This is a genomic window from Micromonospora sp. TSRI0369 (assembly GCF_001905625.1).
GTDB classification, from domain to species: Bacteria; Actinomycetota; Actinomycetes; order Mycobacteriales; family Micromonosporaceae; genus Micromonospora; species Micromonospora echinospora_A.
In genome coordinates this window covers 689,361-745,993 of record NZ_LIVU01000004.1, presented here as the reverse complement: position 1 = coordinate 745,993, position 56,633 = coordinate 689,361, and the positions used below count along the sequence as shown (strand labels likewise).

The window sequence follows — 56,633 nt, the reverse complement described above, 5'->3', positions numbered from 1 at the left end:
CCGGACCGGAGTGCCACTCCGGGCCGGCGTCGCCGTTTCCGGCCCGGTGGGACGCTTCCGGGGCCGCTGTGACGGTTCCGCCCGGCGTCCCTTGCAGGGTCGGATGTCCGGTTCGGCCCACCTGTTCGGCCCGGCTCGTGCAGGGCGGCGGAGCGGGGAAGAAATCCCCGCCGGGAGCGGTTGTCCACAGGCGGTGGAGATTCCATCCACAGGCTGTGGACGACGTCGGCGGGCGCACTGTCGCCGCATCGGGTCCACTCGACCGGCCTTCGGGTGCCGGTCGAATTTCGCTCTGCGCGTACAGGCAGGGGGCCCGGAACACCTCCTGAGCGTGGACGGTTGTCAGAAACGACGTCGGAACGACCATTCGCGGGGCCACACGACCTCAGCGGAGGCGGCCCGCGGCGATAGAGTAAGGAGGCACGGACGCCCATCCCGGACGTCCGCGCACCGGCCCCGCCGAGATCTGACCATCAAGGCGCACGGCACGTGAGGAGCACGAGGGCATGTTCGAGCGGTTCACCGACCGAGCGCGACGGGTTGTCGTCCTGGCCCAAGAAGAGGCCCGGATGCTCAACCACAACTACATCGGTACGGAACACATCCTGCTGGGCCTGATCCACGAGGGTGAGGGTGTCGCGGCAAAGGCCCTGGAGAGCCTCGGCATCTCCCTGGAGGGCGTGCGTCAGCAGGTCGAGGAGATCATCGGCCAGGGTCAGCAGGCGCCGAGCGGGCACATCCCGTTCACGCCGCGGGCCAAGAAGGTGCTGGAGCTGTCGCTGCGCGAGGCGCTGCAGCTCGGCCACAACTACATCGGCACCGAGCACATCCTGCTCGGCCTGATCCGCGAGGGCGAGGGCGTCGCCGCCCAGGTCCTGGTGAAGCTCGGCGCGGACCTGAACCGGGTGCGTCAGCAGGTCATCCAGCTGCTCTCCGGCTATCAGGGCAAGGAGCCGGCCGCCGCCGGTGCCGCGCCGGGTGAGGCCGCGCCGTCGACCAGCCTGGTGTTGGACCAGTTCGGCCGTAACCTGACCCAGGCCGCCCGGGAGGGCAAGCTCGACCCGGTGATCGGGCGCGAGAAGGAGATCGAGCGGGTCATGCAGGTGCTGTCCCGCCGCACCAAGAACAACCCGGTGCTGATCGGTGAGCCCGGCGTCGGTAAGACCGCCGTGGTGGAGGGCCTGTCCCAGAAGATCATCAAGGGTGAGGTGCCCGAGACGCTGAAGGACAAGCAGCTCTACACCCTCGACCTCGGTGCCCTGGTCGCCGGTTCGCGCTACCGCGGTGACTTCGAGGAGCGCCTGAAGAAGGTGCTCAAGGAGATCCGCACCCGGGGCGACATCATCCTGTTCATCGACGAGATCCACACCCTCGTCGGTGCGGGCGCGGCCGAGGGCGCGATCGACGCGGCGAGCATTTTGAAGCCGATGCTAGCCCGTGGTGAGTTGCAGACCATCGGCGCCACCACGCTGGATGAGTACCGTAAGCACCTGGAGAAGGACGCCGCTCTGGAGCGTCGTTTCCAGCCGATCCAGGTGGGTGAGCCGTCGCTGGCGCACACCATCGAGATTTTGAAGGGTCTGCGGGACCGCTACGAGGCCCACCACCGCGTCTCCATCACCGACGCCGCCCTGGTCGCCGCCGCGACGCTGGCCGATCGGTACATCTCGGATCGGTTCCTGCCGGACAAGGCGATCGACCTGATCGACGAGGCGGGCGCCCGGATGCGGATCCGTCGGATGACGGCGCCGCCGGACCTGCGTGACTTCGACGAGCGCATCGCGCAGGTGCGTCGGGACAAGGAGTCCGCGATCGACGCGCAGGACTTCGAGCGCGCCGCGCAGCTGCGCGACACCGAGAAGCAGCTGCTGGGTCAGAAGGCGCAGCGGGAGAAGGAGTGGAAGGCCGGCGACCTCGACGTCGTCAGCGAGGTCGACGACGAGCAGATCGCCGAGGTGCTCGGTAACTGGACCGGCATTCCGGTGTACAAGCTGACCGAGGAGGAAACCTCGCGGCTGCTGCGCATGGAAGACGAGCTGCACAAGCGCGTCATCGGCCAGGAAGACGCGGTCAAGGCGGTCTCGAAGGCGATCCGCCGTACCCGGGCGGGGTTGAAGGACCCGAAGCGGCCGTCCGGGTCGTTCATCTTCGCCGGCCCGTCCGGTGTGGGTAAGACCGAGCTGTCCAAGGCCCTCGCCGAGTTCCTCTTCGGCTCCGAGGACGCGCTGATCCAGCTGGACATGTCGGAGTTCCACGACCGGTACACCGTGTCCCGCCTCGTCGGCGCCCCTCCCGGGTACGTCGGCTACGACGAGGGCGGGCAGCTGACCGAGAAGGTGCGTCGCCGGCCGTTCTCCGTGGTCCTCTTCGACGAGATCGAGAAGGCCCACCCGGACGTGTTCAACACGCTCCTGCAGATCCTGGAAGACGGCCGTCTCACCGACGGTCAGGGCCGGATCGTGGACTTCAAGAACACCGTCATCATCCTGACCACCAACCTCGGCACCCGCGACGTCGCCAAAGCCGTCTCCCTCGGTTTCCAGGCGTCGGAGGACTCCGAGTCGAACTACGACCGGATGAAGCAGAAGGTCAACGACGAACTCAAGCAGCACTTCCGGCCCGAGTTCCTCAACCGCATCGACGACACCATCGTCTTCCACCAGCTACGCCAGAACGAGATCCTGTCGATCGTCGACATCATGATCGCCCGCATCGAAACCCAGCTCCGCAACAAGGACATGGGTCTGGAACTGACCGACAACGCCAAGAAGTACCTCGCCGTCAAGGGCTTCGACCCGGTGCTGGGCGCCCGGCCGCTGCGCCGCACCATCCAACGCGACATCGAAGACAACCTGTCCGAACGGATCCTGTTCAACGAACTGACCCCGGGCCAGATCGTCGTCGTGGACTGCGAAGGCGACCCGGAGAACATCGACAAGTCCAAGCTCGTCTTCCGGGGCGCGGACCGGCCGGACGCCGTGCCGGACGCGGTCCCGGCGGACCTCGGCGGCACCGCCGCCACCGGCGCGGACGACGCCGCGTAAGTCCGCACATTCCGAGGGCGACGGCCCCGGTAGGCGAAAGCCACCGGGGCCGTCGCCTTTCCCGTGCCCGCCCGCCCTCCCTCCCGCCCTCGGCCCGCCCTTTGCCCCGTTGATCATGAAGTTGACCGCACTTGGCGCCCCCCATTTGTCGCCGCCAACTTCATGATCAACGGAGTGGCGCGGGGGCGAGGGCGGGAGTGGGTCGGTCAGGGGAGGGGGACGGCGGGGCCGTCGCCGGCCAGGCGGAACGACTCCTCGCCCACCGGTTCCACCAGTCCGTCCGTGATCAGGCCGGCCAGCGCCCGGGCCCGCTGCACGTCGTCCTGCCAGACCTGGTCCAGCCGCTGGTGCGGCACCGGCCCGGTGGCGTCCCGGAGCACGGCGAGCAGCAGTCCGCGTACCTGCCGGTCGGTGCCGGCGTAGCGCTGCGGACGGCGCGTCGGCCCGGTAGGGGCGGCCTGGCCGGAGGCCCGCCAGGCGCAACTCGACTCGACCGGGCAGATCGCGCAACGCGGGGCGCGGGCGGTGCAGACGACCGCCCCGAGTTCCATGAACGCGGCGCTGGCCAGGGCGGCGGCGGCCGGTTCGATCGGCAGCAGTTCCTCGGTGGCGACCAGGTCGGCGGGGCGGGTCGTCGGACCGGCGTCGGGTTCACCGGCTATCGCCCGGCACACCACCCGCCGCACGTTCGTGTCGACCACCGGATGTCGCTGCCCGTACGCGAAGGCGGCGACCGCGCGTGCCGTGTACGTGCCGACGCCCGGCAGCGCCAGCAGCTGGTCGAGCCGGTCGGGCACCACGCCGCCGTGCCGCTCCACGATGGCCACCGCGCACTCGCGCAGGCGTACCGCCCGGCGGGGGTAGCCGAGTCGCCCCCACATCCGAATCGCCTCGGCCGGGGTGTCCTCGGCGAGCGCGCGCGGCTCGGGCCAGCGGGCCAGCCACGCCTGGAAGGCGGGCACCACCCGTACCACCGGGGTCTGCTGGAGCATGACCTCGGAAACCAGGATCGCCCAGGCGCCGACACCCGGCTCGCGCCAGGGCAGTTCACGGGCGTTGCGCTCGTACCACCGGCTGACCTGGGTGGCGAATGTGGGCTCGGACATCGCGTCGCCGATCATGTCACGGCTGTCTTTCCCGCAGGTTGGGCGGGGCGGGTGGCCGGGCGCGATCGATCATGGGCGACGGGGCAGAATGTCCGAATGAACGAGCTCGCGATCACCGTCATCGGCCGGGACCGGCCGGGCATCGTCGCCGACGTCGCGGAGGTCCTCGCCCGGCTCGGCGCGAACCTCACCGACTCCACGATGACCCGGCTGCGTGGACACTTCGCGATGACCCTGATCTGCGTGGGACCGGCCGCCGCCGACGTCGAGGCCGCGCTGGCCCCGCTCGCCGCCGACGGGCACCTGCTGGCCACCGTACGCGCGGTCACGCCCGACGCCGGCAGCGAGCCCACCGGGGAGCCGTACGTGCTGGCGGTGCACGGCGCCGACCGGATGGGCATCGTGGCGGCGATGACCCGGGTGCTCACCGACGCGGGCGGGAACGTGACCGACCTGAGCACGCGGCTGACCGGTTCGCTCTACGTGGTGGTCGCCGAGGTCGAGCTGCCGCCGGGCGTCTCCGACGAGGTGGCCGGCCGGCTCACCCGCGTCGCGGCGGAGCTGGGTGTCGGGGTCAGCCTCCGCCCGGCGGACACGGATCTGCTGTGACCGGGCCGGAGTACGCGGGCCTGGGCGGCTGGACCCCGGAGAAGCTCGGTGTCGCCGGTACGGTACGCCCGGTGGTGGCCGCGCCGGAGCCGGTGCTGAGCCAACCCGGCCCGGAGGTCGACCCGACGTCTGCCGAGGTGGTGCGGCTCGCCGCCGACCTGGTGGCCACGATGCGGGTCTCGCCCGGCTGTGTGGGCCTGGCGGCGCCGCAGGTGGGGGTGAGCGCGCAGGTGTTCGCGGTGGACGTCACCGGGCATCCGAAGGCGGTCACCGTGCACGGCACGTTCGTGCTCTGCAACGCCCGGGTGGTGGAGGCGAGCCGCTGGAAGGCGGGCCGGGAGGGCTGCATGTCGGTGCCGGACCTGACCGGCGACGTGAAGCGGGCCAGCCGGCTGGTGGTGGAGGGTGTGCTGCCGGGCACCGGGGAACCGGTCCGGCTGGTGACCGACGGCTTCGAGGCGCGCGCGCTCCAGCACGAGATCGACCACTGCGCGGGGCTGCTCTTCCTCGACCGGGTGGCCGGCGCGCACGCGATCTACCAGCGCAAGGTCTACCTCTGACAGTGGCGGCTGTTATCCGGTGTGGACGGTGGTGGCCGTACAGCGGCGGGTTCCCGGCGCGTCGGACCGGCGAGCCGTGCGCCGCGCGGCTACGGTAGGCGCATCATGCGTCTGACGGTCGGCCCCCTGCCCCCTGCCGTGTACTGGCGGCGTCGTGCCGTCGTGCTCGGCGCGGGTTTGCTCTTCCTGATTGTCCTGCTCTACTCGTGCACCGGCACGGACCGCAACACCGGCGCGCCGGGCACGGACCCGTCGCCGACCGGTTCCGCCGGGGCCGAGCCGGGCCCGTCCGGCTCGGTGCTGACGCCGCAGTCGGGGAGCCCGTCGCCGACACCCGGCGACGTGGGCGGCGGTGGCGCGAACACCGGTGGCGGCAACACCGGCGGGAACAACACCGGCGGCGGGAGCACCGGTGGCGGCAACACCGGCGGCGGGAACAACACCGGCGGCGGCACCGGTAACGGCGGCGCGAACGGGCAGCCCGTCTCGGACGACGGCACCTGCACCGACTCGGAGTTGCTGGTGACGCCGGTCGCGGCGCCGGCCACCGCCCAGCGGGGCACTGTGGTCACGCTGCGTCTCAAGGTCAAGAACGTGTCGAACCGTACGTGTAACAGGGACGTCGGCGCCGACCTCCAGGAGCTGTACCTCAAGGCGGGCGCGGAGAAGATCTGGTCGTCGGACACGTGCGGCACCGGCAAGGGCTCCGACGTGCAGACCTTCACGCCGAACTTCGAGCGCTCCTACGAGCTGGGCTGGAACGGCCGGGTGGACAACCGGTGCGCCAACGGGCTCGCGAACGGTGAGTTCGCCGCGATCGGCGCGTACCAGGTGTTCGCCCGCGTCGGCACCAAGATCAGCGAGCCGGTGAAGCTGACGATCACCGGTTGAGCGGCGGGGTCAGACGTACCGTTCGAGGATGGACGCCTCGGCGAGCCGGGACAGGCCCTCGCGGACCCCTCGGGCGCGGGCGTCGCCCACGCCCTCGACGGCCTGGAGGTCCTCCACCGTCGCGCCGAGCAGCCGCTGGAGGCTGCCGAAGTGCACCACCAGCCGGTCGACCACGGCGACCGGCAGCCGGGGCACCTTGGCGAGCAGGCGGAACCCGCGTGGGCTGACCGCCGCGTCGAGCGCGTCCGAGGCGGACGGGTAGCCGATCGCCTTGGCGACCGCCACGAGGTCGATCAGCTCGGTGGCGCTGAGCAGGTCGAGTTCGACAAGCGCCTCGTCCAGGGTGCGCGACTTGCGGCCGACCGGCAGGTAGTCGCGGATGACCAGGGTGCGGTCGGCGTCCACGCCGGCCATCAACTCGTCGAGCTGAAGGGCCAGCAGGCGGCCGTCGGTGCCCAGCTCCACCACGTAGCCGGCGATCTCGTCGGCGATGCGGCGGACCATCTCCAGCCGCTGCACCACAGCCACGGCGTCGCGGACGGTGACCAGGTCTTCGATCTCCAGCGCGGAGAGCGTGCCGGAGACCTCGTCCAGCCGCAGCTTGTAGCGCTCCAGCGTGGCCAGCGCCTGGTTGGCGCGGGACAGGATCGCCGCCGAGTCGTCCAGCACGTGCCGCTGGCCGTTCACGTAGAGGCTGATGATCCGCATCGACTGGCTGACCGAGATGACCGGGTAGCCGGTCTGCCGGGCCACCCGCTCGGCGGTGCGGTGCCGGGTGCCGGACTCCTCGGTGGGGATCGACGGGTCGGGCATCAGGTGCACGCCGGCCTGCACGATCCGGGTGCCGTCGCTGGACAGGACGACAGCACCGTCCATCTTGCACAGCTCCCGGACCCGGGTGGCGGAGAACTCCACGTCCATCGGGAAGCCGCCGGTGCAGATCTGCTCGACCACCTTGTCGTAGCCGAGCACGATCAGCGCGCCCGTGCGGCCGCGCAGGATCCGCTCCAGGCCGTCCCGCAGGGCGGTGCCCGGAGCCATCAGGGCGAGGTTGGCGCGCAGCGGATCGCCGCCGGCCCCGCCGCCGACGCTTCCGTTGACGCTCACGCTGATGGCACGAGCGGGGTTGCCGCTCACGGCGCCGGTACGGGCGTGCGGCGTCGCCGTTGCGGGCTTGGTGGCATCGCGGTCGATCGGCACGGGCACAGTCTACGGACTGCCGTGCGGTGGGTGCTCTCGTGGTTACTGTGATGTGTCACGATGCCCGGCTCCGGGCGGTCGTCGGCCGGATGCGTGTGCTGTCCGGAATCGCCCGGCGGTTCCCGCCGCGCGCTCACGCGGCGTCACTCCGCCGATGCGCGGGCGGCGGCCTGGAGGGCGGCCCGCACGTCAGTGACCTCGATCACGCGCATGTTCTCCGGCCCGGCGCCGCTGCTCTCCGGCCCGCAGCCGGGTGGCACGAGAGCCAGCCGGAAGCCCAGCCGGGCCGCCTCGGACAGCCTGCGGGGCACCGCGCCGACCCGGCGTACCTCGCCGGTGAGCCCCACCTCGCCGATGGCCACCAGGTGCGGGTTGAGCGCGAGGTTGAGCCCGCCGGAGGCGACCGCGAGCGCCACCGCCAGGTCGGCAGCCGGCTCGACCACCCGGATGCCGCCGACAGTGGCGGCGAAGACCTCCCGGTCGTGCAGCGTGAGCCGTTCGGTCCGGCGCTGGAGCACCGCGAGGACCATGGCGAGCCGGGCGCTGTCGAGGCCGGAGACGGTACGCCGCGGCGACCCGGCGACGGTGGCTCCGATCAGCGCCTGCACCTCGGTCACCAGCGCCCGGCGGCCCTCCATCGCCACCGTCACGCACGTGCCCGGCACCGGCTCCGAGTAGCGGGTCAGGAACAGGCCGGACGGGTCGGCCAGGCTGCTGATGCCGCCCTCGTGCATCTCGAAGCAGCCCACCTCGTCGGCCGCGCCGAACCGGTTCTTCACGCCGCGCACCATGCGCAGCGACGAGTGCTTGTCGCCCTCGAAGTGCAGCACCACGTCGACCAGGTGCTCCAGCACCCGAGGGCCGGCGACCTGGCCGTCCTTGGTGACATGGCCGACCAGCACGGTGGCGACGCCGCGCTCCTTGGCCACCGCGACCAGGGCGGCGGTGACCGCGCGTACCTGGGTGACGCCGCCGGGCACGCCCTCGGTGCCGGTGGTGGAGATGGTCTGCACCGAGTCGAGCACCAGCAGGCCGGGCTTGACCGCGTCGAGGTGGCCGAGCACCGCCGACAGGTCGCTCTCGGCGGCCAGGTAGAGCTGGTCGTGCAGGGTGCCCATCCGCTCGGCGCGCAGTCGCACCTGGCTGACCGACTCCTCGCCGCTGACCACCAGCGACGGGCTGCCGGCCCCGGCGGCCCACTGCTGGGCCACGTCGAGCAGCAGCGTCGACTTGCCCACGCCGGGCTCGCCGGCCAGCAGCACCACCGCGCCGGGAACGAGGCCGCCGCCGAGCACCCGGTCGAGCTCGCTGACGCCGGTGGGGCGCGCGCGGGCGGGCGCGGCGCTGATGGTGGCGATCGGACGGGCCGGCTCGGCCGGAAGGCGGGAGCTGACCACCCGGCCGGAGACCAGCGGCCCGGTGATCGTGGACTCGACCACTGAGCCCCACTCGCCGCACTCGGGGCACCTGCCCACCCACTTCGGGGGCTGGTGACCGCAGGCGTCGCACTCGTAGGCCGGGCGGGGCTCGCGAGCGGCGCGACCGCGACCGGCGGCGGCACGGGAGGGGGTCGATCGGGGCGTGGTCACCACAGGACGCTAACCGGCCCGTACGACGAAAGCCCACCGGAAACGGCGACACCGCCGACGTGGCGCTGGCCACGGCGGCGGTGCCGACGGAAGGAGGGTGAGGTCAGTGGCCGCCCTCGGCGCCACCGTCCTCGGCCCCGTGCTCACGCGGGTTGACGATCTTGGACGGCGTGGGCTCCGCGGTCAGCGGGATGCCGATCGGCGCCGGGGTCGTGATGACCTTGCCGTCGCCGAAGTCGAAGGTCAGGTTGACCTGCTGGCCGACGAGCAGCTTCTGGTTCAGGCCGACGAGCTGGAGGAACCGCGGGTTGTCGGCGTTGAGCTGGGCGTAGCTGAGCGCCGGGATCTCGATCCGGGCCGGCTGCCCGGCGGGCGCCGACTCGGTCTCGCTCGGCGACGGGCTGGCCGACGGCGACCCGGTCACCTCCAGCGACTGGCTCGGCGACGCGCTCGGGTCGGTGGCGGTCGGCGAGGCGGTGGCCGGCTCGGTCGGCGAGCCGGTCGGGGTGGCGGCGCCGCTCTCGCCCGCGCCGGAACCGCTGAGCACGATCTCCCGGGCGCTGTCGGTGGTGACCGTCACGGTCACCGGCTTCTGGCTGTCGTTGTAGATCACCACATTGAGCGGCGCGTTCGACCCCGCCTCGTAGCCCTTCGGCCCCGGGGTCTGCACGTAGAGCCCGCGCACCTTGTAAAGGTTGTCGGAGGTCTGGACGTTGACGCCCTGTACCGACGGGATCTTGTTGGCGGTCTCGGAAATCTGCCCGGTGCCGCACCCGGACAGCAGCAGGCTCGCCGCCGCCGTGCCGGCCAGCAGCAGGGCCGGCCCCCGGGAACCCCTGATCGAGCGCGTCACGTCGGTCCTCCTCGTCACGATCCCCGCCCGGTCGACCACCGGGCACGGGGTGGCCATACCCGCGCAGACCGCGCTCCAGGGTAGTTGGAGCTGATCGAGGCCCGCACGCGGACCCGGCAATGCCACCTTCGGAGGGGAACCCTCAGACCACCCGGCCGCTCGTCACCAGCAGCAGCACATCGATGAGCGCCACCACCAGCACCGCCCGGAAGGCGCTCGCCGAGCGTCCGGCGGTGGCGCGTCCCGCGTACCAGCCGAGGGCCGGCACGGCGACGGCGGCGGCGACGGCCGACAGCCCGGCCCACGACGGCGGCCCCGGCGGGCCGAAGACCAGCGCGACGGTGGCCGCCAGGAGCAGTCCGGCGGCGGTGAGCCGGCTGCCGGCGGGGCCCAGCCGGTGCGGCAGGCCGCGCACCCCGGTCCGGGCGTCGTCGGCCAGGTCGGGCAGCACGTTCGCGAAGTGCGCGCCGGCGCCCAGCAGCGCGGCGGCGGCCACCAGCCAGGCCGGTGGCGCGGGCGAGCCGGGCAGCGCCAGCACCACGAACGCGGGCAGCGCGCCGAACGAGACGGCGTAGGGCAGCACCGACACCGCAGTCGACTTCAACGGCCGGTTGTAGAGCAGCGCGGAGACCAGGCCCAGCGTGGCGCAGGCCGCCGCGGCCGGACCACCGGCCAGCGCCAGCAGCGGGGTGGCGACGGCGGCCACCGCGACGGCCCGGGCCAGCGCCGGCCGGCTGACCGCGCCGGTGGTCACCGGTTTGTCGGTACGCCCCACCGCGGCGTCCCGCTCGGCGTCGATCAGATCGTTGCTCCAGCCGACGGCGAGCTGGCTGGCCAGCACCGTCAGCGCCACCGCCGCGACGCCGGCCGCGGAGTGCCCGGTGCCGGCGGCGAGCAGCGCGGCGACCACGGTGACCGCCGCCGCCGGCTCCGGATGGCTCGCCCTGACCAGCCCTAACACCCGTGTCGACATAAGGGAAGTCTGGTCGTTACCGGGCAGTCGTGCCACGCTCGACGCATGCCTGACGTGTCCGGGGTGTCCACTCCGTACCGGGTGCTGCCGCCGAACGACCCCCGGCAGTACGACGATCTGGCCGACGAGTGGTGGCGGCCGGACGGCGCGTTCGCCATGCTGCACTGGCTGGCGCGGGCGCGCGCAGCACTGGTGCCACCGGCGTCCACGCCGGACGATCTGCTCGTCGACCTGGGCTGCGGCGCCGGGCTGCTGGCGCCGCACCTGGCCGGCAAGGGCTACCACCACGTCGGGGTGGACCTGACCCGCTCCGCGCTGGACCAGGCCGCCGACCACGGGGTGACAGTGGTCCAGGGCGACGCGACGGCGGTGCCGCTGACCGACGGCTGCGCGGCGGTGGTCTCCGCCGGGGAGGTGCTGGAGCACGTGCCGGACTGGCGGCGCGCGGTCGCCGAGGCGTGCCGGCTGCTGCGGCCCGGCGGCCTGCTGGTGCTGGACACGCTCAACGACACGCTGCTGGCCCGGCTGATCGCGGTGGAGCTGGGCGAACGGCTGCCCACCGTGCCGCGCGGCATCCACGATCCACGGTTGTTCGTCGACGCCCGCGCGCTCGTCGCCGAGTGTGCCCGGCACGGCGTGTCGCTCGAGGTACGCGGGGTCCGCCCGGAGGTGGGCGGCACGCTTGCCTGGTTGCTGCGCCGCATGCGCGGCGGTGGCGACCGTCCGGGCAGGACCGAGCCGCGCATGGTGCCGACCCGGTCGGCAGCGGTGCTGTACCAGGGCTGGGGGCGCCGGAGCGGGTAGCCGGGGCCGCCCGGGGTAAAGGACGCCGAGAAGGGGGCGACATGAGTGTGCACGCGCTGGAGGCGGCCCGCCGGTTGGCGCCGCGACTGGCCGCCCGCGCGGCCGAGCACGACCGCGACGGCTCGTTCCCCGTGGACGACTTCGCGGACCTGCGGGCAGCCGGGCTGTTCGGGCTGATGGTGCCGCCCGAGCTGGGCGGCACGGGCGCGAGCTTCGCCGAGTACGCGGCGGTCGCCACCGAACTGGCCCGGGGCAACGGCGCGACGGCGCTGGTGTTCAACATGCACGCCTCGGTCACCGGCGCGCTGGGCGCGGTCACCGAGGAACTGGCCGAGGCGCTCGGCGTACCGGAGGAGGCGCTTGCCGCTCGGGACCGGCTGCTGCGCGCGGCGGCCGACGGCGCCTGGTACGCGGTGGCGATGAGCGAACGCGGCGCCGGCGCCCGCCTGTCCCAGCTCAGCACCGTCTACGAGCCGGTCGAGGGCGGCTGGCACATCAAGGGCAGCAAGACGTTCTGCTCCGGCGCCGGCCACCCGGACGGCTACCTGGTGGCCGCCCGCAGCGCCGCCGACCAGTCGGTGGTGTCGCAGTTCCTGGTCCCGGCCGGGGAGGGCATCACCGTCGAGCCCACCTGGGACTCGCTCGGCATGCGGGCCACCTCGTCGCACGACGTGCACCTGGACGTGACGGTTCCGGCCGACCGGCTGCTCGGCGGCGTCGAAGGGCTGGCCCTGGTGGTCGCCCAGCTCATGCCGCACTGGCTGGTGGCGAGCTACGCCGCGGTCTACGTGGGCGTGGCCCGGGCCGCCATCGACGCGGCCGCCGAGCACCTCAACGCCCGCAACCTCGCCGGCCTGCCGGCGGTACGGGCCCGCCTGGGCCGCGCCGACGCCGCCACCGCCGCCGCCGAACTGGTGGTCGCCGAGGCGGCCCGCCGGGTCGACGAGGCCCCCGGCGACGCGGAGACGAACCGCTGGGTGTGGCGCGCCAAGCTGCTGGCCGGCACCACCGCGGCCGAGGTGGCGGCCTCCATGCTGGAGGCGGCCGGCACCTCGGCGACCCGCCGCGGGCATCCGCTGGAGCGGCTCTACCGGGACGCCCGCTGCGGCTCGCTGCACCCGGCCACGTCCGACGTCTGCGCCGACTGGCTCGGCATCGCCGCGCTCGGCGGGGACCCGGACCGGGACAGCGCGCTCCCTCGTTGGTGAGCGCGAGGAGTGAGTGAAGGGCTAGGGGTGGGGGACGTGGGCATTCCGGTGATCGCGGGTCTGGGCACGGCGCAACCGCCGGGCGCGATGCAGGACGAGCTGTGGACGGGCTTCTTCGCGCGGCACTTCCAGGGGAACACCCGGGCGCTGGCGCAGCGGATCTTCGCGAACTCGGGCGTCACGCGGCGGCAGGCTGCGGTCAACCCGCTGCTGGAGGACGTCTCGGAATGGCCGACCGAGCGCCGGATGCGCCGCTACCAGGTCGAGGCGCTGCCGCTGGGCAAGGAGGCGGTCAGCCGGGCGCTCACCGCCGCCGGCCTGGACGCCGCCGACATCGGCATGTTCGTGGTCTGCTCCTGCACCGGGTACGCCACCCCGGGCCTGGACATCCTGCTCGCCCGGGACCTCGGCATGTCGCCGAGCACCCAGCGCATGTTCGTCGGGCACATGGGCTGCTACGCGGCCCTGCCCGGGCTCGGCGCGGCGAGCGACTTCGTCACCGCCCGCGGGCGTCCCGCGCTGCTGCTCTGCGCGGAGCTGACCAGCCTGCACATCCAGCCGCCGGGCGCGCGGGTGGACACCCAGCAGATCGTCTCCCACGCGCTGTTCTCGGACGCCGCGGTCGCCGCCGTGGTCGTCCCCGGCGGCCGGGGGTACGCGCTGCGCGAGGTCACCTCGGTCACCGACACCTCCACTGCCGACCACATGACGTGGGACGTCACCGACACCGGCTTCCGGATGGGGCTGTCGCCGAAGGTGCCGCAGGTCCTCTCCCGGCACGTCCGGGACCTGGTCGACGAGTTGCTGGCACGGCACGGGTGCGACCGGTCCGACGTGGACGGCTGGGCGGTGCATCCGGGCGGGCCACGGATCCTCAACGTGGTGGAACGCGAGCTGGCCCTGCCGCCGGACGGGCTCGCCGCCTCCCGGGGGACGCTCGCCGAGCACGGCAACTGCTCGTCCCCGACGGTGCTGCTGATCCTGGACCGGCTGTGGCGTACGGAGCCGTCGCCGCCGCGCTGGGTGGTGATGCTGGCCTTCGGTCCGGGGCTGACGCTCTACGCGGCGCTGCTGGAACGCGTGGGCTGACGGGTCGCCCCGGCCGCGCCGCGCCGATACGCTGCCGGCATGGCCTCCGAGGAGCGGGACGGGCGGGCGTTGCTGGCCGGCCTGACCGTCCTGGCGCTGTTGCTCGGCTCGTCCTGGTGGCGGTCGGCGGCTCCGGAGCCTGGTCCGGCCACGTCGGCCGTGTCCGCGAGCGTGGATCTGACCCCTCGCAACTGGCGGGTCGACCCGTCGACGGGCGAAGCGCGGCCGGTGCCACGCGCCGGGCGCGACGCGGGGGCGTCGCTCGGCCCTCGCCGCGGGCCGCGTGCCGAGCCGGACCGCTCGGTGGTGATACAGGTGGAGGACGACGGCACGACGCGTGTGCTCCAGATGTCGCACGTCGTGTGGCGGGAGAGGTCCCGGCTGACGCCGGGCGCGCCGCCTGTCGTCCGGCAGGTGCGGCCCACGCGGGGCGATCACTACCGGCTCTCGGTGAGCTGTGCCGGTGACGGCGTGGTCGCCGTACTCGTCTCCGGTGTCGGAGACGACGACTTCCGGCGGGCGCTGCGGTGCGGCGAGCAGTTGGACGTCCCGGTGGTGGGCGGCAAGGGCGAGCTGGTGCAGATGCGGTTCGTCGCGATACGGGGCCGGGCCGAGCTGGACGCCCGGCTCGAGGCGCTCTACTGAGCGGCGGTCAGCCGGCCAGCCGGGCCAGGTCGGCCCCGTAGTCCGACAGCGGACCCAGCTCCGGCACCACCCGCACCAGCGCGCCCTGCCGGTCGACCAGCAGCGCCGGGGCGATGCCGGTCTGGGCGGACAGGTGCAGGTAGGAGCGCAGCCCGCCGGCCGGGTCGCCGAGTGGGCGTACCCCCGGGACGCTCGCCGCCCCGGCGCGCCGGCCCGCGGTCACGGTGACCACCGTGACGCCCGGCGGGGCGGCTCTGGCCGCCGTGGTGACCTGCTCGGCGCAGGCGCAGGCGTCGGTCAGAATGATCATGGCGGGCAGCAGGCTGCGCAGCGGTACCGGTGTGTCGTCGGCACCGACCAGGTCCAGCGCGGGCAGTGGGCCGACCGGCTGCGGCGCGGCGCCGGCGTGGGGAAGCACAGTCGGCGCGCCGGACCGGGTGGTACGTGGCCAGGTGACAGCGGCCAGGCCGGCGAGCGTGATCAGCACCGATACGAGCAGGATCAGCGCCGGGAGTCCGAGGCGGAGCGAGCCGGGGCGCCGGCCGGCTGCCGCTCGTGCGCGTCGCAGCTCCCGGCGGACCTGTCGGGCCTCCTCGGCGAGCGCCGAGGCGTCGTCCGGGACGACCACGCGGCCCCACTCCGGGGGCAGGCCGGGCAGCCCTTCCGGCGGCCCCTGGCCGTCAGCGTCAGGCACGCCCATCGGACCCCCAGGAACGCCTCGGTGAGCGGACGTCGCGTCCGTTCCCAGCGTCCCGCACCGGCCGTCGTAACGCCACACCTGGGCGCGGACGGACTTGCGGAGCTACCATGGAAGGAGCGCATTGCCCTAGATCTGGACGCTCCCGTCACCCGTTACCGGGTTGTCACGTGTTCCTCACGGAGCGTGTCGAAAGCATCGGTTTGACCGCCTGTCAAGCTGAAGAAAGACCTCTCACAGGGCCCCTGAGCTGCGCCAACGGTCAGGACAGCGGTGAGACATCGGTGCCTGAGCGTGTTACCCTAGACACAGCGAAAGGGGTTTCGAACCTATGGTTTTCAGTGTCGGCGAGACCGTTGTTTACCCCCACCACGGGGCCGCACTCATCGAGGCAATCGAGACTCGGGTCATCAAGGGCGAGCCCAGGGAATACCTCGTCCTGAGGGTCGCGCAGGGTGACCTGACGGTCCGGGTGCCCGCCGAGAACGCCGAGATCGTGGGTGTGCGCGAGGTGGTCGGCGAAGAGGGCCTGGGCAAGGTCTTCGACGTGCTCCGCGCACCGCACACCGAGGAGCCGACCAACTGGTCGCGGCGTTACAAGGCGAATCTGGAGAAGCTGGCCTCCGGTAACCCGCTGAAGGTGGCCGAGGTCGTCCGCGACCTGTGGCGCCGGGAGCGGGAGCGGGGCCTGTCGGCGGGCGAGAAGCGGATGCTCGCCAAGGCCCGTGACATTCTCGTCGGCGAGGTCGCGCTGGCCGAGAAGAGCACCAAGGACGAGGCCGAGACGCTGCTCGACAAGGTGCTGACCGAGGCCTGATCCACACCTCTGCCTCTACCCACCCCGCAGCGAACGAATCCGAGGACCGCGACGTGACCGCGCAGCTCAATCCGCGCGGTGACGTCGCGGTCCTCGTTCCTGCGGCCGGCGCCGGCGTACGCCTCGGACCCGGCGCTCCCAAGGCGCTCCGGCCGCTCGCCGGTGAACCCCTGCTCGTGCACGCCGTCCGCCGGGTCGCCGCCGCGCCCTCGGTGCACACGATCGTGGTGGCCGCGCCGGCCACCGACGTCGAGGCGGTACGGGCGATGCTGGCGCCCGTGGCGCCGGTGACAGTGGTGCCCGGCGGCGCCGAGCGCCAGGAGTCGGTGGCGGCGGCCCTCGCGGCCGTACCCGCCGGCCCGGAGATCGTCCTGGTGCACGACGCGGCCCGCGCGCTCACCCCGCCGGACCTGGTCGAATCGGTGGCGGCGGCGGTCCGCGACGGGCACGACGCGGTGATCCCGGTGCTGCCTGTGGTCGACACGATCAAGGAGGTCGACGCGGCCGAGCGCGTGCTCGGCACCGTCGACCGGTCCGCGTTGCGGGCGGTGCAGACGCCGCAGGGCTTCCGCCGCTCCGTGCTGGCCGCCGCCCACCGCTGCGCGGGTGACGCGCTCACCGACGACGCCGGCCTGGTCGAGAAGCAGGGGATCGCGGTGACCTGCGTACCCGGCTCCGAGTTGGCCCTGAAGATCACCCGGCCGTTCGACCTGTCCCTGGCCGAACACCTCCTGTCCACCGGCGCCTGACGTACTCCTCACAGGTCGGCGGTGGATCGAGCCCGGCGCAGGCGGTCTCGGACGACATACCGCTGACCCTGGGTGAAGGCGCTACCTCTGCCTCGGCTGTGATGCGGGATGGGCGTCGGTAGCGTCAGGTGGCCAGCCGAGCCTGGCGCGGTGAGGCCGAATACCTGATAGCGCCCTTCGGTCCACCCCTGCTTGCGGCTGACCTCGATGATGTCGGCGAGGAGGGCGTCGCGCCGTTCGCCCGTCGCTCGGAGCCGGTTCACCTCACCGACTGTCCAATCGACGTTGTCGAGCCGAAAGAGAATCTTGGGCACCTCTGGAAGGATCTGGCGCTGAGAGTAGAAGGCCAGATGATCCACAGGTTGAAATGACCTGCCCGCCTGACAGACGTACGCTCGCGTCGACTGATAGAGCCCCCATGCGTTCCTGGCGGGGACCACCACGGTGTCGTTGCGGGCGGCTGGGCGCAGTCGGTGCACCTCGGTCACCCGCTCGATCCTCCTGAGCCAGCGGGCGGCGTCCGGGTCCGCCCACGCGACGACATCGATCATCTGGCTGAGGCGGAACGGCACGTCGGTGGCGAGAAGCGAATCATGATGAGCCAGCCGATTGCGGAACACCCGGAGCGCATTCATCGCGCTGGCGACATCGTGGCGCTTGCCGGACGAGTAGGGGAAGGCGCGATGTAGGGCCTCCCGCCAGAGTTGCTCGTGCTCCGAACCCAACATCGAGACCCAGAAGCCGAAGCTCAAGCCCGCGATGATCTGGTCGCGGGTTTCCTTCTGGGAGTGCTCTCGACGCAAGCGCGCGCGGACCTCGGAGACGTTTCGATCGATTCCATCCTGCACCTGGCGCTTACCGCTGACCGTCAGAAGGAACCATGGGATACCGCGGCCCGGCTCGTTGAGGTGCGCCCTCATCTCCCGATCTATCGCGTTGCGGGTGACGACCTCGACGTAGTGAAACGCCTCGAACGACGCGCCCGTCAGGGCGACGCTCCACTCGTAAAGCTCACAGGCCTTGCTCTCGTCGCCACCGGCGGCAGCCAGATAGGGGTGGTACCTGCCGAGGGAGATCCAGTGATGCACGGTTCGCGCATGGGGGTGTGGCGTCACGGACTGGATGCTAAGCGTGACGATCGCGGCGGATTGTCCGGCGCGCCGACGGCAAGAAAGAGCCCCAGGCGCGTGCGCGAGGCAGAGGCGACACTGGGGCGTACAGAAACCAAGCTAACCACAGCCCGGGCGGCCGTCAAGGCGCAGCGCGTACCCTCTGGTCATGATCGTTCCTCGGGTGGCCGTCGGCACCGACGTGCACGCGTTCGCGGCCGGGCGGCCCTGCTGGGTGGCGGGCCTGCACTGGCCCGACCAGGACGGCCTGGCCGGTCACTCCGACGCCGACGTGGCGGCGCACGCCGCCTGCAACGCCCTGCTCTCCGCCGCCGGCCTCGGTGACCTGGGCGCGAACTTCGGAGTGGACCAGCCGGAGTGGGCGGGCGCCTCCGGGGTGGCGCTGCTGACCGAGAGCGCACGCCGGGTGCGGGCGGCGGGGTTCCGGATCGGCAACGTGTCGGTGCAGGTCGTCGGCAACCGCCCCAAGATCGGGCCGCGCCGGGAGGAGGCGCAGCGGGTGCTCTCCGAGGCGGTCGGCGCCCCGGTGACCGTCTCCGCCGCCACCACCGACGGCCTCGGCTTCACCGGACGTGGCGAGGGACTTGCCGGCATCGCGGTGGCACTGGTCTACGACGCCCCGGCCGACTGACGCGGTGACCGCCGGACGCCGGTCACCGCGTCCGGCGGTCAGTCGACGTCCGTGCAGACGTTGTGGGTCGTGCCGTGGAGCATCGTGATGGTCTTGTCGTAGGTGGGGGAGAACTCCACCCGGAACTGACCGTCGACGATCCACAGCCCCTTCGGCAGCGTGCCGGCGTTCTCCCGGAAGCCGAGCAGCACCGGCCCGGTCACGTACCAGGTCATCGAGCCGTCGGTGCGGTAGTCGACGAGCGAGGTGCCGCTCGCGTCGGCGGTGGACGTGGCGCCGGTCTCCAGGTTCGTCACCCGGTTGATCAGGGCGCCGGTGAACAGTTCCCGCTTCGGTGCGCCGTCCGGATAGGTGGCGAGCGTCAACTTGCGCACCTCGTCCACGATCGGCTCCACGCGTACCGCGAACTCGCATCGCGCGCCGGCGGGCAACTCGAACGGCGCCTGCGGGGCCGGCTCCCAGGCGCCGACGCCGTGGTGCCGGTCCGGCGCGGCGGACGCCGAGCCGGGTAGCGCCGCGACGACCACTGCCACGACCGCCGCCACCGCGACGCTCATCCTGAAACGCATGTCCGCTCTCCATCTCGTCGGTGATCAGGGCGGCCAGGATCGCCGGGCCGGCTCACCACGGGCTGACCGCACCGTGCGGAGACGTTCCGAGCGGGCGGGCCGGACGGCCGGACGGCTGACCATGCGATCACCGCCGCACGGCAACCTCCGGCCCGGCCCGACCGGTCCTGTTCGGTATGGAGTTCCGCCTGCTCGGGCCGTTCGAGGCCCGCCACGACGGCCGGCCGGTCGAGGTCGGCAGCCGACGCCAGGAGCGATGCCTGCTCGGGGTGCTGCTGCTCGACGTGGGGCGCGTGGTGCCGACCGACCGCCTCATCGACCTGCTCTGGAACGGCCGGCCGCCGGTCACCGCCCGGGGCGTGGTGCAGACGTACGTCGGGCGGCTACGGGGCTCGCTCAACGCGTACGGGGTGCGGATCAGCACCCGGGGCGAGGGCTACGTGGTCGAGGAGGACGGGCACCGGGTCGACGTCGACGAGTTCGCCGAACTGGTCCGGGGGGCCGGGCGAGCCGCCGATCCCGCCGAGCGGGTGCGGTCGCTCGACCGGGCGCTGGCCCTCTGGCGCGGGCCGTTGCTCGCCGACGCGGCGGACGACGAGCTGCGGGACCGGCTGCACGGCACTGTCGAGGAGCTCCGCCTGGTGGCCGTGGAGCTACGGGCCGAGGCGCAGCTCGCGCTGGGCCAGCACAGTAGGGCGATCGCCGAACTGATGCCGCTGGCCGCCGAGCACCCGACGCGGGAACACCTCGTGGCGGTCCTGATGACCGCCCTGTACCGGGGTGCCCGGCGGGCCGACGCGCTGCGCCTCTACCGCGTCACGCGGGACCTGCTCGTGGCCGACTTCGGTGTCGAGCCGGGGCCCCGGCTGCGCGAGGTGCAGCGGCGGGTGCTCGCGGGCGACGACCGCCTCGACCGGGCCGGCCGGCCGATGCACGAGATCCGGGTGAACGACGAGAGCCTGCCGTGGAGCGTGGGCGGCCACCCGGCACTGGACTTCTGCAACACCCTCGCCGGTTGGGGGCGCGAGTCCCCGTTGCCCGGCGCCGAGTGGCTGCGCGGCTATCGCACCCTTGCCGTCTGGGCCGGCCACGTCGGGCTGGTGGACGAGGTGTCGATGAACCGTCTGCTGCACCTCGCGCGGCGCGATCCCGGCACGGCGGAGGTGGTCCTCGACGAGGCCCGTACGCTCCGCGCCGCGCTCTACGCCAGCCTGGTCGACCCGGACGACGGCCCGGCCTTCGAAGCGGTCGCCCGGGCCGCCGAGGCCGCCGCCCGTACGCTCGCGTTCCGGCGCGAGGCCGACGGACGCGGTCGCTGGTGGCCGGACCTCGCCGCCGGCCTTCGGGTGCCGGTGCACGCCGCCGCGTTCAGCGGCGCGCAACTGCTCGCCGATCCGGCACGGTTCACCGTGCGGGCCTGCCCGGACCAGCGCTGCGGGTGGTTGTTCCTGGACGGGAGCGGGCTGCGCCGGTGGTGCAGCCTCGGGACGTGCGGCGGCCGGGCGGGCGTGGCCTGCCGGAGTGCCTGACGACGGGAGCTGTCGGCAGCCGGTGGGCCGGGGCGGATACGCTCGCCGGGATGCCGAGTGACGCCGTTCCCGACCAGTCCGCCGCCGACGGCTACCTGCAACGCGCCCACCTCCTCGCCGAGCTGGGGCGCTACGACGAGGGCATCGGCGAACTCACCGCGCTGCTCGCGGACGAGCCCGGGCACCTGCCCGCGTTGACCATGCTGGCCCGGATGCACCTGGCCGCCGACCGTCCCGCGGAAGCGCTGGCCGTCGCCGAGACGGCGACGGCAGCCGCCCCGCCCGCCGTCGAGACGCCCGCCACCGACAGCGCGCCGACGCCCGCAGCCGACGGCGCCGCGCCGACGCCTGCCACCGATGCGTCTGCCGCCGGCGCGGCCGAGGTCGTCCTGCCGGCGCTCGTGGCACGCGGGCTCGCGTTGCTCGACCTGGAGCGGTGGAAGCCCGCCGCGGCCACCGCCGACGAGATCCTGGCGCGCGGTCCGGGCGACGCGTACGCGCAGCGCAGCGCCGCCGCCCTCCTCTCCGCGTCGCGCAACGGGCAGGCGGCGCTGGACGCGGCGTGGCGGGGCGTCGAGCTGGCCCCGGAGGAGCCGGAGGCCCACCTGGTGCTGGGCCTTGTCGCGGTGCGGCTGCAACTGTTCGACCTGGCCGAGCGGGCCTACCGGGAGGCGCTGCGGCTGGACCCGGAACTGGGCGAGGCGGGGCAGGACGTGGGCGTGGCCCGGCTGGAACGGCGCCGCTATGCCGAGACGCTGGAGCACCTGACCGCGCTGGCGGACCTGCCGGTGGCCCGGCCTGACCCGGTCCGGACCGTGGACGCCGGTGTCCGGCGCCTCCTGCTGTCGGTGGCCGGGCTGTCCCTGTTCGCGAGCGTGCTGGTCGCCGCCCTGGCCCCGGCCTCGCCGGGCGCGTCCCGCCTGTTCGCGGTGCTGGCGGTGGCTGGCGTGGCGGTGCTGCTGCGGCGCCCGGCGACGTGGCGGCCCGGCCTGCGGGAGGCGATGTCGCGCGGCCTGGCCGTGCCGGTCTACGGGGCCGCCGTCGCGGTGGTGCTGCTGCTCGTGTACGCGCTGGTCGGCGGCCCGTGGTCGCTGGTCGGGGCGATCACCGCGTCGGTGGTGGCGGGGTTCACCGCGTTCACCCGCCGGTGAGAGGGTAGGAGGACCGGAAACACCGGCTCAAGGAATGCGGGGATCCGTGCTCACCGTCAATGCCTACGCGGCGACGTCCGCTACCGAACCGCTCGCCCCGACCACCATCGAGCGGCGCGATCTCGGACCGGACGACGTTCTCATCGACATCAAGTTCTCCGGCATCTGCCACTCCGACATCCACACCGCGCGCAGCGAGTGGGGACCGACCCGCTACCCGATCGTGGTCGGCCACGAGATCGCCGGCGTGGTGCGGGAGGTCGGCTCCGCGGTGACGAAGTTCGCCGTCGGCGACCGGGTGGGGGTCGGCTGCCTGGTCGACTCGTGCCGGGAGTGCGACAACTGCCGTAAGGGGCTGGAGCAGTACTGCCTCAAGGGCAGCACCGGCACGTACGGCGGGGTGGGCCGGGACGGTGAGCCGACCCAGGGCGGCTACTCGCAGGCCATCGTGGTCACCGAGGACTTCGTGCTGCGCATCCCGGACGGCCTCGAGCTGGACGCCGCCGCGCCGCTGCTCTGCGCCGGCATCACCACGTACTCGCCGCTGCGGCACTGGAACGCCGGGCCGGGCAGCCGGGTCGCGGTGATCGGCATGGGCGGCCTCGGCCACATGGCCGTGAAGCTGGCCCACGCCATGGGCGCCGAGGTGACTGTGCTGTCCCAGTCGCTGAAGAAGCGGGAGGACGGGCTGCGGCTCGGCGCCGACCACTACTACGCCACCTCCGACGAGGAGACGTTCCGTGAGCTGGCCGGCTCGTTCGACCTGATCATCAACACGGTCAGCGCGACCCTCGACATGGACGCGTACCTGCGGCTGCTGGCTGTGGACGGGACGCTCGTCAACGTGGGCGCGCCCGAGGATTCGCTGTCGGTGCACGCGTTCTCGCTGATCCCGGCCCGTCGCTCGTTCGCCGGGTCGAACATCGGCGGCATCGCGGAGACCCAGGAGATGCTCGACTTCTGCGCCGAGCACGGGCTGGGCGCCGAGATCGAGGTCATTCCGGCCGAGAAGATCAACGAGGCCTACGAGCGGGTGCTCGCGTCCGACGTGCGCTACCGCTTCGTCATCGACGCGTCCACGTTCTGACGACCGCGTGCGAAGGGGCCGCGTCCGTGCCGGGCGCGGCCCTTTTCGCGTACGTCAGGGCTTGCGCGCCCAGGTCCAGGCGTAGCCGTCGTCCTCGCAGGCGGCGGCCGCGTCGCACAGGTCCAGCGGGCGGAACGTGTCCACCATGACCGCCAGCTCGTCGAAGAACTCCGCCCCGATCGACCGTTCGGCCGCGCCCGGCTGGGGGCCGTGGGTGAAGCCGGACGGGTGCAGCGAGATCGAGCCCTGCTCGATGCCGGAGCCGCGCCGGGCCTCGTAGTTGCCGCCGGTGTAGAACAGCATCTCGTCGGAGTCGACGTTGTGGTGGTTGTACGGCACCGGGATGGCGGCCGGGTGGTAGTCCACCTTGCGCGGCACGAACGAGCAGATCACGAAGTTCGGGCCCTGGAACGTCTGGTGCACCGGCGGCGGCTGGTGGATCCGCCCGGTGATCGGCTCGAAGTCGTGGATGGAGAACGCCCACGGATACATGTGCCCGTCCCAGCCGACCACGTCGAACGGGTGGTTGGCGTAGACGTACTTCGTCCAGCCGCGCCGGTGCTTGACCAGCACCTCCACCTCTTCGCCGTCGACCAGCAGCGGGGTGTCCGGTCCCCGGACGTCGCGCTCGCAGTAGGGCGCGTGCTCCAGGAACTGCCCGCGTACGGAGAGGTAGCGCTTGGGCGGCCCGATGTGGCCGGCGGCCTCGACGGCGAGCAGCCGGGTCGGCTCGTCGCCGGTGGGCACCAGGCGGTGGATGGTCGAGGTGGGGATGACGACGTAGTCGCCGGCGACCGCGTCGAGCACGCCGAACGGCGACTCGACCCGCATCGACCCGGCCTCCAGGTAGAGGCAGTGGTCGCCGGTGGCGTCGCGGAACAGCGGCGACGGGCGGTCGGCGAGCACGTACGCGATCCGTACGTCGTCGTTGGCGAGCAGGTACTGCCGGCCGAGCACCGGGTCCGCGCCGGTGCCGTCGAGCTTGTGCGTGCGCAGGTGGCGCGGCTTGAGCGGCAGGTTCGGCACGCGGGTGACGGTGGGCGGCGCGTACTCCTCGGCGGCGAGGATCGCGGTCGGCGCGTGCCGGTGGTAGAGCAGCGACGAGTCGGAGGAGAAGCCCTCCTGGCCGACCAGTTCCTCCGCGTAGAGCGTGCCGTCGGGCTGGCGGAACTGGGTGTGGCGCTTGCGCGGCACGTCGCCGACGCTGCGGTAGTACGGCATCTCGCCTCCCGATATGTCCCGTTCTCCGGCCGGTGGCGTCCGATAATCGGACGCTGTTGTCCGTTCCTCGTAGCGTCCCGTACATTCTTGTCTCGTGTCAACGCAGGTGCCCCGCCTCCTCTCCGGCCTGGTGGACGACGCCGCGGTCTTCCCGCCCGGCAACGCCCCGCTGCCCGACGCGGTGACCGCGCACCGCACCCACCGCACCGCCTGGTACGCCGAGATGGTCGGCCCGCTGCTGCTGCCCGCCTCGGAGATCCAGCGCGGGTCGCTGAGCGGCCTGGTGGACCCGGCCGAGGGCCTGGTCATCGGCCTGATCGGCGACACCGGCCTGGACCAGCTCCCGCAGGCGCTGGACGCGCTCGCGCCCGACGGGGTGACCGCCCGGCAGATCGAGGCGCCGGTCGCCAAGCGCGGCGAGGACCCGCAACCCGGGCTCTCCGAGCTGGTCGCGCTCGCCGACCGGCTCGGCGGCACCGCCGTGTACGCGGAGATCCCGCTGACCTTCGGGCTGATGGGCGCGCTCGACACGCTCGCCGAGGCGCGCGCCGGTGGGCTGCCGGTGGCGGCCAAGTTCCGTACCGGCGGGCTCGCCGCCGAGCTGTTCCCCACCCCGGTGGAGCTGGCCGCGGTGATCTGCGCCTGCCGGGACCGGAAACTGCCGTTCAAGCTCACCGCCGGGCTGCACCACGCGATCCGGCACCGCGACCCGGAGACCGGCTTCAACCACCACGGTTTCGTCAACGTGCTGGGCGCCACGCTCGCCGCCGTCGGGGGCGCGGAGGTGAACGGCGTGGCCGAGCTGCTCGCCGCCACCGACCCGGTACGCGTGGTCGAGCCGGCCCGGGCACACCGCGACGCCGAGCGCCCGCTCTGGGTCGGGTACGGCTCGTGCAGCATCTCCGAACCACTTACCGATCTGATCCGGCTGGGGCTGGTGAACGGAGGCTTCGAGGCATGAGCGAACGCACCGAGCGAAGCGGAGTGCTGGCATGACCTGGGTACCAGGGGCGGCGGGGTCGCCGTACGGGGTGACGAACCTGCCGTACGGCGTGTTCCGGCACGGCGAGGGCGAGCCGCGTATCGGCGTCCGCATCGGTGACTTCGCGTTGGACCTGGCCGGCGCGGAGTCGGCCGGTCTGGTGCTGGCCGGCGGCGCGCTGGGCCGGCCCACGCTCAACGCCTTCCTGGCGCTCGGCCGCCCGCAGTGGACGGCGGTCCGGCAGCGGCTCGTCGAGCTGCTCACCGAACCGGAGCACCGGGCGGCGGTCGAGCCGCTGCTGGTGCCGCTGCGCGAGGTCGAGATGCTGCTGCCGTTCGAGGTGGCCGACTACGTCGACTTCTACTCCTCGGAGCACCACGCCTCGAACGTCGGGCAGATCTTCCGGCCCGGCCAGCCGCCGCTGCTGCCGAACTGGAAGCACGTGCCGATCGGCTACCACGGCCGGGCCGGCACGGTGGTCGTCTCCGGCACCCCGGTGGTACGCCCCACCGGGCAGCGCGCCAGCGCGCAGGGCCCGACCACCGGCGCGTCGGTACGGCTGGACATCGAGGCCGAGGTGGGCTTCGTGGTGGGCGTGCCGAGCCGGCTCGGCGAGCGGGTGCCGGTGGCCGACTTCGCCGACCACGTCTTCGGCGTGGTGCTCGTCAACGACTGGTCGGCCCGGGACATCCAGGCGTGGGAGTACCAGCCGCTCGGGCCGTTCCTCGGCAAGTCGTTCGCCACGTCCGTGTCGGCCTGGGTGACGCCGCTGGAGGCGCTCGCCGACGCGTTCGTACCCGCGCCCGACCAGGACCCGCCGGTGCAGGAATACCTGCGCGACACCCCGCACCTCGGGCTGGACCTGACGCTGTCGGTGCAGTGGAACGGGGAGCGGGTCGCCGAGCCGCCGTTCGCCGGCATGTACTGGACCCCGGCCCAGCAGCTCGCCCACCTCACCGTCAACGGCGCGTCGCTGCGTACCGGTGACCTCTACGCCTCCGGCACCGTGTCCGGACCGGAACGCGGCCAGGTCGGGTCGTTCCTGGAGCTGACCTGGGGCGGGTCCGAGCCGGTCAAGTTCGCCGACGGCAGTGAGCGGACGTTCCTGGAGGACGGCGACACGGTGACGATCACCGCCACCGCGCCCGGCCCGGACGGCACCACCGTCGCGTTGGGCGAGGTCACCGGGACGATCCTCCCGGCCCGCTGAGTTCGGCCTTCCCGAACGGCCCCGGTCGCACCTGATGTGCGACCGGGGCCGTTTCCTTCCGCGTTTATCGCTCCGGATCACGTACGCCCCGGACGGCGGCTCCCGGTCGAGCCGGAGCCGCCGATGGTGCCGGGTCGGGGGGCGTACCCGGGTAGCCGAACAGGAAGGACGAGCATGACCGAGTTGACCGGCGCCGTCTGGCGCACCAGCAGCCGCTCGAACGATCAGGGCCTCTGCGTCGAGGTGGCGACGAACGTGGTCGCCGCGCACGGCGTGGTGGGCGTACGCGACTCCAAGGACCCGGACGGCCCGGCGCTCGCGGTGAGCCCGCCGGGCTGGGCGGCGTTCGTCACCGCGCTGCGGGGCGGCTCGTTCCGCGGCTGACCCGTCCGTGCCACACCCCGGTGCCCCGATCGGGGCACCGGCGGTGGAAATGTCACAGCGAGGCTCCCCGTTTCCCGTCACGGCCCGTACCGTGTACGACACGGGAGGTGCCATGTCGACGGTCACGGTATCCGCATTCATCGAAGCGCAGGACGCCGACCTGTGGCGCCTGTTGACCGACCTCCCGGCCCGCGCCGACTGGCTCTCGGCGGTGGGCGCGGTCGAGGTCCTCGGCGCCGGCGGGTTCGGGCCCGGCTCGACCTGGCGGGAGACCCGCGTCCGGCCGGACGGCGGCACCGAACCGGAGGAGTTCGAGGTGATCGAGGCGGTCGCCCCGAGCCGCCTGGTGCTCGGCTCGCGCGGCACCGGCGCCGACTACCGCATCACCTGGACGCTGCGCACCGTCGAGCGGCGGCGCCGCGGCTGCACCGAGGTCACAGTCGAGCACGAGGCGGCGCCGACCCGACCGTACGGGCGGGTGCTGGCCCTGATCCTCGGCGGCCTGGCCGCCCGCGCGGTCGAGGGCGCGCTCCGGCGCGACCTGGCCGACCTGGCGCTGGCCGCCGGCCCGGCCCGGTCCTCCGAGGCCGCCTGAGCCGACCTGGCCGCTCGCCGCGCCCCGGCCCGGACCCGGCCGGTAGGGTGCCGGGGCGGAGGTGACGGATGGCGAAGGCCGCGAGGCGGCGGGCCGTGGTGGCGCTGGTGGCGGTACTCGCCGTCGCGGCGTCGGTCGCCGTGGTGGTCCGGGTGCTGGCGCCGGCCGAGGTCGAGACCGTCGCCCGGGAGCCGTACCCGACGGCGCCCGCGCCGACCGCCGGGGTGATCGGGCGGCTGCCGGTGGCGCCGCTCGTCGTCGACGGCCGGCTGCGCGTCTACGCGGGCACCCGTCAGGTGTACGCGGACCAGCCGGCCACCGGGCGGCACCGGGTCACCCCGTTCTGGTCGTACCGTCGTTGGCCGGCCACGCTGACCGGGGTGCTCGCCCAGGACACCACTGTGGTCAGCCGCTGGTCCGACGGGACGCTGGTGGCGCTGGACGCGCGTACCGGGCGGGTCGCCTGGCGGGCCGACGGCCCGGAGCCGGGGCCGGTGCCGGTGCCGAGGCGGACCTACGCCTCCACGGTCTGGGACCCGGCCGGGCTGCACGTCGCGCGGGCCGCCGACGGCCGGACCGTGCTGGTCTCGGCCGGTCCCGGCGCGGTCGGCGGATACGACCTCGCCGACGGCCGCCGGCTCTGGCGCGCCGACGTGGCGCGGGACTGCCGGACCGACGTGGGCACCACCGCCAGCGGCGAGCTGGTCGGGGTGGACAGCTGCGAGGGGCCGCCCACGATCGAGCTGCGGGACGCGGCGACCGGTACGGTGCGGACCCGCTGGCGTCCCCCGGACGCGGCGGAACAGCTCGTGGTCACGCCGGTCGGCTGCCCGCACGGGCACTCCGGCTGTCGCGGGTTGCGTACCGCCGGGCCGGGCGGTACGGGCGGCAGGGGCTGGCTGGTGACCGACCCGGGCGAGCCGAGCGCCGCGCCGGGCCTGGACGCCGTGGACACGGTGCTGGACGGCGAGCGGGTGGTGGACACGTCCGGCCCGGTGGTGGTCGGACGCTCGGCGCGTACCGGCGCGGAGCTGTGGCGCCGGGCGGACATCCACCCGGCCCGGGTGCTCGCGACCGAGCCGGGGCGGGTGCATCTGCTGACCGACCGGCGGGAGCTGGTCACAGTGGACCCGCTCACCGGCGCGACCCGGTCCAGTGTCGTGCTGGACATCGGGCGGGACGGGATCGGCTGGCGCCCGGGCCGGGCGTACGCGGTGGACGGCTACGTCGCTGTGGAACGGCTGCGGGAGCAGGCCACGCCGGAGGACGACGACCAGGGCTACTTCCTGATGGCCGAGCCGGTGCTGCTCGCCGTCACCTGACCGGCGATTCGACCGAGGAAACGGACAAAACGCCCTATAATTCTCTTGCTCGATCTGCTGTCGGACGAGACGCCCGGGCCGGTCCGTAGGGGGTTGACGGACCGGCCCGGGCGCGCCCCGGTCAGGCCAGGGCGGACTCGGCCACCGCCAGGAACGTGTCGTTCTCGGCCGGGGTGCCGATGGTGACCCGTACACCGTCGCCCGGGAACGGGCGGACGATCACGCCGCGGGCCTCGCACGCCCGGCCGAACTCCACAGCCCGCTCGCCCAGCGGCAGCCAGACGAAGTTGGCCTGGCTCTCCGGCACGTCCGGCACGAACTTGCGCAGCGCCTCGGTGACCCGGTCCCGCTCGGCCACGACCAGCGCGCAGCGCCGCTCCACCTCGTCGGCCTGAGCCAGCGCGGCCAGCGCGCCCGCCTGGGCGGCCATGCTGGTGGAGAACGGCGTGACCACCTTGCGCACCGCGGCGGCCACCTCCGGCGCCGCGACCAGCCAGCCGATCCGCAGGCCGGCCAGGCCCCACGCCTTGGACAGCGTGCGCAGCACCGCCACGTTCGGCCGGTCCAGGTAGGTCAGGCCGTCGGGCACCTCCGGGTCGGTGACGAACTCCCGGTACGCCTCGTCGATCACCACCAGCACGTCGTCCGGCACCGAGTCGAGGAAGCGCTCCAGCTCGGCCCGGCGCACCGCCGTACCGGTCGGGTTGTTCGGGTTGCAGACCAGGATCATCCGGGTCCGGTCGGTCACCGCCGCCGCCATCGCGGAAAGGTCATGACCGTGGCCGGCGTCGTTCGGCACCCGCACGCTGGTCGCGCCGCTGGTCGCCGCGATGATCGGGTACGCCTCGAAGGAGCGCCACGCGTAGAGCAGCTCGTCACCGGGCAGGCAGGTGGCGCGGACCAGGTGCTCGGCCAGCGCCACCGAGCCGCAGCCGGTGGCGATCCGGTCGGCGTCCACGCCGTACCGCTCGGCGAGCGCCTGGCGCAACGCCACCACGCCCATGTCCGGGTAGCGGTGCGAACCCGCGACCGCCTCGGCGACCGCCTCCACCACGCCGGGCAGCGGGCCGTAGGGCACCTCGTTGCTGGCCAGCTTGATCGCCTCGGGCAGGCCCAGCTCCCGGGCCAGGTCGGCCGGGCTGCGGCCGGGCACGTAGTTGGGCAACGCGTCGAGGTCGGCGCGGGTGAGCCGCAGCGGAGGCTGGTGGCGTCCGGTCTCGGTCATGGGGTGTCTCCCGGGGTGTCGGCGCGGTCGCGCGGGGTGGTACTGGGGTCGGGCCGCTTACGGGGGAGCTGGACCACCACCGTCTGCGCCCGCTTGTCGTGCAGGGCCTGGCGCAGCGGCTGGTCGAACAGGGGCGAGACCGCGTCGATTAGTTGCAGCAGCAGACCGAGCCCGCAGCAGTACCAGAGCAGCGTGGGCAGGCCGAGCGTGCTCCAGCGCCGGGTGGCCCGGCCGAAGCCGAGCGGCTGGTCCGCCTCGACCGGCAGCGCGCGTACGCCCATCAGCCGCTTGCCGAACGTCTGCCCGCGCGCCGCCATCGAGGGCACCTCGTACGCGTACCAGAGCGCGGTGGCGATCACGAGGATGGCGATCTGGAGGCCGCCGGCCTGATCGTCGATCTGGGGCAGCCCCTCGGTGGAGGTGTCACCGTTCATCGCGCGGCGCACCGACTCACGCAGGTACGGCGCGACGGCCTCGAAGTAGCGCCAGACGAACCAGCCGTTCACCACCGCGTTGAGCAGGAACACCACGCCGAAGTCGATCAGGCGGGCGACCAGCCGCGCGCCGTACGACGCGAGCGGCAGCCCGTGCGGGCGCGGAATCGGCTGCGCGCCCGGCCAGTGCGGGTACGGCCAGCCCGGCGGTGGTCCCTGCGGTGCCGGCCCGGCCTGACCCGGCTGCCCCGGCCACGGGCCGCCCTGTCCCGGCTGTCCGGGCCAGGGACCGGGCTGTCCGGGCTGACCCGGCTGTCCGGGCCATGGGCCGGCCTGACCCGGTTGGCCCGGCCACGGTCCCGGCGCGCCCGGCTGGGCGGGCGCGCCGGACGACGGGGCGGTCTCCGGCCGGCCACCCGTCCCGGCGCCCGGCGCTGCGGCGGCGGCCGGCTCGGGTTCGGCGGGCGGTGGACCTTCGGGCGGGGTGACGTCGACCGGGATCGGCGCGCCGATCCAGCCCTCGCCGTCCCACCAGCGGCGGGTCTCCGGGTCGGCGGGGTCGACGTACCATCCAGGTTCCAAGCTCACAGTGCCGTCCTTGTTCCCGACTGCGGGGCTCGCAGGCCCGGCTCACTCCTCGCGCTCACGGTGCTCCCCTCAGTTCGCGACTGCGGGGCTCGCAGGCCCGGCTCGCTCCTCGCGCTCACGGGCCAACCTTAACGACGACCGTTCCGGCGAACTTGTCGTGGAGGCACTGCTGCCAGGGCTTGTCCCACAGTTGCCAGAAACCGTCGAGGTAGCTGAGGAACGGCACGAACATCCCGCCGGCGAACTCGACGGCCCAGCGCTTGCCGAGCATGCCCCGGCTCAGCGCCGCGTCCGGCTGCACCGGCACGATCCGCAGCTTCATCACCTTCTTGCCCAGCGTCTGGCCGGTCCGGCGGGCGTACTCGACGTGGTAGACCCAGTAGAAGACGAGCATCAGCAGCAGGACCCCGAGCTCGGCGGCGAGCAGCGGCAGGAACACGCTCGTCCAGACCTCGGCCGGGTCGGGGCCGTTCGGGCCGGCCTGCTCCAGCTCGTCGATCATCCGGAAGAAGACGAGGAAGAAGACCGGCAGGAACAGCGCCATCATCACCGCCATCGCGACGGCGGTGTCGATCAGGTAGGCGAGCAGCCGGTCGCCGAAGCCCGCCAGCGGCTGCCCGTTCGGCGCCACCGGGGGCGGGACGGGCCTCGGGGCGTACCCCGGTGGGGGGTAACCGGGCGGCGGGTAGCCGGGCGGGCCGGCGTACCCCGGAGGAACGTGCTGCGCGGGCACTGCGGGCCCGGCGGGCGGCGCGAAGCCGCCGCCCGCGGGTGGAGGCCCGGCAGGCGGCGGCGTCGGGTTCGGGGGAGGCTGGGTCACGCCGACAGTGTTACAGGTTGCCGCGCTTCTCCTGCTCCCGCTCGATCGCCTCGAACAGGGCCTTGAAGTTGCCCTTGCCGAAGCCGAGGGAGCCGTGCCGCTCGATCAGCTCGAAGAAGACGGTGGGACGGTCCTGCACCGGCTTGGTGAAGATCTGGAGCAGGTAGCCGTCCTCGTCCCGGTCCACCAGGATCTTGCGGGACTGCAGCTCCTCGATCGGCACCCGGACGTTGCCGATGCGGGCGCGCAGCTCCGGGTCCTCGTAGTAGGAGTCCGGGGTGTCCAGGAACTCCACGCCCGCCGCGCGCATGGCGTCCACGCTGGCCAGGATGTCGTTGGTGGCCACCGCGATGTGCTGGGCGCCGGGGCCCTGGTAGAACTCCAGGTACTCGTCGATCTGCGACTTCTTGCGGGCCACCGCCGGCTCGTTGAGCGGGAACTTCACCTTGCGGGTGCCGTTGGCGACGACCTTGCTCATCAGCGCCGAGTAGTCGGTGGCGATGTCGTCGCCGATGAACTCCGCCATGTTCGAGAAGCCCATGACCCGCTTGTAGAACTCGACCCACTCGTCCATCCGGCCCAGCTCCACGTTGCCGACCACGTGGTCGACGGCCTGGAAGAACCGCTTCGGCTGGAGGCCGGCGTCGATCATCGGCTGCCGGTCCACGATCGGGCCGCGGGCCACGAAGCCGGGCAGGAACGGCCCGGTGTAGCGGGACCTGTCGACCAGGCTGTGCCGGGTGTCGCCGTACGCGGCGATGGACGCCATCCGCACGGTGCCGTGCTCGTCGCTGACGTCGTGCGGCTCGACCAGGCCGGTGGCGCCCTGCGCGACGGCGTGCGCGTACGCGGCGTCCACGTCCGGCACCTCCAGCGCGATGTCGGAGACGCCGTCGCTGTGCTTCGCCACGTGCTCGGCGCCGTCGGCGTCCGGGCGGACCGCGCCGGTCAGCACGAAGCGGGCCGAACCGCTGGTCAGGACGTACTGCGCGTGGTCCCGGTAGCCCTGCTCCGGCCCTCGGTACGCCACGCAGGTCATGCCGAACGCGGTCGAGTAGTAGTGCGCGGCCTGCTTGGCGTTGCCGACCAGGAAGTGGACGTGGTCCATGCCCTTGACCGGGAACGGGTCGCGGCTGATGTCGTGGTCGACGGCGCCGACGAGAGCGTCGACGTCGACCTCCTCGGTCGACTGGGGTCGGTCGATCGCCTGGGTCATGGTGGCCTCCCTCGCGTACCGGCCGGCCTCGTGGGCCGCCGTGGATGTGCTCTTCCGGGGAGGATCTACGGCGCACAGTGAGTTGGGCAACAGTTGGCGATATCCCTGGTCAGGTTGTGCATTCGGTACCGTCGGACACCATGAACACTGGTCAGGATGTACAGCTCGACGAGCTGGACGCGCGCTTGATCGAACTACTCGCGGAGGAACCGCGGATCGGGGTCCTGGAGTGCTCCCGGCGGCTCGGCGTGGCCCGGGGCACGGTCCAGGCCCGGCTGGACAAGCTGGTCGGCCGCGGCGTGGTGACCGGGTTCGGGCCGGACATCACGCCCGCCGCCATCGGCTTCGGGGTGACCAGCTTCGTCACGCTGGAGATCAGCCAGCGGCACGGCCACGACCAGGTCACCGCGCACCTGGCCGCGATCCCCGAGGTGCTGGAGGCGCACACCATCACCGGCTCCAGCGACCTGCTCTGCCGGATCGTCGCCCGGTCGAACACCGACCTCCAGCGGGTCATCGACCAGATCGTCGCCTCGGAGGGCATCCGGCGGGCCTCCACCATCATCGCGCTGGCCGAGCAGATCCCGTACCGCACGCTCCCGCTGGTCCGCTCCGCCGCCCGGGGGTAAGGAAGGGCCCCCTGTTAACGCATTCGGAGGTGGAAGGGCCCCTTATTAACACCTCCCCCGGCAAGAAGCGCTGCGACACGCCCCGCGCGCGACCCGGGGGACCGGTGATCGTCGCTACCGTGTGCGGTGTGAAGGGCCTAGGGGTACGCGGCTGGTTGCTGCTCGGGCTCGTCACCGTGGTCGTACTCGCCGCGACAGGCGTCTGGAACCCGTTCCCGGCGCTGTGGGACTGGGTCGACCGCAGCAAGCCGATCTCCGAGCCGGACGTGGTCTGGCAGCAGCGCGTCGGCGGCACGCCGCGCAGCGTCACCATCGCCGGTGACACCGTGATCGTCGAGCAGCGCACCCGCGTCGAGGCGCGCAGCCTCGCCGACGGCAGCCAGCTCTGGGAGCGCAAGGCCGACTGGTCGGCAGTAGCGGGCGGCGACCGGGACCCGGTCGTCGCCGTGGGCCGGCTGCTGGACAAGGGGTACGAGGTGCTCGACCCGGTCAGCGGCGTGACCCGGCGCCGCGACGATCGGGCGATCGCCGTCTGGACGTACCGGAACCTGCTGCTGGACGCGTACTGCGTGCGGGCCACGGACTGCACGTTGCGGGCCTGGGAGCCGCGCGGCACCGCCCCGCTGTGGAGCGCGTTCCTGCCCGGCGTGCACAGCGGGGTGCTCGCCGACAATCCGGAGCTGCTCGGTACGCGGCGGCTGGGCGCCACCCGCATCGACGGCGGGGTGGCCGGGCCGGAGGGGGTACCGCCGCTGCTCGGCTTCCCGGTCGACGGCCGGGTGCACGTGGTGGACACCGCGACCGGCCGGGTGCTGCAGAACGTCGAGCCGGGCCGCGAGGAACGGCTGGCGGTGGTCGGCGGCCGGCTGCTCCGGATCGCGGCCACCTCCCGCGACGGGAGCTGCTACTACACAGTCACCGCTGTGGACCCGGCGACAGGTCAGCAGGTGTGGCGGCGGACCGGGATCAACCTGCGTACGGCCGACTACGCCGGCTGCGTGCAGCGCGAGGACCCGCAGGGCGCGCGCAACGTCCTCATCGGGGTCGCCCCGGACGGGCGGGAGGCGGTGCTCGACGGGTACGACGGCCGTCTGCTGCAGGTCGGCGCGGACGGCGAGAAGCTGCTCGCCGTGGACGACCGCTACGCCGTGGTGCGCAGCGCCGACAAGGGCTCGCTGCTGGGGCGGGAGCTGTCGGTGGACCGGACCCGGTGGACCCGGCCGGCGGGCGGCAAGAGCGGCGCCGCGCTCACCCCGTACGCGGCGGTGGTCAGCGAGGAGAAGCCGTCCCGGCTGGTCGCGGTCGAGCCGCGCGAGGGCCGGGTCCTGGTCGAGCTGCGGACCTCGGCGAACGCGCTGGCGGTCGGCCCCAACGGCATGATCATCGGGGAGGGCCGGGAGATCGGGTACGTCCGCTGGGGCACCGGCGCGGCCGGAGTGCCCGGGCCGGGCCGGGACGGCGCGCCGGTGTCGCCGGACCCCGGAGGCAGCTGGCGGCCGCCCAGCGACCAGGGCAGCTGCGGGCCGAAGCGGGAACTCTGCGTGGACGGCAAGTGACAGTGGGTGAGAGGTCGTCCCACGACCCCACCTGCGGGTGTCACCGATCGATTGCTCTGCCCTAGGCTTTTCGGTCATGAGCAGTGCCGCCGCCTTCTCGTACGCACCCCTGCTGCCGACCGGCCCCGACCTGACGGAATACCGCCTGGTCACCGACGAGGGCGTGGACGTCGTCAACGGCCCCGGTGGCCGCCGGTTCCTGACCGTCGATCCGGGCGCGCTGACCGCGCTGACGGCCGAGGCGATGCACGACATCGCCCACTTCCTGCGCCCGGCCCACCTGGCCCAGCTCCGCTCGATCATCGACGACCCGGCGGCCTCGCCGAACGACCGGTTCGTCGCGCTCGACCTGCTGCGCAACGCCAACATCGCGGCCGGCGGCGTGCTGCCGATGTGCCAGGACACCGGCACCGCGATCGTCATGGGCAAGCGCGGGCGGCACGTGCTCACCGACGGCACCGACGCGGAGGCGATCTCGCGCGGCGTCTACCAGGCGTACACCCGGCTCAACCTGCGCTACTCCCAGCTCGCCCCGCTGACCATGTGGGACGAGCGGAACACCGGCAGCAACCTGCCCGCCCAGGTGGAGCTGTACGCCGAGGATCCGGACGGCCACGCCGACGCGTACAAGTTCCTCTTCATGGCCAAGGGTGGCGGCTCGGCCAACAAGTCCTACCTCTACCAGGAGACCAAGGCCCTGCTGAACCCGACGCGGATGATGCAGTTCCTGGAGGAGAAGCTCCGGCTCATCGGCACCGCGGCCTGCCCGCCGTACCACCTGGCCGTCGTCATCGGCGGCACCTCCGCCGAGTACGCGCTGAAGACCGCGAAGTACGCCTCCGCGAAGTACCTCGACGCGCTGCCCACCGAGGGCTCGATGAGCGCGCACGGCTTCCGCGACCTGGAGCTGGAGGCCGAGGTGCTGGAGCTGACCCGCAACTTCGGCATCGGCGCCCAGTTCGGCGGACGCTACTTCTGCCACGACGTACGGGTGGTCCGGCTGCCCCGGCACGGCGCGTCCTGCCCGGTGGCGATCGCGGTGTCCTGCTCGGCGGACCGGCAGGCGGTGGCGAAGATCACCCCGTCGGGCGTCTGGCTGGAGCGCCTGGAGACCGACCCGGCGCGCTACCTGCCCGACGTGACCGACGAGACGCTGGAGACCGAGGAGGTCGTCCGCGTCGACCTGAACCGGCCGATGGACGAGATCCGCGCCGAGCTGTCGAAGTATCCGGTGAAGACGCGGCTGTCGCTGACCGGGCCGCTGGTCGTCGCGCGGGACATCGCCCACGCGAAGATCGCCGAGCGGCTGGACGCGGGCGAGCCGATGCCGCAGTACCTGCGCGACCACGCGGTCTACTACGCGGGCCCGGCCAAGACCCCCGAGGGCTACGCCTCCGGCTCGTTCGGCCCCACCACGGCCGGCCGGATGGACGCGTACGTGGAGAAGTTCCAGGCGGCCGGCGGCTCGATGGTGATGCTCGCGAAGGGCAACCGGTCCGCCCAGGTCACCCGCTCCTGCCAGGCGCACGGCGGCTTCTACCTCGGCTCGATCGGCGGCCCGGCCGCCCGTCTCGCGCAGGACTGCATCAAGCACGTCGAGGTGCTCGAATACGCCGAGCTGGGCATGGAGGCGGTCTGGAAGATCGAGGTGGAGGACTTCCCCGCCTTCATCGTCGTCGACGACAAGGGCAACGACTTCTTCGCCGAGGTCACCAAGCCGGTGCTCACCGTCGGCCGCCGCTGAGTTCAGACGCACAGACATCGGTGCGCCTGCCCGGTCGGACCACCGGACAGGCGCACCGCCCCCGTCGGATGCCGTCACCGGCAACCCGCACCGAGTCTGTGTGCCGCCGCTATCGGATCGCTATCGCCTCGGCGCGGCGCTCGGTGATCGTCGGGCTACGCTGCTGCAAGGTTGATACGGCGGTCGGGGGAGCGCGGTGCGGTTCGGAATCTTGGGACCCCTGCGGGTCGGCGGCGGTGAAGCCACCGTAACCGCGGGTCGAGATCGAACCGTCCTGGCCATGTTTTTGCTGCGTCCGGGCCTGGTGGTGCCGACCGAGGACCTGATCGACGCCGTGTGGGAGGACCGTCCCCCGGCGACCGCGCGGACCCAGCTCCAGATCTGCGTGTCTCGACTGCGGCAGCGGTTCGCGGCGCTCGGCCTGCCCGCCGTGACCATCGTCACCGATCCGGCCGGCTACGGCATCCGGATCGAGCCGGGCGACCTCGACGCCGAGGTGTTCGCGAACAGTGTGGAGACGGCCCGCAGGAACGCCGGAGCGGGCCGGCTGACCGAGGCGCGTCAGCACTACCGGGACGCGCTGGCGCTGTGGCGTGGGCCGGCGCTGGCAGGCATCCCCGCCCGTAGCGTGCGACGGCGGGCGCAGGCGCTCGACGAGCAGCGGCTCGCCGTGCTGGAGGACTGCGTCGACATCGAGTTGCGGCTGCGCAGGGCGCCCGAGCTGGTCGACGAGCTCACCGAGGCGGTCGAGCGCGAGCCGTTGCGGGAACGGCTGCGGGGGCAGTTGATGCTGGCCCTGTCGGCGGTCGGCCGCCACGCGGACGCGCTGGCCGTCTACCGGGCGGGTCGGCGGATCTACGACGAGGAACTGGGCATCGAGCCCGGCACCGCGTTGCAGGAGCTGCACCAGCGGATACTCGCCGGTGATCTGGCGGTGGGCGGACCGGAGAACCGGGCCGTCGCGCCGGTGCGGGCGCTGCCGCGCGCGATCAGCGACTTCACCGGGCGGCAGCAGACGGTGGCCCGGCTGGTCCGGGAGGTCGAGGAGGGCAGCCGGGTCCAACTCGTCGACGGCATGGCGGGCAGCGGCAAGACCACGCTCGCCGTGCAGGTGGCGACCGCTGTGGCCGGCCAGTTTCCCGACGCGCAGCTCTTCATCGACCTGCACGGGCACAGTGACCGCAGCCCGCTGAGCACGACAGTGGCCGCCGCCAGCCTGCTCCGGCAGGTCGGCGTGCCGCCCGAACGGGTACCGGCCGACCCGACGGACCGGCTGGCGATGTGGCGCTCCGAGCTGGCCGGGCGGCGGGCCGTGGTGGTGCTCGACAACGCGGCCGACGCCGGCCAGGTCGCGCCGCTGCTGCCCAACGGCCCGGACTGCCTGGTGCTGATCACCAGCCGCCGTCGCCTGGTCGGCCTGGACTCGGGCCGCCCGTCCTCGCTGCCGGTCCTCGACGCCGACGAGGCGGTCGAACTGCTGGCCCGGGTGGCCGGCGAGCAGCGGGTCGCCGCCGAGCCCGAGGCGGCGATGGAGGTGGCCCGCCGCTGCGGACACCTTCCGCTGGCCCTGCGGCTGGCCGGGGCCCGGCTCGCGCACCGGCCGCGCTGGCGGGTCGCCGACCTGGCCGAGCGGCTGGCCGGCGCGTCCGACCCGCTGGCCGAGCTGGTCGCCGGAGAGCGGTCGGTGGCCCGCGCCTTCGCGTTGTCGTACGAGCAGGTGTCGCCGGTCGCGCAGCGGGTCTTCCGCCTGCTGGGCCTGTGCCCGGGGCGCAGCGTCGACAACCGGGTGCCGGCCGCGCTCGCCGACCTGCTGCTGCGACAGGCGCAGGACGCGCTCGACGAACTGGTCGACGCGCACCTCGTCGAGGAGGTGGAACCGGGCCGCTACCAGCTGCACGACCTGATCAGGGAGTACGCGCGCACGCTCGGCGCGGGACGCGAGACGGCCGACGAGCGGCGGGCCGCGGTGGGCCGCCTCATCGACTTCCATCTTCAGGTCACCGCGTCCATCGGGCGGTCGCTGGAGACGGGCGCCGAGCCGTCCCTGTTCGACCTGCCGGCGCCCACGCGGCCCGACCTGGTGGCAGCCACCGTCGGCCTCGGCCGAGCATGGTTGGAGAAGAACCGTTCGACCGTGACGGCGCTGGTCCGGCTGGCGGAGAGCGAGGGTTTTCTCCGGCAGAGCTGGCAGCTCGCCCGGGTCGCATGGGTCAGCAACTTCTACGGCGGTCGCCTCGACGACCTGATCGAGACGCATCAGGTCGGTCTGCGGGCCGCCGAGCGTCTGGGCGACGAGGAGGCCGTGGCGACGATGCTCAACTACCTCGCCTCGGCGGACTACCGCCGGGCGCGGTTCGCCGAGGCCATTCGGCGACTGGAGGCGGTGGTCGGCATCTACCGGAGGCTCGACCGGCCGGGCGAGCTGCGCAAGGTGCTGGGCAACCTGGGCACCGCGTACATGGTCGACGGGCAGCACCAGCGGGGTGTCGAGATCCTGACCGAGTCCGCGGCGATCGCCCGTCGGTCGGGCGAGTCGTCGTGGTTGGCCAACCTGCTGAACAACCTGTCGTACGCGCTGATCCTGTGCGGCCGGTACGACGAGGCCGTGCGGATGTGCCGTAACCAGATGGCCGTCGCGCGGCAGACCGGCGACCTGCGGCAGCTCGGCAACTCGATCGGGCACCTCAGCATGGCGCGGCACCGGCGCGGCGAGCACGGGCCCGCGCGCCGGCTCCTGCGCGTCGGCCTGGGCCTCAAGCGCCGGGTGGGCAACCGTTACGGCGAGGGCGAGCTGCTCAACGAGCTGGGCACGATGGAGCGCGAGGAGGGCCGGCCGGAGCTGGCCGCCTCGCTGCATCGGGACGCCCTCGTGGCCATGATCGATGCCGGGGACCTGGTCGGGCAGTGCGCCTCCCGGAACCTGCTGGCCCGGGCGATCTTCGACCAGGACGACGTGGCCAGCGCGCTGGACCTGCACCGCCGGGTGCTCGCCGACGCCGAGCGGATGGGCCTGCGCTACGAGCAGGCCCGCGCCCTGGACGGTCTCGCGCGATGCCTGCGCCACGACGACCCCGGCCAGGCGCGCCGGTACGCCGTGCGCGCGCTGGCGCTGTTCCGTCAGGTCGAGACGCCGGACCAGCGGGACACCGAGAAGCTGCTGGCCGAGCTGGGCTGAGGGGGCCGCCACTTTCCCTGCACACCGCCGGGAGGCGCGGCAGGATGGTAGGCGTGACGACTCCAGAGGCGACTGGCTACCGGATCGAACGTGACTCGATGGGCGAGGTGGAGGTGCCCGCCGAGGCGTTGTGGCGGGCACAGACCCAGCGCGCGGTGCAGAACTTCCCGATCTCCGGGCGCGGGCTGGAACCCGCCCAGATCAAGGCCCTGGCGCAGATCAAGGGGGCGGCGGCACTAATCAACGGTGAGCTGGGGGTGATCGACGCGGACGTGGCGCAGGCGATCGCCACCGCCGCCGCGCACGTCGCCGCGGGTGGCTACGACGACCAGTTCCCGGTGGACGTGTTCCAGACCGGCTCCGGCACGTCGTCCAACATGAACACCAACGAGGTGATCGCCACCCTCGCGAGCCGCGAGCTGGGCCGGGACGTGCACCCGAACGACCACGTCAACGCGTCGCAGTCCAGCAACGACGTCTTCCCCACCTCGATCCACCTGGCCGCCACGCAGTTCGTGGTGGAGGACCTGATCCCGTCGTTGAAGCAGCTCGCGGGCGCGCTGGAGGAGAAGGCGGCCGAGTTCGAGACGGTGGTCAAGGCCGGGCGTACCCACCTGATGGACGCCACCCCGGTCACGCTCGGGCAGGAGTTCGGCGGCTACGCCGCGCAGGTGCGCTACGGCGTCGAGCGGCTGGAGTCGGCGCTGCCCCGGCTGGCCGAGCTGCCGCTGGGCGGCACCGCCGTCGGCACCGGCATCAACACGCCGCTCGGCTTCGCCGATCGGGTGATCGCCAAGCTGCGGGAGTCGACCGGCCTGCCGCTTACCGAGGCGCGCAACCATTTCGAGGCGCAGGGCGCCCGGGACGCGCTGGTGGAGACCTCGGGCCAGCTCCGTACCGTCGCGGTCGGCCTCTACAAGATCGCCAACGACGTGCGCTGGATGGGTTCCGGCCCGCGCGCCGGCCTGCGTGAGCTGCGCATCCCCGACCTCCAGCCCGGGTCGTCGATCATGCCGGGCAAGGTGAACCCGGTGGTGGCCGAGGCGATGCGTCAGGTCTGCGCCCAGGTGATCGGCAACGACGCGGCGGTGGCGTTCGCCGGCTCGCAGGGCGACTTCGAGCTGAACGTGATGCTCCCGGTGATGGGCCGCAACCTGCTGGAGTCGATCAAACTGATCGCCGCGTCCAGCCGGCTGTTCGCCGAGCGGCTGGTGGCCGGCCTGGTCGCGGACGCCGAGGTCTGCCTGGCGTACGCGGAGGGCTCGCCGTCGATCGTCACCCCGCTCAACCGCCACCTCGGGTACGACGAGGCCGCCTCGATCGCAAAGGAGGCGCTGGCGAAGCAGGTCTCAATCCGCGAGGTGGTGATCTCCCGCGGTCACGTCGACTCGGGCAAGCTCACCGAGACCCAGCTGGACGAGGCGCTGGACCTGCTCCGGATGACCCACCCCTGAGGACGGCGCCGGTAATTGCCTCGACCCGTAACCGTGGGCGCGGCATGATCCGACAGTGCGTGACGACGGCGGAGTGCTGCTGGAGACCGCGCGGCTGACGCTGCGCCGGTTCACGACGAACGACGTGGACCGGCTGGTGGCGCTCGACGCCGACCCGGAGGTCATGCGCTTCCTGACCGGCGGTGTGCCGACCCCGGCCGCGACGTTCCGGGACGACGTGCTGCCCCGGCTGCTGGCGCAGTACGACAGGTTTCCCGGGCTCGGCCGCTGGGCGACCCTCGACCGGTTCACCGGCGAGTTCCTCGGCTGGCACTCGCTCGACCCGTCCGACGACGGCGCCGAGGCGGAGCTGGGCTACCGGCTGCGCCGCGCGACCTGGGGGCACGGGCTGGCCACCGAGGGCGCGCGGGCGCTGGTGCGGCACGCGTTCGACACTGTCGGCGTCCGCCGGGTGTGGGCCCAGACGATGGCGGTGAACGACCGCTCCCGCGCGGTGATGGCCCGCGCCGGGTTGCGCTACGTCCGCACGTTCCACCTCGCCTTCGACGACCCGATCCCTGGTACGGAGCACGGCGAGGTGGAGTACGAGCTGCGCCGCGACGCCTGGCCCGCTACTCGTCAGGACTGGGACGCTGCAGCCTTACGGGCCCGGTAGGCGCTCACCGCGGCCCGGTTGCCGCAGCCGGCGTCGCAGAACCGGCGGGACCGGTTCCGGGAAAGGTCGACCAGCACGTTGTCGCAGTCAGGGTGGTCGCAGTGCCGCAGCCGGCTCAGCTCGCCCATCCGGACGAGGTCGGCCATCGCCATCGCGGCCTCGACCGCCATCCGGGTCGCCAGCGGCGCGTCCCGGGGCACGGCGTGCAGGTGGTACGGCTCGTCGTCGTGCCGGACGAGTTGCGGCAGCGCGTGCGACTCGCGCAGCAGTCCGTTGACGATCGCCACCACCTCGTCGGTTTCGGCGTGCCAGATGCGGCGCAGCCGGGGCCGGAGCGCGCGGACCTGGCGCAGTTCGACGTCGGTGCGCTCGTGCCGGCCACTCCACCCGTAGGTGGTGAAGAAGTCGTCGAGAGCGGCCACGTCGGGCAGCCCTTCCCGGTCGCCGTCGGCGGTGTTCACCAGTGCGGCGGCACCGACCAGCGCGCATTCGGTGTCATGAGCAAAAAGCAACTTGACTCCTGTCGGAGGCTACGCCTAACGTCATCAGCATAACCGCCCTTCACTCATGACCAGGAGCTGCCGATGCGTGAACGGTCCAGCGTCGGGCTCGGCCTGGCACTGCTCTCCGCGATCACGTTCGCGACCTCGGGCACGTTCGCCCGTCCGTTGATCACCGGCGAGTGGTCGGCGGTCGCGGTGGTGATCGCCCGGGTCGGCATCGCCGCGCTGGTCCTCGCCGTGCCCGCCGTGCTGGCCCTGCGCGGCAAGTGGTCGGTGCTGCGGCGCAACGGCGTAACAGTGCTGCTGTTCGGGCTGCTCGGCGTCGCCACGGCGCAGGCGTGCTTCTTCAACGCGGTCCGCTACCTCCCGGTCGGCGTGGCGCTGCTGCTGGAATACCTCGGCATCGTGCTGGTGGTCGGATGGATGTGGCTCGTCCACGGGCAGCGCCCGCGAGCGCTGACGGTGGCCGGCTCGGTCACCGCCCTGTGCGGGCTGGCGCTCGTCCTCGACCTCACCGGTGCCGGCCGCCTGGACCCGGTGGGCGTGCTGTGGGGTCTCGGCGCGGGCGTCGGCCTGGCCGGCTACTTCGTCATCGCCGGGCGGCTCGACGCCGAACTGCCCTCGGTCGTGATGGCCAGTGGCGGCATGGCGGTCGGCGCGCTGGCGCTGCTCCTGCTCGGCGGCCTCGGAGCGCTGCCGCTCACCGCCGGCACCGCCGACGTCACCTTCGCCGGGCATCAGGTGAGCTGGCTGGTGCCGATCGCCGGGCTGTCGCTGATCGCCGCGGTGGTCGCGTACCTCGCCGGTGTCGCGGGCACGCGGCTGCTCGGGGCCCGGCTGTCCTCCTTCGTGGGGCTGACCGAGGTGATGTTCGCGGTGCTGATCGCCTGGCTGGTGCTCGACGAACTGCCCAGCCTGATCCAGTTGGCCGGCGGCGTGCTCATCCTCGGCGGTGTCGCCCTGGTCCGGGCGGACGAACTGCGGGGTTCACCACCGGCGTCGGTGACGGCACCGGCCGAGCCGGTACTGACCGGCGAGAGATGAGCGGGCCGCGCAGCGCCGTCGTCTTCGACGCCGACGAGACTCTCGTCGACCTGCGCCCGGCGGTCACCGGCGCGCTCGTCGCCGTACTCGAGGAGATGCGGCGGCGGACCCCGGCGGCGGCCGCGGTGTCGCTCGCGGACCTGGAGGGGGACTGGGGTGCGGTGTTCGGCGCGCTCAGCGCGGCCCCGGTGCAGGAGATTCGGCGAACCGCCCTGGCCCGCTCGCTGGCCCGGGCCGGGCTGGAGGCGGACCTGGACGAGTTCGCGGCGTTTTTCTTCGCCCGCCGGTACGCGCTGAGCCGGCCCTTCCCCGACGTGCTGCCCGCGCTGGCGGCGCTGCGCCCGCATCACCTGCTGGGCTTCGCCACGAACGGCAACAGCCGCGCCGAACGCTGCGGCCTCGCCGGGCAGTTCGCCTTCGAGCTGTACGCGCACGAGGACGGCCTGCCCAAGAAGCCGTCGCCGGAGTTCTTCGCGGCGGTGACGGCAGCCGCCGGACTGCCCGCCGCGCGCATCGTCCACGTGGGCGACTCGCCGGAGCACGACGTGGTTGCCGCCCAGCGGGCCGGGCTGCGTGCCGTATGGCTCAACCGGGGCGGACTTCCCCGGCCTCGGGGCCTCGAACCGGACGCCGAGGTGTCCACGCTGGCCGAACTGCCAACGACTCTCATCACCGTGATGAGCGCGAATGCCTAGTTGCATCCGATAACGGACGTCGATCTGGCGGAACCCGCTCCCGTGATGTGGGATGACACCACGTCCCTCAACGAGAGGATCTGATGTGGTGAGCAAGCGCTTCACCGTCGGCGCGGTCGCGGCTGCGGCCTCGCTGGCACTCACGGTGACCGGCCTGGGGATCCCGGCGAACGCCGCGCCGTCGGACACCCGGACCTTCACCGTGCTGGCCGAGAGCGGCGTGTCCACCGACGCCGCGATCGCCGCGATCGCCGCCGCCGGCGGCACTGTCGTCGCCCGCACCGACGACGTCGGCCTCTTCCAGGTCAGAAGCGACCGGGCGGACTTCGCCAGCCGGGCCACCGCCGCCGGTGCCCTGGTCGGCGCGGCCGAGGAGAAGGCGATCGGCCGCAAGCCGAAGCTGGACCGGGTCGAGCAGGAGAACCTGCTGGCCGCCGCGGCGACCAAGGGCAAGGTCGCCAAGGGCAAGGCCAAGAAGATGGACCCGCTCGACGACAAGCTCTGGGGTCTGGACATGATCCGGGCCGACGAGGCCCGCAAGATCGAGCCGGGTGACCGCCGGGTCACCGTCGGCGTGCTGGACACCGGCGTCGACGCCAGCCACCCCGACCTGGCGCCGAACTTCAACTGGGCGCTGTCGCGCAACTTCGCCCCGGACATCCCCGAGGTCGACGGCCCGTGCGAGGTGGCGAGCTGCGTCGACCCGGTCGGCACCGACGACGGCGGGCACGGCACGCACGTGGCCGGCACCATCGGCGCCGCCGCCAACGGCTTCGGCCTCTCCGGCGTGGCGCCGAAGATCTCGCTCGTCGAGCTGAAGGGTGGCCAGGACAGCGGCTACTTCTTCCTCAACCCCGTGGTGAACGCCCTGGTGCACGCGGGCCGCTCCGGGCTGGACGTGGTGAACATGTCCTTCTACGTCGACCCGTGGCTCTACAACTGCACCGCCAACCCGGCCGACTCGCCGGAGGCGCAGGCCGAGCAGCGCACCGTCATCGAGGCCATGAAGCGGGCGCTCAACTTCGCGCACCGCAAGGGCGTCACGCTGGTCGGCTCGCTCGGCAACAACCACGAGGACCTGGGCGCGCCGCGCACCGACGTGAGCAGCCCGGACTACGGCGCCGACCCGTACCCGCGCCCGATCGACAACGCGACCTGCTGGGACCTGCCGGTCGAGGGCCCGCACGTGATCGGTGTGTCGTCGGTCGGCCCGTCCGGCAAGAAGGCCGACTACTCGAACTACGGCACCGAGCAGATCTCGGTGGCGGCTCCGGGTGGCTGGTTCCGCGACGGCTTCGGCACCGACACCTACCGCACCGACGCCAACATGATCCTCTCCACGTACCCGAAGAAGGTGCTCCAGGAGGAGGGGTCGGTCGACGAGAACGGCAACATCGTCGCCGGCTTCGAGAACTCGGTGTTCAAGCAGTGCACCACCAAGGGTGAGTGTGGCTACTACACCTACCTGCAGGGCACCTCGATGGCGTCCCCGCACGTCTCGGGCGTGGCGGCGCTGATCGTCAGCAAGCACGGCAAGAAGGAGGGCCGCAACGGCTACGGCATGGCGCCGAACCTGGTCGAGCAGCACCTCTACCGGACGGCGGCCGAGCACGCCTGCCCGGAGCCGCGGCTGCAGAGCTACACCAACGAGGGCCGGAGCGCCGAGTTCGACGCGTACTGCGCGGGCTCGCTGAACTTCAACGGCTTCTACGGCTACGGCATCGTCGACGCCTACGCCGCGGTGAAGACCCCGCTCAAGCCCAACGTGCGACCGTAACAATCGTTTCCCCGAGGTGGCGGCGTCCGGATCACCCGGACGCCGCCACCTTGGCGTTCCGGCCCATGTCACGGGCGCCACCCCCGGGCCACCAGTGCGGCGCGGATCTCCCGCACCAGAGCGGGGAACTCCTTGCGCAGACGGCGACCGGTCACGTGCAGCACCAGCCAGCCGGCCTCGACGAGCTGGTTGAGCCGCCGCCGGTCGAGGTGCATCCGGTCCGAGTCGGAGTGCCACTGACCGTCGTACTCGACCGCAACCCGGAACTCCGGCCAGGCCAGATCGGGGTGCAGGATCAGGCCGGTCGACACGCGCACCGGATGCTGGGCCACCGGACGCGGCAGGCCGGCGAAGACGAGGCGTACCCGCAGGTGGGACTCGGGCGGGGACTGGGCAAGCCCGTCGGTCAGGCCGAACACCCACGCCGCCCGCCGCCCACCGGGGCGACAGGCGTTCCGGGCCGCCTCGCTCGCGAGTGCCGACCGGTTCACCGAACCGGTACGCAGCAGCCCGTCGATGATGCCGACCGCCTTCACGGGATCGGCCCAGACCGCTGTCTCCCAGGCACAGGCGGCCGGCTCGGTGCGTCGCGGCGGCCCGGACAGGATCATTACCGCGCCGGGGGACGACTCTGCGAACGGGTTCGATGCGGCGGTTGCGTTCTGCGGGTCGGCCGGGCCGGGCGGTCCGGGCCGGCTGCGGGAGCCGGCCGGATTCGGTGATCTGGTCCGGCCCGGTGTGCCCGGAAGGCAGTCCGCCGCCTGGGGTGCCGCGACGGGCGACTCGGTGCCTGCGGGCGTCATGTCTGCGGGTGGGTTCGTGCCGAAGGTCGACCTCGTGCCGGCTTGGCTCATGCCGGCGGGCGAGTTCATGCCTGCGGGTGGGCTCGTCCCGACGGGTTGGCTCGTGCCGACGGGTTGGCTCGTGCCGACAGGTGGGCTCGTGTCAGCGGGTTGGCTCGTGCCGACGGGTGGGCTCGTTCGCGCGGGTGCGGCGTTGCCGACGGGGACCAGGAGGCCGCTGCGTGTGCTCGACATCGGAGCGTGGTGCACCCGGACACCCGGTTGGGAGTCGGCCCGGACCGTGGCCGGCAGCAGGACGTGCACGTCGTCGGTGAAGTCGGCGGCGTGCTCGACTCCGTGCAGGTAGGCCGCCGAAGGGCCGGCGATCGCCGCGCCGGGTGGCATGCGCAGCAGCGCCGCGCGGCAGGCCAGCGCGTGGTCGCGATCGAGCCGCGCGTCGGCGTAGACGTCCTGCCGGAGGCGGATCCAGGATGCGCCTCGCAGATGGTGCCGGGACAGCAGTCCGCGCCGGATGGCTTCCGAGCCCCGGAAGACCTGCCAGGCCAACTCCGGTGGTCGATGAGGATGAGGTGGCATGTCACGAGCGTGGCGGCGCGCGGATCGAGATCGATACCCCTGTGGACAGCCGCGGCCGTTCCGCCCGCCGAGCCCTGTGGACAACCCCCGCAGGGCCTTGCCCGCGTGCTATAGCCCTTCGGCCCGTGCATGATCCACTCCACCACGGGGAGGTGGTGGTATCCGGGCCGCTTGATGCAGCCACTTCGCCGAGCTGGCGTGAGGTGTGCGGAGGGACGTTTCGATCGCGCCGGCGCGGCCACTTCGGTCTGATGGCGTGAGGGTGTGTGTGGAGTGGTTGGCTTGGGTGCGCTGATGTGACCCCCCTCGGCGTAGTGGCGTGAGGGTGGGCTGGACCGCGTGGTGTCCGGGGTGTTGAGCTGGCTTGATCGGCTTCACTTCGGGGAGGTGGTGGTATCCAGGCCGCTTGATGCAGCCACTTCGCCGAGCTGGCGTGAGGGTGTGTGGAGGAGGGTGGGTTCGGGTGCGCTGATGTGGCCACTTCGGCGTAGTGGCGTGAGGTTCTGGGGTGGGCTGGGTCGTGAGGGCGTCCGGGGTGTTGAGCTGCCTTGATCCACCCCACTTCGGGGAGGTGGCTGTGTCCGGGCCACTTGATGCAGCCGTTTCGGCGAGCTGGCGTGCGGGTGTGTGGAGGAGGGCGGGTTCGGGGTACTGATGTAGCCACCTCGGCGTAGTGGCGCGACGGCCCTGGGGTGGGCTGGGCCGTGTGGCCGCACGGTGTTCTGAGCGGCTTGATCGACTTCACTTCGGGGAGGTGGCGGGGTCCGGGGCGTGTTGATGCAGCCACTTCGCCGAGCTGGCGTAAGGGCGTGCGGGGCTCAGGAGAGCGCTGCGGCGACCGCCTCGGCGGCGGCCGTCACCTGGGCGCCGACGTCCGCCACGTCGAGCGGGGTCAGCGACACCACCCCGACGCTGCCCTCCAGGCCGGGCACGCCGAGCACCGGCGCCGCCACCCCGTACGCGCCTGATTGAAGCTCGCCGCTGGTGCTCACCGGCCCCGGAACACCGGCCCGCCCGGCCAGCACCGCCCGGCCGGCGGCGCCCCGCTCCAGCGGGTGCCGGGTGCCGGTGCGGTACGCCACGTGGAACGACGTCCAGCTCGGCTCGACCACCGCCAGCGCCACCCCCTCGCCGCCCTCGACCACTGTGAGGTGGGCGGTCGCGCCGGTGCCTTCGGCGAGCCGGCGCAGGGCGGGCAGCGCCCCCTCGGCCAGCAGCGGCTGGGCCCGGCGGGCCAGGTGCAGCACGCCCACGCCGATCCGCAGGCGGCCCTCGCCGTCGCGCCGGAGCATCCCGTGGCCGGTCAGCGCGCCGACCAGCCGGTAGACGGCCGCCCGGCCGATGCCCAGCCGGTGCGCCGCCTCGGTGACCGTCAGGCCGCCCGGCGCGTCCGCGACCAGGTGCAGCAGCCGCAGACCCCGGTCCAGGGTCTGTGCCGTCTCTCCCGTGCGCGCCGCCGTGTCCACAGCACGCAGCGTACGACCCGGCTCCGGCCAACCTCGAAATGTGCGGACGGCTACCCTTGTGAGGTGACGCTACGCCTGTATGACACCGCCACCCGATCGGTGCGGGACTTCGTCCCGCGGGAAGCCGGCAAGGTGGGGGTCTACCTGTGTGGTCTCACGCTCCAGGCCCCGCCGCACATCGGCCACCTTCGTTCCGGTGTCAACTATGACGTGCTGCGCCGCTGGCTGCTCGACAAGGGCTTCGAGGTCACGTTCATCCGCAACCTGACCGACATCGACGACAAGGTCCTGGCCAAGGCGATGGAGCAGGGCCGGCCGTTCTGGTCGATCGCGTACGCCAACGAGCAGATCCTCGCCGCCTCCTACCGGGCGCTGAACGTGCTCCCGCCGACGTACGAGCCGCGGGCCACCGGGCACGTCCCGGAGATGCACGAGCTGATCGCCCGGCTGATCGAGACCGGTCACGCCTACCCGGCCACCGACGGCTCCGGCGACGTCTACTTCGACGTGGCCTCGTGGCCCGCGTACGGCTCGCTGTCGGGCCAGTCCCCGGCGGACATGCAGCCGGCCGGTGACGCCCCCGACCGGGGCAAGCGGGACCCGCGCGACTTCGCCCTCTGGAAGGGTGTCAAGCCGGGCGAGCCGGCCGACGCCTCGTGGCCGTCGCCCTGGGGCCGTGGCCGGCCCGGCTGGCACATCGAGTGCTCGGCCATGTGCTGGCGCTACCTGGGCCCCGAGTTCGACATCCACGGCGGCGGGCTCGACCTGACGTTCCCGCACCACGAGAACGAGATCGCCCAGTCGCAGGCGGCCGACCTGCCGTTCGCGCGCTACTGGGTGCACCACGGCCTGCTCGGCATCGGCGGCACCAAGATGGGCAAGTCGCTGGGCAACACGCTCGACCTCGACTACGTGGCCTCCCTCGGGGTGCGCCCGGTCGAGCTGCGCTACTACTACGTCGCCGCCCACTACCGGTCCCGCATCGACTACTCCGAGGACGCGCTGCGCGAGGCCGCCGTCGCGTACCGGCGGGTCGAGGGCTTCGTGCAGCGGGCGGTCGAGCGGGTCGGCGGCGGCCGGCCCGGCGACCTGCCGGCCGCGTTCGTCGCCGCGATGGACGACGACCTGAACACCTCGGCGGCGCTGGCGGCGCTGCACGAGGTGGTCCGCGACGGCAACACCGCGCTGACCGCCGGTGACGATGTGACCGTCCGCACGACGCTCGCCGCCACCCGGGCGATGCTGGATATCCTCGGCGTCGACCCCCTGGACCCGGCCTGGACCGGCGGCGGCCGCACGGACGACCTGCGCGGCGTGGTGGACTCCCTGATCGCGCTGGCCCTGGAGCAGCGCGCGCAGGCCCGCGGCCGCAAGGACTGGGCCGCCGCCGACGCCGTACGCGACCAGCTCAAGCAAGCAGGCGTGGTCGTCGAGGACACCCCCCAGGGCCCGCGTTGGACTATTGGAGAGCAGGACTGATGGCCGGCAACTCGCAGCGCCGTGGCCGGCGACTGACGCCGAAGGCGGGCGCCCCCAAGGGCACCGGAGGCAAGAACAAGGACTCGCTCGCCGGGCGGGGTCGCACGCTGCCCGCCGACGAGCGGCCCTGGCACAAGGCGTACTCGGGCACCGAGAAGCTGCCCCAGCGCACCGCCTGGAAGCAGGACAAGGAGCGCCGCGCAGCCGCCGAGGAGGGCCGCGCGCCCAAGATCGGCCAGCCCGGCACCAAGGACACCACCTGGGGCAAGGGCGGTGGCCGAGGCACGCCCACGACGAAGGGCCGGGGCGGAAAGCCGGCCGGCCGGGGCGGTCCCCGGGTCGCGCCGGGCCGCAAGGCCAACCCGGCGAAGGACAGCCCCGAGCTGCTGGTCGGGCGCAACCCGGTGCTGGAGTCGCTGCGCACCCAGGTGCCCGCCACCGCGCTCTACACCGCGCTGGGCATCGACGTCGACGACCGGGTCAAGGAGATCGTCCGTACCGCCGCCGACCGGGGCATCGCGATCCTGGAGGTCAGCCGCGCCGAGCTGGACCGGATGACCGGCGGGGTGCTGCACCAGGGCGTCGGCCTCCAGGTGCCGCCGTTCGCCTACGAGCCGTTCGACGACCTGGTGGCCGCGGCGCTGGAGCAGGCCGCCCCGCTGCTGGTCGCGCTGGACGGGGTCACCGACCCGCGCAACCTCGGCGCCGTCATCCGGTCGGCCGCCGCGTTCGGCGCGCAGGGTGTCTTCGTACCCGAACGGCGTGCCGCCGGGATCACCGCGACCGCCTGGCGGACCAGCGCCGGCGCGGCCGCGCGCGTGCCCGTGGCCCAGGTCACCAACCTGACCCGGTCGCTCAAGGCGTGCAAGGACGCCGGCTTCGTCGTGGTCGGCCTGGACGCCGACGGGCAGACCGACCTGTACGACCTGGAGGCCGCCGTCGGCCCGCTGGTCGTGGTGGTCGGCTCGGAGGGGCGCGGGCTGTCCCGCCTGGTCGGCGAGACCTGCGACCTGACCGTCAGCATCCCGATGGTCTCCGACGTGGAGTCGCTCAACGCCAGCGTCGCCGCCGCGGTCACGCTTGCCGAGGTCGCGCGCCGCCGGTCCGTCGAGGTCTGATCGAGAGTACGAGAAAGGGGCGGTCCGCCGTGGCGGGCCGCCCCTTTTCGCGTACGTACGTCAGATCCGCTGGCCGGTGGTGGCGTGGAAGACGTGGCTGCGGCCGGTACGCGGCTTGACGAACACGGTGTCACCCATGTTCGGCATGCTGCGCCGGTCGGTGCGGACCACGAACCGCTCGTTGTGGCCCTCCAGCGCGGCGTGGCCGTAGACGTTGGCGTCGGAGCCCAGGTCCTCGACCAGCTCGACCACGACCGGCATGCCGCCCTCGGACGGGCTGACCATGTCGCAGTCCTCCGGGCGGAAGCCGACGGTGACCTTGCCGTCGCCGCCCTCGGAGCGGGCCGCCTCGACCTGCTCGCGGGTCAGCGGCACGATCATCTCGGCGAACACGCCGCCCTGGTCGGTCAGCTTCACCGTCTTGATGTTCATGGCCGGGGAGCCCATGAAGCCGGCGACGAAGACGTTGGCCGGGGTGTCGTAGAGCGCCCGCGGGGTGTCCACCTGCTGGAGCACGCCGTCCAGCATGACCGCCACCCGGTGACCCATGGTCATGGCCTCGACCTGGTCGTGGGTGACGTACACGGTGGTGACGCCCAGCTTCGCCTGGAGCGAGGCGATCTGGGTACGGGTCTGGACACGCAGCTTGGCGTCGAGGTTCGACAGCGGCTCGTCCATGAGGAAGACCTGCGGCTCGCGGACGATCGCGCGGCCCATGGCGACACGCTGGCGCTGACCGCCGGAGAGCGCCTTCGGCTTACGGCCGAGGAACTCCTCCAGCTGGAGCAGCCCGGCCGCCTCCTTGACCCGCCGGTCGATCTCCGACTTCGAGGTCTTGCGCAGCTTGAGCGCGAACGCCATGTTCTCGTACACCGTCATGTGCGGGTAGAGGGCGTAGTTCTGGAAGACCATCGCGATGTCGCGGGCCTTCGGCGGGAGGTGCGTGACGTCCCGGTCGTCGATGTAGATCGCGCCGTCGTCGACGTCCTCCAGGCCGGCGAGCATCCGCAGGCTGGTGGACTTGCCGCAGCCGGACGGGCCGACCAGGACGAGGAACTCCCCGTCACCGATCTGGAGGTCGAGCTGGTTGACGGCGGGACGCTCGGTGCCCGGATAGATCCGGGACGCCTTCGAGTAGGTGACCGTAGCCATGATGGAGCGCTTCCTTTCACCGGCAGGAACGTGCCGGACGATCCGAGTGAAGGAGCGACCGGCGCCCAAGGCGCCGGCCAACGGGGTCGTCGCTCAGGCAGCCGAAGCCCGCCGGAGTGTCGTCCGTGTCACTGCACGGTAAACGGCTTTCGCGATCGTGCCAAGACGTGGTTCTCCGGATGGGATGGACGGCATACGCATAACGGTCAGCGGGGCACTGCGAGGCATCAATCTCCCCGTTGGGAGCGTGCCCGGGCGATGATCCATCGGCCACCCCGGTCGGGATGCCGACGTTTTCCGTGCTCGGGAGCCCTGCGAGGCGGGATTTCCGGGGCTCAGTCGCTATGCTGAGCGCGACGCACGCGCCCCTGTAGCTCAGCTGGCCAGAGCACTCGCCTTGTAAGCGAGATGTCGCCGGTTCGATCCCGGCCGGGGGCTCCAATTCCATCAGGCATTTCGCGGCGGCAGCCGCTGCGATCTGGCCGGATGACAGCAACGAGGGTCACGACCGCCCGTCATAGGCCCTAGCCTGGCGGCCATGACTCTTGATCTCATCCTGCTACCCGAGCCCGTCGGACAGCCCTCGCTGAAGGCGTCGGACGGCGAACGGAAGGGTGCAGGTGAGCCGTCCGACTCGCAGGCATGGGACGTCATCGTTTCCGGCGTACGGGACGTCGTCGGCGAGGTGGTTCTGGGCGAGGACGGCCCGAGCCGCACGCTGACGCACCAGCCCAGCGGCATTACGGTGCGCTACCGGTCCGGTGAGGCGGCCGTCAATCTGCCGTTCTGGCACAGTGGCAGTGACGTGGATGCTGAAGGGCTCGTCCGGACCATGTACCGGATCGGGCACGTGGTGGCGGACGCGACGGGCCTGGTCGCCCATGTTTCGCAACTGGGTGTGCCGCTGACCGAAGCTGAGTCCAGAATCGACGCTGCGGTCGACCTGCTGCTGGACGATCCCGTTTCGTCTCACCTCTGGCCGCGCGCTGGGTTCCGGGTCTACTTCACCGGGCCCGCCACCCTTGCCGACGCCTCGCAGCGCCTGAAGTCGATGGTGGTGGCCGAGGAGAGCGACCGATTCACCGTCCAATGGTCCGATGGTCCCCAGTTGGAGGTGACCTTCGACGCGGGGCCACGGATTGTCGCGGAGGCCGCTGAGGTTGCCGAGGACTATGGCATCCCCGAGATGGCCGCCTACGACCGCCGGTTCCAGGTCACGTTCGACGATCTCGACGAGGTGCTCCAGGAAATCAACACCCTGATCGAGGTCAACCTGCAGCTCCAAGATCTCACCGGCGGTTACGTGAAACGTTCCTGGAACGACGAGGTGTCGCCGCCGTACGACGACCCGGTGGACGGCAGCTAACGGACCTGTACCTCGGACTCCGGACAATATGCCGACAACACCGCAGGTCAGCTCACGGATCACAACCTGCCCTGGTCCGTGAGGAACATGCCGGTCACGCCCACCACGGTCAGGGCCACGGCGACCGCGAGCCTACTGCAACAGGTCGACGGCCTTCCGGTAGTCCTCCGCGTTCCTCCGCGCTGACCTGCCTCCGCCTCCTGCGGTCGCCAGCGCCCCGACCCCAGCTCACGCCGCAGAAGATACAACGACCGTCACGCCGCCGCTGCCCTGAGTGACGCCGGCGGAGGCGGCACGTCGGCGGTGAGGGGCGGCTCGATGCTCGACAACCGGACAGCTGTTCTTTACAGGGACGGCGATCGATGGACATGATCGTCAGGGAAGGTTGCTGTCACTTTCCTCGACGAAGGGTCGCCGTCATGCCGATCACGCCCGTCACCCTCACCTCGCGTGCCTGGCGCCGTGCCGCCGCGATCACTGTCGCCGCCCTCGCGGGCGCTGTTCTCGCCGCCGTGAACGGCCAGCCGGCCTCGGCCACCCCGCCCGGCATCCCGTCCCAGGCAACGGCGCAGTCGCAGCTCAACGCGCTGACAGTCGCAGCCCAGGGCTCAATGTCCGGCTACTCGCGGGATCTGTTCCCCCACTGGATCACCATCACCGGCACCTGCAACACCCGCGAGCAGGTCCTCAAGCGGGACGGCACGTCCGTCGTGGTCAGCAGTTCCTGCGCCGCCACCTCAGGCCGCTGGTACAGCCCCTACGACGGTGCGACCTGGTACGCCGCCTCCGACGTCGACATCGATCACGTAGTGCCCCTGGCGGAGGCGTGGCGGTCCGGCGCCAACTCCTGGACGACGAGCCGTCGGCAGAGCTTCGCCAACGACCTGACCCGCCCGCAACTGATCGCGGTCACCGACAACGTCAACCAGGCCAAGGGCGACCAGGACCCCTCGACGTGGCAGCCGCCCCTGACGTCGTACCGCTGCACCTACAGCAAGATGTGGATCACCGTGAAGTACAACTGGGGCCTGACGCTCCAGTCGTCCGAGAAGTCCGCACTGCAGGGCATGCTCAACACCTGCGCCTCGTGATCGCAGGAGCCGTCGCGCGGGCCGCATGACAGCGGCGTACACAGTTCTCCGACCGGAGTGTCGGCGGGCGCGCCGCCGATCGACGTCTCGGTAGGCTGGCCGGCGGGGGGACGGCGTGAGCAGAGCGGTCGAGGAGTCCAACCGGGCGATGCTGCGCGCCCGGGACGCGATGGACCGGGCGTACGCCCAGCCGCTGGACATCGCCGCGCTGGCCCGGATCGCGCACGTGTCCGAGGCGCACTTCATCCGTACCTTCCGGGCCACCTTCGGCGAGACCCCGCACCGCTACCTGCAACGCCGCCGGGTCGAGCGGGCCATGGCCCTGCTGCTGGAGTCCGACCGGGACGTCACCGACATCTGCCTCGCCGTCGGCTTCTCCAGCCTCGGCACGTTCAGCCGGACGTTCCACGGCATCGTCGGTGAGTCGCCCTCGGACTACCGGCGTCGTAGGACCGCTTCGCCGGACGTGCCGAGCTGCTTCTCCAAGTCCTGGACCAGACCGAGCAGTTTTGGATAAGCAGCAGGTCAGGCTGCTGCTCTAGCGTCATCGGCATGACGATGACTTCGACTTCCCGCTCGCAGATCTACGTACTCGACCAGGACGAGGCGCTCGACTTCTACGTCGGGAAGCTCGGCCTGGAGGTCAGCACCGACCAGGACCTCGGCTTCATGCGCTGGCTCACCGTGAACGTGCCGGGCGACCCGGGCCGGGAGATCCTGCTGGAGAAGCCGGGCCCGCCGGCCCTGGACCCGAAGACCGCCGAGCAGGTCCGGGAGTTGCTGACCAAGGGCGCCGCGGGCGGCTTCCTCTTCTTCACCACCGACGACGCGCACAAGACGTACGCGGATCTGGTCGCGAAGGGCGTGGAGGTGACCGACGAGCCGACCGACCGGCCGTACGGGATCGACTTCGGCATCCGCGACCCGTTCGGCAACCGGATCCGGATCGGGCAGATGCGCCAGGGGCAGTGAACGGCGCGGCGGAGGGCTAGTCTCGCGGTCCCTGACCGTGGAGGTGCCGATGCCCAGCCGCCTGCTCTACCTGGTCCGCCACGGCGAGCAGGACCGGCCGGAGGAGGAGGCGGACACCGGCCTGTCGGAGCGCGGCCGTCGGCAGGCGACGCTGCTGGGGGAGCGCCTGCGCGGCACGCGCTTCGCCGCCGTACACCATGGGCCGGCCCGCCGGGCCGCGGAGACGGCCGCGCTGGTCGCGGCGTCGCTGCCGGGTGTCCCGGTACGCGAGGACGACCGGGCCGGCGACCACATGCCGCACGATACCGACCCGGCGGGTCTGCCCGAGCGGTACGTGGCGTTCCTGGCCGGGTTCACCGAGCGGGAGCGGCGTGACGGGCCGCGTGTGACCGCGGAGGCGGTGGCGCGGTTCGCCGCCGCCCCCGCGGAGGGTGACGTACGCGAGCTGGT

52 protein-coding genes and 1 tRNA gene (1 of these 53 only partly in view) are annotated in these 56,633 nt (G+C 72.6%); 36 read left to right on the top strand and 17 right to left on the bottom strand.

Annotation, left to right across the window (positions count from 1 at the left end):
* Positions 1-506: 506 nt before the first annotated feature.
* Entirely contained in the window at positions 507-3,044 is a 2,538-nt protein-coding gene (locus AMK25_RS16405) for an ATP-dependent Clp protease ATP-binding subunit (protein ID WP_073829206.1), read from the top strand.
* 206 nt (positions 3,045-3,250) lie between these two features.
* Here the strand turns inward: AMK25_RS16405 and AMK25_RS16400 are convergent, their stop codons facing one another.
* The gene (locus AMK25_RS16400; RefSeq protein WP_073829364.1) at positions 3,251-4,150 is read right to left on the bottom strand and encodes an A/G-specific adenine glycosylase; all 900 of its coding nucleotides are present in this window, start codon (positions 4,148-4,150) and stop codon (positions 3,251-3,253) included.
* Between the two features lie 96 nt (positions 4,151-4,246).
* Between AMK25_RS16400 and AMK25_RS16395 the strand changes: the two genes are divergently transcribed.
* The 3 genes from AMK25_RS16395 to AMK25_RS16385 all read left to right on the top strand — a co-directional run bounded on the left by AMK25_RS16395 (position 4,247) and on the right by AMK25_RS16385 (position 6,210).
* Positions 4,247-4,759, top strand: coding sequence for a glycine cleavage system protein R (locus AMK25_RS16395; RefSeq protein WP_073829205.1), 513 nt, complete (start codon positions 4,247-4,249; stop codon positions 4,757-4,759).
* Positions 4,756-5,319 (top strand): peptide deformylase, encoded by a 564-nt coding sequence (locus AMK25_RS16390; protein ID WP_073829204.1) that lies wholly within the window; start codon positions 4,756-4,758, stop codon positions 5,317-5,319. The genes AMK25_RS16395 and AMK25_RS16390 overlap by 4 nt, the downstream gene beginning before the upstream one ends.
* Positions 5,320-5,424: 105 nt before the next feature.
* On the top strand, positions 5,425-6,210 hold the full coding sequence (locus AMK25_RS16385; protein ID WP_073829203.1) for a hypothetical protein: 786 nt from the start codon (positions 5,425-5,427) through the stop codon (positions 6,208-6,210).
* Positions 6,211-6,219: 9 nt separating this feature from the next.
* Here the strand turns inward: AMK25_RS16385 and disA are convergent, their stop codons facing one another.
* The 4 genes from disA to AMK25_RS16365 all read right to left on the bottom strand — a co-directional run bounded on the left by disA (position 6,220) and on the right by AMK25_RS16365 (position 10,825).
* The gene (disA, locus tag AMK25_RS16380; RefSeq protein WP_030502855.1) at positions 6,220-7,410 is read right to left on the bottom strand and encodes a DNA integrity scanning diadenylate cyclase DisA; all 1,191 of its coding nucleotides are present in this window, start codon (positions 7,408-7,410) and stop codon (positions 6,220-6,222) included.
* 143 nt (positions 7,411-7,553) lie between these two features.
* On the bottom strand, positions 7,554-8,999 hold the full coding sequence (radA, locus tag AMK25_RS16375; RefSeq protein ID WP_073829363.1) for a DNA repair protein RadA: 1,446 nt from the start codon (positions 8,997-8,999) through the stop codon (positions 7,554-7,556).
* Between the two features lie 103 nt (positions 9,000-9,102).
* Positions 9,103-9,852 carry a hypothetical protein gene (locus AMK25_RS16370; RefSeq protein ID WP_073829362.1) on the bottom strand — a complete coding sequence of 250 codons (750 nt, stop codon included), beginning with the start codon at positions 9,850-9,852 and terminating at the stop codon, positions 9,103-9,105.
* 142 nt (positions 9,853-9,994) lie between these two features.
* On the bottom strand, positions 9,995-10,825 hold the full coding sequence (locus AMK25_RS16365) for a UbiA family prenyltransferase (protein WP_073829202.1): 831 nt from the start codon (positions 10,823-10,825) through the stop codon (positions 9,995-9,997).
* Positions 10,826-10,870: 45 nt separating this feature from the next.
* On the opposite strand from AMK25_RS16365, the gene AMK25_RS16360 reads away from it, so the two are divergent.
* The 4 genes from AMK25_RS16360 to AMK25_RS16345 are packed head-to-tail and all read left to right on the top strand — an operon-like array spanning position 10,871 to position 14,571.
* Positions 10,871-11,629, top strand: a complete 759-nt coding sequence (locus AMK25_RS16360) for a methyltransferase domain-containing protein (protein WP_073829201.1) — start codon at positions 10,871-10,873, stop codon at positions 11,627-11,629.
* A gap of 41 nt (positions 11,630-11,670) precedes the next feature.
* A complete protein-coding gene (locus tag AMK25_RS16355; protein WP_073829200.1) occupies positions 11,671-12,837 on the top strand; it encodes an acyl-CoA dehydrogenase family protein in 1,167 nt (388 codons plus the stop codon).
* Between the two features lie 36 nt (positions 12,838-12,873).
* Complete coding sequence (locus AMK25_RS16350; protein ID WP_073829361.1) at positions 12,874-13,926, top strand: type III polyketide synthase; 1,053 nt, start codon at positions 12,874-12,876, stop codon at positions 13,924-13,926.
* 39 nt (positions 13,927-13,965) lie between these two features.
* Positions 13,966-14,571, top strand: coding sequence for a hypothetical protein (locus AMK25_RS16345; RefSeq protein WP_073829199.1), 606 nt, complete (start codon positions 13,966-13,968; stop codon positions 14,569-14,571).
* A 7-nt stretch (positions 14,572-14,578) separates the two neighbouring features.
* Here AMK25_RS16345 and AMK25_RS16340 read toward each other — a convergent pair whose 3' ends face one another.
* Entirely contained in the window at positions 14,579-15,271 is a 693-nt protein-coding gene (locus tag AMK25_RS16340; RefSeq protein WP_073829198.1) for a hypothetical protein, read from the bottom strand.
* A gap of 328 nt (positions 15,272-15,599) precedes the next feature.
* Between AMK25_RS16340 and AMK25_RS16335 the strand changes: the two genes are divergently transcribed.
* Both AMK25_RS16335 and ispD read left to right on the top strand, forming a co-directional pair.
* Positions 15,600-16,085 carry a CarD family transcriptional regulator gene (locus AMK25_RS16335; RefSeq protein ID WP_013288937.1) on the top strand — a complete coding sequence of 162 codons (486 nt, stop codon included), beginning with the start codon at positions 15,600-15,602 and terminating at the stop codon, positions 16,083-16,085.
* A gap of 53 nt (positions 16,086-16,138) precedes the next feature.
* Positions 16,139-16,834, top strand: a complete 696-nt coding sequence (gene ispD / locus AMK25_RS16330; protein WP_073829197.1) for a 2-C-methyl-D-erythritol 4-phosphate cytidylyltransferase — start codon at positions 16,139-16,141, stop codon at positions 16,832-16,834.
* A gap of 8 nt (positions 16,835-16,842) precedes the next feature.
* Here ispD and AMK25_RS16325 read toward each other — a convergent pair whose 3' ends face one another.
* Positions 16,843-17,949 carry a hypothetical protein gene (locus tag AMK25_RS16325; RefSeq protein WP_198937529.1) on the bottom strand — a complete coding sequence of 369 codons (1,107 nt, stop codon included), beginning with the start codon at positions 17,947-17,949 and terminating at the stop codon, positions 16,843-16,845.
* A 163-nt stretch (positions 17,950-18,112) separates the two neighbouring features.
* Between AMK25_RS16325 and ispF the strand changes: the two genes are divergently transcribed.
* Positions 18,113-18,595 carry a 2-C-methyl-D-erythritol 2,4-cyclodiphosphate synthase gene (gene ispF / locus AMK25_RS16320; protein WP_073829195.1) on the top strand — a complete coding sequence of 161 codons (483 nt, stop codon included), beginning with the start codon at positions 18,113-18,115 and terminating at the stop codon, positions 18,593-18,595.
* Positions 18,596-18,633: 38 nt separating this feature from the next.
* Here ispF and AMK25_RS16315 read toward each other — a convergent pair whose 3' ends face one another.
* Positions 18,634-19,164, bottom strand: coding sequence for a hypothetical protein (locus AMK25_RS16315; protein ID WP_073829194.1), 531 nt, complete (start codon positions 19,162-19,164; stop codon positions 18,634-18,636).
* Between the two features lie 176 nt (positions 19,165-19,340).
* On the opposite strand from AMK25_RS16315, the gene AMK25_RS16310 reads away from it, so the two are divergent.
* The 3 genes from AMK25_RS16310 to AMK25_RS16300 are packed head-to-tail and all read left to right on the top strand — an operon-like array spanning position 19,341 to position 22,931.
* Entirely contained in the window at positions 19,341-20,693 is a 1,353-nt protein-coding gene (locus tag AMK25_RS16310) for a BTAD domain-containing putative transcriptional regulator (protein WP_073829193.1), read from the top strand.
* A 50-nt stretch (positions 20,694-20,743) separates the two neighbouring features.
* Positions 20,744-21,844, top strand: a complete 1,101-nt coding sequence (locus tag AMK25_RS16305) for a tetratricopeptide repeat protein (RefSeq protein WP_073829360.1) — start codon at positions 20,744-20,746, stop codon at positions 21,842-21,844.
* Positions 21,845-21,890: 46 nt separating this feature from the next.
* The gene (locus AMK25_RS16300; RefSeq protein WP_073829359.1) at positions 21,891-22,931 is read left to right on the top strand and encodes an NAD(P)-dependent alcohol dehydrogenase; all 1,041 of its coding nucleotides are present in this window, start codon (positions 21,891-21,893) and stop codon (positions 22,929-22,931) included.
* A gap of 54 nt (positions 22,932-22,985) precedes the next feature.
* On the opposite strand, the gene AMK25_RS16295 is transcribed toward AMK25_RS16300, so the two are convergent.
* Entirely contained in the window at positions 22,986-24,152 is a 1,167-nt protein-coding gene (locus tag AMK25_RS16295) for a homogentisate 1,2-dioxygenase (protein ID WP_073829192.1), read from the bottom strand.
* A 94-nt stretch (positions 24,153-24,246) separates the two neighbouring features.
* Between AMK25_RS16295 and AMK25_RS16290 the strand changes: the two genes are divergently transcribed.
* From AMK25_RS16290 to AMK25_RS16270, 5 genes are all read left to right on the top strand, one after another.
* Positions 24,247-25,113: a hypothetical protein gene (locus tag AMK25_RS16290; protein ID WP_073829191.1), complete on the top strand. Its 867-nt coding sequence runs from the start codon at positions 24,247-24,249 to the stop codon at positions 25,111-25,113.
* Between the two features lie 31 nt (positions 25,114-25,144).
* Positions 25,145-26,344, top strand: a complete 1,200-nt coding sequence (fahA, locus tag AMK25_RS16285) for a fumarylacetoacetase (RefSeq protein WP_073829190.1) — start codon at positions 25,145-25,147, stop codon at positions 26,342-26,344.
* A gap of 174 nt (positions 26,345-26,518) precedes the next feature.
* On the top strand, positions 26,519-26,728 hold the full coding sequence (locus AMK25_RS16280; RefSeq protein ID WP_043327931.1) for a DUF397 domain-containing protein: 210 nt from the start codon (positions 26,519-26,521) through the stop codon (positions 26,726-26,728).
* 112 nt (positions 26,729-26,840) lie between these two features.
* Positions 26,841-27,323, top strand: a complete 483-nt coding sequence (locus tag AMK25_RS16275) for an SRPBCC family protein (protein WP_073829189.1) — start codon at positions 26,841-26,843, stop codon at positions 27,321-27,323.
* Between the two features lie 68 nt (positions 27,324-27,391).
* Complete coding sequence (locus tag AMK25_RS16270; protein ID WP_073829188.1) at positions 27,392-28,645, top strand: outer membrane protein assembly factor BamB family protein; 1,254 nt, start codon at positions 27,392-27,394, stop codon at positions 28,643-28,645.
* Between the two features lie 121 nt (positions 28,646-28,766).
* Here the strand turns inward: AMK25_RS16270 and hisC are convergent, their stop codons facing one another.
* The 4 genes from hisC to hppD all read right to left on the bottom strand — a co-directional run bounded on the left by hisC (position 28,767) and on the right by hppD (position 32,928).
* Complete coding sequence (hisC, locus tag AMK25_RS16265; protein ID WP_073829187.1) at positions 28,767-29,870, bottom strand: histidinol-phosphate transaminase; 1,104 nt, start codon at positions 29,868-29,870, stop codon at positions 28,767-28,769.
* Positions 29,867-30,892 (bottom strand): RDD family protein, encoded by a 1,026-nt coding sequence (locus AMK25_RS16260; RefSeq protein ID WP_073829186.1) that lies wholly within the window; start codon positions 30,890-30,892, stop codon positions 29,867-29,869. Before AMK25_RS16260 ends, hisC begins: the two co-directional genes overlap by 4 nt.
* Before the next feature lie 115 nt (positions 30,893-31,007).
* Positions 31,008-31,712 carry an RDD family protein gene (locus AMK25_RS32985; protein WP_073829185.1) on the bottom strand — a complete coding sequence of 235 codons (705 nt, stop codon included), beginning with the start codon at positions 31,710-31,712 and terminating at the stop codon, positions 31,008-31,010.
* 10 nt (positions 31,713-31,722) lie between these two features.
* Positions 31,723-32,928, bottom strand: a complete 1,206-nt coding sequence (hppD, locus tag AMK25_RS16250) for a 4-hydroxyphenylpyruvate dioxygenase (RefSeq protein ID WP_030502833.1) — start codon at positions 32,926-32,928, stop codon at positions 31,723-31,725.
* A 140-nt stretch (positions 32,929-33,068) separates the two neighbouring features.
* Here hppD and AMK25_RS16245 point away from each other — a divergent pair, with 140 nt between their 5' ends.
* The 6 genes from AMK25_RS16245 (at position 33,069) to AMK25_RS16220 (ending at position 42,141) form a co-directional block, all read left to right on the top strand.
* Positions 33,069-33,557 (top strand): Lrp/AsnC family transcriptional regulator, encoded by a 489-nt coding sequence (locus AMK25_RS16245; protein ID WP_013288920.1) that lies wholly within the window; start codon positions 33,069-33,071, stop codon positions 33,555-33,557.
* A gap of 155 nt (positions 33,558-33,712) precedes the next feature.
* Positions 33,713-35,113 carry an outer membrane protein assembly factor BamB family protein gene (locus AMK25_RS16240; protein ID WP_073829184.1) on the top strand — a complete coding sequence of 467 codons (1,401 nt, stop codon included), beginning with the start codon at positions 33,713-33,715 and terminating at the stop codon, positions 35,111-35,113.
* Between the two features lie 76 nt (positions 35,114-35,189).
* Positions 35,190-36,857, top strand: coding sequence for a fumarate hydratase (locus AMK25_RS16235; protein ID WP_073829183.1), 1,668 nt, complete (start codon positions 35,190-35,192; stop codon positions 36,855-36,857).
* A gap of 196 nt (positions 36,858-37,053) precedes the next feature.
* A complete protein-coding gene (locus tag AMK25_RS16230) occupies positions 37,054-40,032 on the top strand; it encodes an AfsR/SARP family transcriptional regulator (protein ID WP_073829182.1) in 2,979 nt (992 codons plus the stop codon).
* Positions 40,033-40,076: 44 nt separating this feature from the next.
* Positions 40,077-41,486, top strand: coding sequence for a class II fumarate hydratase (locus AMK25_RS16225; RefSeq protein WP_198937527.1), 1,410 nt, complete (start codon positions 40,077-40,079; stop codon positions 41,484-41,486).
* Positions 41,487-41,541: 55 nt separating this feature from the next.
* A complete protein-coding gene (locus AMK25_RS16220) occupies positions 41,542-42,141 on the top strand; it encodes a GNAT family N-acetyltransferase (protein ID WP_073829180.1) in 600 nt (199 codons plus the stop codon).
* Here AMK25_RS16220 and AMK25_RS16215 read toward each other — a convergent pair.
* Positions 42,105-42,653 carry a CGNR zinc finger domain-containing protein gene (locus AMK25_RS16215; RefSeq protein WP_073829179.1) on the bottom strand — a complete coding sequence of 183 codons (549 nt, stop codon included), beginning with the start codon at positions 42,651-42,653 and terminating at the stop codon, positions 42,105-42,107. The two genes, AMK25_RS16220 and AMK25_RS16215, sit on opposite strands and share 37 nt — an antisense overlap.
* 72 nt (positions 42,654-42,725) lie before the next feature.
* Between AMK25_RS16215 and AMK25_RS16210 the strand changes: the two genes are divergently transcribed.
* From AMK25_RS16210 to AMK25_RS16200, 3 genes are all read left to right on the top strand, one after another.
* Complete coding sequence (locus AMK25_RS16210; protein WP_073829178.1) at positions 42,726-43,688, top strand: EamA family transporter; 963 nt, start codon at positions 42,726-42,728, stop codon at positions 43,686-43,688.
* Complete coding sequence (locus AMK25_RS16205) at positions 43,685-44,383, top strand: HAD family hydrolase (protein WP_073829177.1); 699 nt, start codon at positions 43,685-43,687, stop codon at positions 44,381-44,383. The genes AMK25_RS16210 and AMK25_RS16205 overlap by 4 nt, the downstream gene beginning before the upstream one ends.
* 88 nt (positions 44,384-44,471) lie before the next feature.
* On the top strand, positions 44,472-46,160 hold the full coding sequence (locus AMK25_RS16200; protein ID WP_073829358.1) for a S8 family serine peptidase: 1,689 nt from the start codon (positions 44,472-44,474) through the stop codon (positions 46,158-46,160).
* A gap of 68 nt (positions 46,161-46,228) precedes the next feature.
* Here AMK25_RS16200 and AMK25_RS31940 read toward each other — a convergent pair whose 3' ends face one another.
* On the bottom strand, positions 46,229-47,539 hold the full coding sequence (locus AMK25_RS31940) for a hypothetical protein (RefSeq protein ID WP_073829176.1): 1,311 nt from the start codon (positions 47,537-47,539) through the stop codon (positions 46,229-46,231).
* 818 nt (positions 47,540-48,357) lie between these two features.
* Positions 48,358-49,005, bottom strand: a complete 648-nt coding sequence (locus AMK25_RS16190) for an IclR family transcriptional regulator (RefSeq protein ID WP_073829175.1) — start codon at positions 49,003-49,005, stop codon at positions 48,358-48,360.
* Positions 49,006-49,068: 63 nt separating this feature from the next.
* Between AMK25_RS16190 and cysS the strand changes: the two genes are divergently transcribed.
* Both cysS and rlmB read left to right on the top strand, forming a co-directional pair.
* Complete coding sequence (gene cysS, locus AMK25_RS16185; protein WP_073829174.1) at positions 49,069-50,484, top strand: cysteine--tRNA ligase; 1,416 nt, start codon at positions 49,069-49,071, stop codon at positions 50,482-50,484.
* Positions 50,484-51,602, top strand: a complete 1,119-nt coding sequence (gene rlmB / locus AMK25_RS16180; RefSeq protein ID WP_073829173.1) for a 23S rRNA (guanosine(2251)-2'-O)-methyltransferase RlmB — start codon at positions 50,484-50,486, stop codon at positions 51,600-51,602. The genes cysS and rlmB overlap by 1 nt, the downstream gene beginning before the upstream one ends.
* Before the next feature lie 60 nt (positions 51,603-51,662).
* Here rlmB and AMK25_RS16175 read toward each other — a convergent pair whose 3' ends face one another.
* Positions 51,663-52,754: an ABC transporter ATP-binding protein gene (locus AMK25_RS16175; protein WP_073829172.1), complete on the bottom strand. Its 1,092-nt coding sequence runs from the start codon at positions 52,752-52,754 to the stop codon at positions 51,663-51,665.
* 364 nt (positions 52,755-53,118) lie between these two features.
* On the opposite strand from AMK25_RS16175, the gene AMK25_RS16170 reads away from it, so the two are divergent.
* The 6 genes from AMK25_RS16170 to AMK25_RS16145 all read left to right on the top strand — a co-directional run.
* Positions 53,119-53,195: transfer RNA gene (locus tag AMK25_RS16170), tRNA-Thr, on the top strand.
* A 97-nt stretch (positions 53,196-53,292) separates the two neighbouring features.
* Positions 53,293-54,120 carry a hypothetical protein gene (locus AMK25_RS16165; protein ID WP_073829171.1) on the top strand — a complete coding sequence of 276 codons (828 nt, stop codon included), beginning with the start codon at positions 53,293-53,295 and terminating at the stop codon, positions 54,118-54,120.
* A 419-nt stretch (positions 54,121-54,539) separates the two neighbouring features.
* A complete protein-coding gene (locus tag AMK25_RS16160; RefSeq protein ID WP_073829170.1) occupies positions 54,540-55,211 on the top strand; it encodes an HNH endonuclease family protein in 672 nt (223 codons plus the stop codon).
* A gap of 115 nt (positions 55,212-55,326) precedes the next feature.
* Positions 55,327-55,728, top strand: coding sequence for a helix-turn-helix domain-containing protein (locus AMK25_RS16155; protein WP_073829169.1), 402 nt, complete (start codon positions 55,327-55,329; stop codon positions 55,726-55,728).
* A gap of 35 nt (positions 55,729-55,763) precedes the next feature.
* Positions 55,764-56,183 (top strand): VOC family protein, encoded by a 420-nt coding sequence (locus AMK25_RS16150; protein ID WP_043327953.1) that lies wholly within the window; start codon positions 55,764-55,766, stop codon positions 56,181-56,183.
* 49 nt (positions 56,184-56,232) lie between these two features.
* Positions 56,233-56,633: the 5' portion of a histidine phosphatase family protein gene (locus AMK25_RS16145; protein ID WP_073829357.1), read on the top strand. 211 nt of this gene lie beyond the right edge of the window; 401 of the gene's 612 nt are visible here — the first part of the coding sequence; the start codon lies at positions 56,233-56,235; the stop codon falls past the right edge of the window.

Bases quoted from the DNA above. Each gene is read 5' to 3' on its own strand.
- AMK25_RS16405 (WP_073829206.1), top strand. From the start codon at position 507: ATGTTCGAGCGGTTCACCGACCGAGCGCGACGGGTTGTCGTCCTGGCC.
- AMK25_RS16400 (WP_073829364.1), bottom strand. From the start codon at position 4,150: ATGTCCGAGCCCACATTCGCCACCCAGGTCAGCCGGTGGTACGAGCGC.
- AMK25_RS16395 (WP_073829205.1), top strand. From the start codon at position 4,247: ATGAACGAGCTCGCGATCACCGTCATCGGCCGGGACCGGCCGGGCATC.
- AMK25_RS16385 (WP_073829203.1), top strand. From the start codon at position 5,425: ATGCGTCTGACGGTCGGCCCCCTGCCCCCTGCCGTGTACTGGCGGCGT.
- AMK25_RS16365 (WP_073829202.1), bottom strand. From the start codon at position 10,825: ATGTCGACACGGGTGTTAGGGCTGGTCAGGGCGAGCCATCCGGAGCCG.
- AMK25_RS16360 (WP_073829201.1), top strand. From the start codon at position 10,871: ATGCCTGACGTGTCCGGGGTGTCCACTCCGTACCGGGTGCTGCCGCCG.
- AMK25_RS16355 (WP_073829200.1), top strand. From the start codon at position 11,671: ATGAGTGTGCACGCGCTGGAGGCGGCCCGCCGGTTGGCGCCGCGACTG.
- AMK25_RS16345 (WP_073829199.1), top strand. From the start codon at position 13,966: ATGGCCTCCGAGGAGCGGGACGGGCGGGCGTTGCTGGCCGGCCTGACC.
- AMK25_RS16340 (WP_073829198.1), bottom strand. From the start codon at position 15,271: ATGGGCGTGCCTGACGCTGACGGCCAGGGGCCGCCGGAAGGGCTGCCC.
- AMK25_RS16335 (WP_013288937.1), top strand. From the start codon at position 15,600: ATGGTTTTCAGTGTCGGCGAGACCGTTGTTTACCCCCACCACGGGGCC.
- ispF (WP_073829195.1), top strand. From the start codon at position 18,113: ATGATCGTTCCTCGGGTGGCCGTCGGCACCGACGTGCACGCGTTCGCG.
- AMK25_RS16315 (WP_073829194.1), bottom strand. From the start codon at position 19,164: ATGCGTTTCAGGATGAGCGTCGCGGTGGCGGCGGTCGTGGCAGTGGTC.
- AMK25_RS16310 (WP_073829193.1), top strand. From the start codon at position 19,341: ATGGAGTTCCGCCTGCTCGGGCCGTTCGAGGCCCGCCACGACGGCCGG.
- AMK25_RS16305 (WP_073829360.1), top strand. From the start codon at position 20,744: ATGCCGAGTGACGCCGTTCCCGACCAGTCCGCCGCCGACGGCTACCTG.
- AMK25_RS16295 (WP_073829192.1), bottom strand. From the start codon at position 24,152: ATGCCGTACTACCGCAGCGTCGGCGACGTGCCGCGCAAGCGCCACACC.
- fahA (WP_073829190.1), top strand. From the start codon at position 25,145: ATGACCTGGGTACCAGGGGCGGCGGGGTCGCCGTACGGGGTGACGAAC.
- AMK25_RS16280 (WP_043327931.1), top strand. From the start codon at position 26,519: ATGACCGAGTTGACCGGCGCCGTCTGGCGCACCAGCAGCCGCTCGAAC.
- AMK25_RS16275 (WP_073829189.1), top strand. From the start codon at position 26,841: ATGTCGACGGTCACGGTATCCGCATTCATCGAAGCGCAGGACGCCGAC.
- AMK25_RS16270 (WP_073829188.1), top strand. From the start codon at position 27,392: ATGGCGAAGGCCGCGAGGCGGCGGGCCGTGGTGGCGCTGGTGGCGGTA.
- hisC (WP_073829187.1), bottom strand. From the start codon at position 29,870: ATGACCGAGACCGGACGCCACCAGCCTCCGCTGCGGCTCACCCGCGCC.
- hppD (WP_030502833.1), bottom strand. From the start codon at position 32,928: ATGACCCAGGCGATCGACCGACCCCAGTCGACCGAGGAGGTCGACGTC.
- AMK25_RS16245 (WP_013288920.1), top strand. From the start codon at position 33,069: ATGAACACTGGTCAGGATGTACAGCTCGACGAGCTGGACGCGCGCTTG.
- AMK25_RS16235 (WP_073829183.1), top strand. From the start codon at position 35,190: ATGAGCAGTGCCGCCGCCTTCTCGTACGCACCCCTGCTGCCGACCGGC.
- AMK25_RS16225 (WP_198937527.1), top strand. From the start codon at position 40,077: ATGGTAGGCGTGACGACTCCAGAGGCGACTGGCTACCGGATCGAACGT.
- AMK25_RS16210 (WP_073829178.1), top strand. From the start codon at position 42,726: ATGCGTGAACGGTCCAGCGTCGGGCTCGGCCTGGCACTGCTCTCCGCG.
- AMK25_RS16205 (WP_073829177.1), top strand. From the start codon at position 43,685: ATGAGCGGGCCGCGCAGCGCCGTCGTCTTCGACGCCGACGAGACTCTC.
- AMK25_RS31940 (WP_073829176.1), bottom strand. From the start codon at position 47,539: ATGCCACCTCATCCTCATCGACCACCGGAGTTGGCCTGGCAGGTCTTC.
- rlmB (WP_073829173.1), top strand. From the start codon at position 50,484: ATGGCCGGCAACTCGCAGCGCCGTGGCCGGCGACTGACGCCGAAGGCG.
- AMK25_RS16175 (WP_073829172.1), bottom strand. From the start codon at position 52,754: ATGGCTACGGTCACCTACTCGAAGGCGTCCCGGATCTATCCGGGCACC.
- AMK25_RS16165 (WP_073829171.1), top strand. From the start codon at position 53,293: ATGACTCTTGATCTCATCCTGCTACCCGAGCCCGTCGGACAGCCCTCG.
- AMK25_RS16160 (WP_073829170.1), top strand. From the start codon at position 54,540: ATGCCGATCACGCCCGTCACCCTCACCTCGCGTGCCTGGCGCCGTGCC.
- AMK25_RS16150 (WP_043327953.1), top strand. From the start codon at position 55,764: ATGACGATGACTTCGACTTCCCGCTCGCAGATCTACGTACTCGACCAG.